Annotated in this window: 45 protein-coding genes and 1 pseudogene (2 of these 46 only partly in view); 30 read left to right on the forward strand and 16 right to left on the reverse strand. The window is 43.9% G+C overall.

The window, feature by feature from the left end:
* The 4 genes from A0256_07710 to A0256_07725 all read left to right on the forward strand — a co-directional run.
* A protein-coding gene (locus A0256_07710; GenBank protein ID AMR34469.1) for a TonB-dependent receptor crosses the window boundary here: on the forward strand, nt 1-907 show its 3' end. The gene continues 1,856 nt to the left of window position 1, outside the view; only the last 907 of its 2,763 coding nucleotides appear in the window; the start codon falls outside the window, past its left edge; it ends in the stop codon at nt 905-907.
* A 29-nt stretch (nt 908-936) separates the two neighbouring features.
* Complete coding sequence (locus tag A0256_07715; protein AMR31319.1) at nt 937-2,394, forward strand: hypothetical protein; 1,458 nt, start codon at nt 937-939, stop codon at nt 2,392-2,394.
* A gap of 75 nt (nt 2,395-2,469) precedes the next feature.
* Nucleotides 2,470-3,054: a hypothetical protein gene (locus A0256_07720; GenBank protein ID AMR31320.1), complete on the forward strand. Its 585-nt coding sequence runs from the start codon at nt 2,470-2,472 to the stop codon at nt 3,052-3,054.
* A 113-nt stretch (nt 3,055-3,167) separates the two neighbouring features.
* Nucleotides 3,168-6,425: a TonB-dependent receptor gene (locus A0256_07725; protein AMR31321.1), complete on the forward strand. Its 3,258-nt coding sequence runs from the start codon at nt 3,168-3,170 to the stop codon at nt 6,423-6,425.
* Nucleotides 6,426-6,785: 360 nt separating this feature from the next.
* Here A0256_07725 and A0256_07730 read toward each other — a convergent pair whose 3' ends face one another.
* Nucleotides 6,786-7,454: a BRAMP protein gene (locus A0256_07730; protein AMR31322.1), complete on the reverse strand. Its 669-nt coding sequence runs from the start codon at nt 7,452-7,454 to the stop codon at nt 6,786-6,788.
* Nucleotides 7,455-7,587: 133 nt separating this feature from the next.
* Here A0256_07730 and A0256_07735 point away from each other — a divergent pair, with 133 nt between their 5' ends.
* A complete protein-coding gene (locus A0256_07735; protein AMR31323.1) occupies nt 7,588-8,421 on the forward strand; it encodes a hypothetical protein in 834 nt (277 codons plus the stop codon).
* Between the two features lie 441 nt (nt 8,422-8,862).
* On the opposite strand, the pseudogene A0256_07740 reads toward A0256_07735, so the two are convergent.
* Nucleotides 8,863-10,674 (reverse strand): annotated as a pseudogene (locus A0256_07740) (beta-N-acetylhexosaminidase).
* Nucleotides 10,675-10,846: 172 nt separating this feature from the next.
* Here A0256_07740 and A0256_07745 point away from each other — a divergent pair.
* From A0256_07745 to A0256_07765, 5 genes are all read left to right on the forward strand, one after another.
* Nucleotides 10,847-11,716: a ribokinase gene (locus tag A0256_07745; GenBank protein ID AMR31324.1), complete on the forward strand. Its 870-nt coding sequence runs from the start codon at nt 10,847-10,849 to the stop codon at nt 11,714-11,716.
* A gap of 234 nt (nt 11,717-11,950) precedes the next feature.
* Entirely contained in the window at nt 11,951-12,148 is a 198-nt protein-coding gene (locus A0256_07750; GenBank protein AMR31325.1) for a hypothetical protein, read from the forward strand.
* A 199-nt stretch (nt 12,149-12,347) separates the two neighbouring features.
* On the forward strand, nt 12,348-13,106 hold the full coding sequence (locus A0256_07755) for an endonuclease III (GenBank protein AMR31326.1): 759 nt from the start codon (nt 12,348-12,350) through the stop codon (nt 13,104-13,106).
* Nucleotides 13,107-13,269: 163 nt separating this feature from the next.
* Complete coding sequence (locus A0256_07760) at nt 13,270-14,286, forward strand: DNA recombination/repair protein RecA (protein ID AMR31327.1); 1,017 nt, start codon at nt 13,270-13,272, stop codon at nt 14,284-14,286.
* Nucleotides 14,287-14,422: 136 nt separating this feature from the next.
* A complete protein-coding gene (locus A0256_07765; GenBank protein AMR31328.1) occupies nt 14,423-14,680 on the forward strand; it encodes a hypothetical protein in 258 nt (85 codons plus the stop codon).
* Nucleotides 14,681-14,975: 295 nt separating this feature from the next.
* Here A0256_07765 and A0256_07770 read toward each other — a convergent pair whose 3' ends face one another.
* Entirely contained in the window at nt 14,976-15,443 is a 468-nt protein-coding gene (locus tag A0256_07770) for a hypothetical protein (protein ID AMR31329.1), read from the reverse strand.
* 126 nt (nt 15,444-15,569) lie between these two features.
* Between A0256_07770 and A0256_07775 the strand changes: the two genes are divergently transcribed.
* Entirely contained in the window at nt 15,570-16,367 is a 798-nt protein-coding gene (locus A0256_07775; protein AMR31330.1) for a tRNA pseudouridine(38,39,40) synthase TruA, read from the forward strand.
* 130 nt (nt 16,368-16,497) lie between these two features.
* Nucleotides 16,498-18,252, forward strand: coding sequence for an antibiotic ABC transporter ATP-binding protein (locus tag A0256_07780; protein AMR34470.1), 1,755 nt, complete (start codon nt 16,498-16,500; stop codon nt 18,250-18,252).
* Nucleotides 18,253-18,255: 3 nt separating this feature from the next.
* Here A0256_07780 and A0256_07785 read toward each other — a convergent pair whose 3' ends face one another.
* On the reverse strand, nt 18,256-18,507 hold the full coding sequence (locus A0256_07785; protein ID AMR31331.1) for a hypothetical protein: 252 nt from the start codon (nt 18,505-18,507) through the stop codon (nt 18,256-18,258).
* Between the two features lie 263 nt (nt 18,508-18,770).
* Between A0256_07785 and A0256_07790 the strand changes: the two genes are divergently transcribed.
* From A0256_07790 to A0256_07815, 6 genes are all read left to right on the forward strand, one after another.
* Nucleotides 18,771-19,649, forward strand: coding sequence for a cell division protein FtsX (locus A0256_07790; GenBank protein AMR31332.1), 879 nt, complete (start codon nt 18,771-18,773; stop codon nt 19,647-19,649).
* A 147-nt stretch (nt 19,650-19,796) separates the two neighbouring features.
* Entirely contained in the window at nt 19,797-19,994 is a 198-nt protein-coding gene (locus A0256_07795) for a hypothetical protein (protein AMR34471.1), read from the forward strand.
* On the forward strand, nt 19,991-20,785 hold the full coding sequence (locus A0256_07800) for a UDP-diphosphatase (GenBank protein AMR31333.1): 795 nt from the start codon (nt 19,991-19,993) through the stop codon (nt 20,783-20,785). The genes A0256_07795 and A0256_07800 overlap by 4 nt, the downstream gene beginning before the upstream one ends.
* 128 nt (nt 20,786-20,913) lie before the next feature.
* Nucleotides 20,914-21,651, forward strand: coding sequence for a tRNA pseudouridine(55) synthase (locus A0256_07805; protein ID AMR31334.1), 738 nt, complete (start codon nt 20,914-20,916; stop codon nt 21,649-21,651).
* Between the two features lie 56 nt (nt 21,652-21,707).
* Complete coding sequence (locus tag A0256_07810) at nt 21,708-22,658, forward strand: riboflavin biosynthesis protein RibF (GenBank protein ID AMR31335.1); 951 nt, start codon at nt 21,708-21,710, stop codon at nt 22,656-22,658.
* Between the two features lie 121 nt (nt 22,659-22,779).
* Entirely contained in the window at nt 22,780-23,829 is a 1,050-nt protein-coding gene (locus A0256_07815; protein ID AMR31336.1) for a hypothetical protein, read from the forward strand.
* Between the two features lie 105 nt (nt 23,830-23,934).
* On the opposite strand, the gene A0256_07820 is transcribed toward A0256_07815, so the two are convergent.
* Nucleotides 23,935-24,570 carry a lysine transporter LysE gene (locus tag A0256_07820; GenBank protein AMR31337.1) on the reverse strand — a complete coding sequence of 212 codons (636 nt, stop codon included), beginning with the start codon at nt 24,568-24,570 and terminating at the stop codon, nt 23,935-23,937.
* Between the two features lie 147 nt (nt 24,571-24,717).
* Here A0256_07820 and A0256_07825 point away from each other — a divergent pair, with 147 nt between their 5' ends.
* Together A0256_07825 and A0256_07830 are read left to right on the forward strand one after the other, a co-directional pair.
* Complete coding sequence (locus A0256_07825; protein AMR31338.1) at nt 24,718-25,641, forward strand: cobalamin-binding protein; 924 nt, start codon at nt 24,718-24,720, stop codon at nt 25,639-25,641.
* Between the two features lie 81 nt (nt 25,642-25,722).
* Complete coding sequence (locus A0256_07830; GenBank protein ID AMR31339.1) at nt 25,723-28,290, forward strand: beta-N-acetylhexosaminidase; 2,568 nt, start codon at nt 25,723-25,725, stop codon at nt 28,288-28,290.
* A gap of 85 nt (nt 28,291-28,375) precedes the next feature.
* Here the strand turns inward: A0256_07830 and A0256_07835 are convergent, their stop codons facing one another.
* From A0256_07835 to A0256_07845, 3 genes are all read right to left on the reverse strand, one after another.
* Nucleotides 28,376-29,440 carry a proline iminopeptidase gene (locus A0256_07835; protein AMR31340.1) on the reverse strand — a complete coding sequence of 355 codons (1,065 nt, stop codon included), beginning with the start codon at nt 29,438-29,440 and terminating at the stop codon, nt 28,376-28,378.
* 149 nt (nt 29,441-29,589) lie between these two features.
* Complete coding sequence (locus tag A0256_07840; protein ID AMR31341.1) at nt 29,590-31,665, reverse strand: TonB-dependent receptor; 2,076 nt, start codon at nt 31,663-31,665, stop codon at nt 29,590-29,592.
* 70 nt (nt 31,666-31,735) lie between these two features.
* The gene (locus A0256_07845; GenBank protein ID AMR34472.1) at nt 31,736-33,055 is read right to left on the reverse strand and encodes an L-sorbosone dehydrogenase; all 1,320 of its coding nucleotides are present in this window, start codon (nt 33,053-33,055) and stop codon (nt 31,736-31,738) included.
* A gap of 155 nt (nt 33,056-33,210) precedes the next feature.
* On the opposite strand from A0256_07845, the gene A0256_07850 reads away from it, so the two are divergent.
* Nucleotides 33,211-35,169, forward strand: a complete 1,959-nt coding sequence (locus tag A0256_07850) for a hypothetical protein (GenBank protein ID AMR31342.1) — start codon at nt 33,211-33,213, stop codon at nt 35,167-35,169.
* A gap of 194 nt (nt 35,170-35,363) precedes the next feature.
* On the opposite strand, the gene A0256_07855 is transcribed toward A0256_07850, so the two are convergent.
* Nucleotides 35,364-35,885, reverse strand: coding sequence for an NADPH-dependent FMN reductase (locus A0256_07855; GenBank protein AMR31343.1), 522 nt, complete (start codon nt 35,883-35,885; stop codon nt 35,364-35,366).
* A gap of 232 nt (nt 35,886-36,117) precedes the next feature.
* On the opposite strand from A0256_07855, the gene A0256_07860 reads away from it, so the two are divergent.
* The 8 genes from A0256_07860 (at nt 36,118) to A0256_07895 (ending at nt 46,823) form a co-directional block, all read left to right on the forward strand.
* Nucleotides 36,118-36,921, forward strand: coding sequence for a chromosome partitioning protein ParA (locus tag A0256_07860; GenBank protein AMR31344.1), 804 nt, complete (start codon nt 36,118-36,120; stop codon nt 36,919-36,921).
* Between the two features lie 7 nt (nt 36,922-36,928).
* Nucleotides 36,929-37,837, forward strand: coding sequence for a chromosome partitioning protein ParB (locus tag A0256_07865; protein AMR31345.1), 909 nt, complete (start codon nt 36,929-36,931; stop codon nt 37,835-37,837).
* Nucleotides 37,838-37,843: 6 nt separating this feature from the next.
* Nucleotides 37,844-38,533, forward strand: a complete 690-nt coding sequence (locus A0256_07870) for a hypothetical protein (protein AMR31346.1) — start codon at nt 37,844-37,846, stop codon at nt 38,531-38,533.
* A 22-nt stretch (nt 38,534-38,555) separates the two neighbouring features.
* Nucleotides 38,556-39,308 (forward strand): 4-hydroxy-tetrahydrodipicolinate reductase, encoded by a 753-nt coding sequence (locus tag A0256_07875; GenBank protein ID AMR31347.1) that lies wholly within the window; start codon nt 38,556-38,558, stop codon nt 39,306-39,308.
* Nucleotides 39,309-39,330: 22 nt separating this feature from the next.
* Nucleotides 39,331-40,458, forward strand: a complete 1,128-nt coding sequence (locus A0256_07880) for a S26 family signal peptidase (GenBank protein ID AMR31348.1) — start codon at nt 39,331-39,333, stop codon at nt 40,456-40,458.
* Between the two features lie 723 nt (nt 40,459-41,181).
* Complete coding sequence (locus A0256_07885) at nt 41,182-43,248, forward strand: hypothetical protein (GenBank protein ID AMR31349.1); 2,067 nt, start codon at nt 41,182-41,184, stop codon at nt 43,246-43,248.
* A gap of 793 nt (nt 43,249-44,041) precedes the next feature.
* The gene (locus A0256_07890; GenBank protein ID AMR31350.1) at nt 44,042-46,225 is read left to right on the forward strand and encodes a penicillin amidase; all 2,184 of its coding nucleotides are present in this window, start codon (nt 44,042-44,044) and stop codon (nt 46,223-46,225) included.
* Nucleotides 46,226-46,337: 112 nt separating this feature from the next.
* Nucleotides 46,338-46,823 (forward strand): hypothetical protein, encoded by a 486-nt coding sequence (locus A0256_07895; GenBank protein AMR31351.1) that lies wholly within the window; start codon nt 46,338-46,340, stop codon nt 46,821-46,823.
* Nucleotides 46,824-47,628: 805 nt separating this feature from the next.
* Here the strand turns inward: A0256_07895 and A0256_07900 are convergent.
* The 6 genes from A0256_07900 to A0256_07925 form a co-directional block, all read right to left on the reverse strand.
* A complete protein-coding gene (locus A0256_07900; protein ID AMR31352.1) occupies nt 47,629-48,633 on the reverse strand; it encodes a hypothetical protein in 1,005 nt (334 codons plus the stop codon).
* Nucleotides 48,634-48,853: 220 nt separating this feature from the next.
* A complete protein-coding gene (locus A0256_07905) occupies nt 48,854-50,173 on the reverse strand; it encodes an MFS transporter (protein ID AMR31353.1) in 1,320 nt (439 codons plus the stop codon).
* A gap of 82 nt (nt 50,174-50,255) precedes the next feature.
* Entirely contained in the window at nt 50,256-51,644 is a 1,389-nt protein-coding gene (locus A0256_07910; protein AMR31354.1) for a peptidase M28, read from the reverse strand.
* A 48-nt stretch (nt 51,645-51,692) separates the two neighbouring features.
* On the reverse strand, nt 51,693-53,801 hold the full coding sequence (locus tag A0256_07915) for an ATP-dependent DNA helicase RecG (GenBank protein ID AMR31355.1): 2,109 nt from the start codon (nt 53,799-53,801) through the stop codon (nt 51,693-51,695).
* 12 nt (nt 53,802-53,813) lie between these two features.
* Complete coding sequence (locus A0256_07920) at nt 53,814-54,194, reverse strand: reactive intermediate/imine deaminase (GenBank protein AMR31356.1); 381 nt, start codon at nt 54,192-54,194, stop codon at nt 53,814-53,816.
* Between the two features lie 249 nt (nt 54,195-54,443).
* Nucleotides 54,444-55,892 (reverse strand): flagellar motor protein MotB, encoded by a 1,449-nt coding sequence (locus A0256_07925; GenBank protein AMR31357.1) that lies wholly within the window; start codon nt 55,890-55,892, stop codon nt 54,444-54,446.
* 148 nt (nt 55,893-56,040) lie between these two features.
* Between A0256_07925 and A0256_07930 the strand changes: the two genes are divergently transcribed.
* Nucleotides 56,041-57,327 (forward strand): X-Pro aminopeptidase, encoded by a 1,287-nt coding sequence (locus A0256_07930; GenBank protein AMR31358.1) that lies wholly within the window; start codon nt 56,041-56,043, stop codon nt 57,325-57,327.
* A 24-nt stretch (nt 57,328-57,351) separates the two neighbouring features.
* Here A0256_07930 and A0256_07935 read toward each other — a convergent pair whose 3' ends face one another.
* Nucleotides 57,352-57,671, reverse strand: partial view of a transporter gene (locus A0256_07935; GenBank protein AMR34473.1) — the end only. The gene runs 571 nt beyond the window's last position; only the last 320 of its 891 coding nucleotides appear in the window; its start codon lies off the right edge, out of view — the gene reads right to left on this strand; it ends in the stop codon at nt 57,352-57,354.

A 57,671-nucleotide genomic window follows, 5' to 3' on the forward strand; every position in this document is an offset into this window, starting at 1 on the left:
AAAGTTTGATCTTAATTTAGAAACAAAGGATCCTACCGCAGATAAGGTTAAGTTAAATAATACCGATTTCCTGCCCTCTGTTAATTTTACCTATGCTTTAACAGCCAAAGCGAACCTAAGAGCATCGTATTATCGTTCTGTAGCAAGGCCGGAGTTCAGAGAATTAGCCTTATTCTCTTATTACGATTACGAATTGCTGGCCTCTATACAGGGTAATCCAGCTTTGAAAAGAGCATCTATTGACAATGCAGATATCCGGTACGAATTTTATCCTTCAGCGGGCCAGATCTTTTCAGTATCTGCTTTCTACAAGAAATTTCAAAACGCTATAGAAAGCTCTCTGGATGACCGTAATTCAACGGCCACTATCTCTTATTTCAATTCAAAATCAGCGTATGTGTATGGTGTTGAACTGGAAGCTCGTAAAGCGCTTGAGTTCATCAATGGAGGTACCTTCTTTAAAAATACTACCGCTTATGTTAATACCTCAATTACAAAGTCAAGGGTAGAAAATCCTACTACTGGTGATGCATTTTTGGAAGTAAACCGCCCGTTGACTGGTCAGTCCCCATATGTGATCAACGCGGGTATAACGCACAGCGAATTAGATAATAAATTATCAGTGAACGTCTTATTTAACCGCTTAGGAAAAAGGATTTTTTATGTTGGCGGAACAAGGTTCCCTAGCGTATATGAATTACCAAGGAGCGTACTTGACTTACAGGTTGGTTATAAGGTATTGAAAAATAAAGGGGAGTTCAAACTGAGCGGTAGCGATTTGCTGAACGCCAGGTATAATTTCCAATACCAGAAAGATGGTAAGCCATTTTCACCATCAGGAGGTTCTACTTTCAGGAGATATACACCGGGTACCAATTACGCATTGTCATTCAATTACACATTTTAAGATAAACTAGCAATAAACCACAGAACAAGATGAAAAAATCATTATTAGTATTTGCATTAGGCGCCTCAATTATGTTCGCCTCATGTAGTAAAAAAGACGTTATTATTGATCCGGTTGTACCAGTAATACCGCCGGTAGTAACTCCGGTTACAGCAGTTGAAGTTTCCGGCGATATCTCTGCCAACACTACCTGGACTGCAGATAAAATTTATACCCTTAAAGGTTTTGTGTACGTTACCAACGGTGCAACACTTACCATAGAAGCAGGTACAATCGTTAAAGGCGATAAAGCGTCCAAAGGAACATTGATCATCACCCGTGGTGCTAAGATCAGCGCTATCGGTACCGTTGATAAGCCAATCGTATTTACATCATCATTTGCTGCCGGTACACGTGCATCGGGTGATTGGGGTGGTATCATCCTTTTAGGTAAAGCGCCGGTAAACCAGGGCGATAACGTAGGTATCGAAGGTGGTTTGGATGCTAAAGGCGATGCTGCTAAATACATCCAGTACGGTGGTACAGATGCTGCTGATAATTCAGGTACATTAAAATATGTACGTATTGAGTACGCAGGTATCCCTTTTTCACCGGATAATGAGATCAACGGCCTAACCATGGGTGGCGTTGGTACAGGTACTACTTTAGATTATATCGAAGTTTACCGCTCTGGCGATGATTCTTACGAGTGGTTTGGCGGTACGGTAAATGCAAAGCACCTACTATCTATCGCTGCTTTGGATGATGATTTTGATACTGACTTTGGTTATGCAGGTAAAGTGCAGTTCGGTATAGCACAACGCTATCCATCAATTGCTGATAACTCTGGTTCAAACGCTTTCGAATCTGATAACGATGGTTCGGGTTCAGATAAACTGGCAAAAACATCTGCTGTTTTCTCTAACATGACATTATTAGGCCCTGCATCAACTGCATCTACTCCTGCTAACATCAGTGCTAACTTTCAGCATGGTGCGCAGATCCGCCGTAATTCATCAGAAAGCATCCTGAACTCTGTGTTTGCAGGTTTTATGGAAGGTATTTATATCGATGATTCTAAAGTAACTACTGCAGGTTCAACCTCTACTAACTTTACTACAGGTTCTTTGGTATTCCAAAACAACCTGATCTACGGCAGCAACAGAAAAAGCAACGAAGTAAAAGGCGACAATGTTACCCAGAAAGCTATTTTTGAAACTAAATTAAGAGCAGAAAATACTTTCTTAGCTACTTCTTTTGCCGATGCTTTGATCACTACACCATTTAAATTCTCATCAGACTTTGCTAACGCTGGTACACCAAACTTTGCTGACCTTGCAGGTTCACCATCAGCTTCTGGTGCATTATTTACCAATGCTAAAGTTACTGATGCATTTTTTGATAAAGTTACCTACCGCGGCGCTATCGGTACTACCGACTGGACCACTGGCTGGACTAACTTTGATCCACAAGTTATGCCTTACACCACTCCTGGTGCTGTAAAATAATTTACACGAAAATAAAAAGCTGCCCTACGCAAATAGGGCAGCTTTTTTTAATTAAACAGTAGGGTTAACAAACAGATGAGTTTTTTACACGTAAACTTTAGTGAGGTAGATACACAGATAGCGCAGTTTGCGAGGGCAATTGCTTTGCCCATCAGAGTATTTATCATCAGGATGATAGCCGAAAACGGGAACTCTATTAATAAGCAAAATTTTTACAACAGTACCTTTGATGCCCGTGCCATTAATAAGCATATCATGGAGCTTAAATCGCTGGGTATTATTAAAGTTAAAACGATAAAGGCCCAGGTAACCTATCACATAGATCAGCCGATGTTCGATCAGATGTCGGCACAGTTTGGAATGTTATTTTACCCGGTTTCTAATTCAAAACCCATTGAAGAGCCTAAGCCGGAATTACCGGTTGATGATGCCGTAACCGCTACCAGTTTTGGGCAATACATTAAGCTGCACCGCATAGAGTTAAACATGTCGCAGGAGAGCCTGGCTGCCAGGATACAAATAGACCGAGCTTTGCTGAGCAGGATAGAATGCGGCCGGAAGCCATTTGCTGCTGATAAGCTTGCCCAACTTGCAAAAGCCCTGTACCTGAGTATGGAGGAAGTTAAATTAGCATTCGAATATGATGGTGGCTTATGTTAATTAAATGTAAACAATCCCGGTTGTTAACATTAACACAGCGTCGCTAAACATAATACATCCTTAACATTTACTTAATATTATAGCCGAACCTTTGTGGAGTTTAAAAACCCCACATGAAAAAACTATACTTTTTTATTTTTACACTGCTGTTTGCCGCAGGTGCAAACGCACAGATCACAACCGCTGTTATCAGCGGAAAGGTGGTTGACCAGAAGGGTGTTACCATGCCCGGTGTTACGGTTTCGGCTGTAAATACCAGTACCGGTACCCGCTATGGCGCACAAACCAACTCCGATGGACGTTACACTATCGCGAATATTAACCCGGGTGGCCCTTATACCATAAGCGCCAGTTTTGTAGGTTACAAAAAAGACGAACGTACCGACATTACCTTATCATTAGGCGGTGCTGCTTTTAACTTTTTATTAGCTGATGAAACCACCAGCCTGAAAGAAGTTAGGGTTGTTGCTACAGGTGGCGCTACTAAAACAGGCGCAAGCACACGCATCAGCCAGTCGCAGATCCGTAACCTGCCAACGATTAGCCGCAGTTTGCAGGATCTTACCCGCACAACGCCGCAAAGTAATAACAACTCTTTCCAGGGTACCAACTACCGCTATAACAATGTAACGCTTGATGGTGCTATCAATAACGATGCAATTGGCTTTAGCCCTTCATTAGGTGGCCAGTCAAATGCTTCTGGCCAGGTGGGTAGCAGTACCCGTACCAGCCCGGTATCTTTAGATGCCATCCAGGACATCCAGGTTTTGGTTGCCCCTTACGATATTAAAATTGGTAACGTATTAGGTGGTAGTATCAACGCGGTAACCCGCAGCGGTACCAATGATTTTACAGGATCTATTTACGGTTATGGCCGTGGTGCATTCTTAGTAGGCCCAAACAACGCTAAAGCAGCGTCGGGCGGCGATGGTTCAAGCCTGCCAACATCTTTCCATGATTATCAAACAGGTATCCGTTTAGGTTTCCCGTTAATCAAAAACAAATTATTCTTCTTTACTAACGAAGAGATTGCCCGCCGCCAGGATCCTGTTATTGCAGGTGCAGGTACTGCAGGTTCTGCCAATGTGCTGAGCCTTACCGATGCGCAAAATATCGCTAATACAATGGCTAGCTATGGTATCAATGCCGGTAGTTATGGTAACACGTCAATCTTCTCTCGCAGCAATAAATATTTTAACCGTTTAGACTGGAACATCAACGATAAAAACCAGTTGACGTTGCGTAACAACACGATATCATCAACCGCTACCAATTTGGAGCGCGATCAGCAGAACTTCCGTTTCAGTGGTATCGATTATACTTCGCACAATAACTCAACCTCAACGGTTGCCGAGTTAAAATCAAGATTCAGCAATAACTTAAGCAACAGTTTAGTTTTAGGTTATTCTAACGTACATGACTTCCGCGACCCTAACTCTGACCCGGCATTGCCGCAGATTGAGATCACCGGCCGCACACCAGGTACAACCATCTTCCTGGGTACCGACAGGGAAGCTGCGATATTTGATATGCGCCAGAAAACCACTGAGTTTACCGATAACTTAACTTATACAAAAGGGAAGCACACCTTTACATTCGGTACACACAATGAGTTTTATAACATCACTTACAACTTTGTAAACGCATGGAATGGCCGGGTGGCTTACGCCAATATTGAGGATTTTTTAGCAAATAAGCCGTCACGTGTACGCGCTAACTACAACTATACCAACAATACCCGTGATTATATCATGGCTAACCCGTCTGCCAAGTTTAACGTTAACCTCTTAAGCGTATACGGACAGGATGAAATTCAGATCACTGATAACTTTAAGCTGACTGCCGGTATTCGTTTTGACTATGCTGATGTGCCAACAAAACAACCATTGAGCATCAAAACTACTGGCGCACCGGTTGACGCTAACTACGGTAATACCTTTACCTATACCAAACCTGCCGATATCAAGAATAATTACCTGGGTAATGTTCAGGTTAACCCAAGGGTTTCGTTTAACTACGATATTAATGGTGACCAAACTGCTGTACTGCGCGGTGGTAGCGGTTTCTTTACCGGCCGTGTACCTTTTGCATGGTTCGGTTATGCATTTTATAATAATGGTAATACTTACGGCGCTTTTGATAAGCGTTCCAGCAAGTACGTGTTTACTCCTGGTACAAACCCGGTACAAGCGCCGGCTAATGGAGGTTTAAACTTTGTAAACCAGCAAACGCTTAACCCGGTTAACACCGGCGCAAGCGGCCCAACCCAGGTAGATTTAATTGACAACAACTTTAAAATGCCGCAGGTATGGCGTACTAACCTGGCGTATGATTACACTACTGCTGATAAATGGAAATTTACGGTAGAAGGGATCTATACCAAAGTTATCCGCGATTTGAAATTCCAGCAGGTAAATACGGTTGACCAGGTAACTTATTACCCTTATGATGTAAATAAGCAGCAACCTATTTTTGTAAACGCACCGGTTAATGCTTCTTATACCAACGCTTACCTTTTATCAAACACCAACCAGGGTTACCGCTACAGTGCTACCGCACAAATAGCCAAGATCTTCCCTTTTGGTTTAACAGCTAACGTTGCTTATACCTACGGTCACTCTAAAGATGTTACCAACGGTATCCGTAATTCAATGGAGAGTAACTGGCAGTTGAACCAGGCGCTTAACCCTAACAACCCGGGTTTAGCTAACTCTAACTTTGATATCCGTCACCGCATTGTATCAACCGTAAATTATAACGTTGCATGGGGTACAAACAAAAGCCTGGTATCTAACTTCGCATTCTTCTTCGCCGCACAGTCTGGCAATCCGTATACCTACGGCTTCCTGCCTAGTGCAATCGACGGAACTGGTCAGCAGGTTAGCTTAGCTTACATCCCTAAAAACGGTGAAACTGTAAACTTCTTCAGCGATGTGGTAGGTGGTGCAACTGCTGCACAGCAAGCTGCTGCTTTTGATAACTATATCAACGGTAACAAATACTTGTCGAGCCGTCGTGGTACCTTTACCCAGCGTAATGCTGCTTTCACACCATGGAACAATAACCTTGATTTCCGTTTCTCACAGGACTTTAAGTTTGGCAGCGGTAAACGTAAACAGGTGATCACCTTTACTTACGATATCGTAAACTTAACCAACCTGTTAAACAAAAGCTGGGGACAATATTACTTCTCCGCCAATACCTTCAATTCAACCAGCAGTATCGGTTTAACACCAAAAACAACACCTGCTTTTGGTTCTGCATCAACTACTTATCCTAAGTACACTTTTGCTGACCCGGGTGTGCCATACTCAGTTGATCTGTTTGCTTCACGCTGGCAGATGCAGTTTGGCTTGCGTTACGCATTCTAAACAAAAAACAAACTACCTAACAAAGGCTGCTACCGGATGGAAGCAGCCTTTTGCTTTTAAGAAGAAATTTAAGAATTTAGTGAACACGAGTTTACCGAATCTTGATTTGCCAACCAGCAATTAAGTATTGGTGTGATTGGAGCCTGATTGAGTGAACACGAATTGTTACTAATTGAACTAATTACACGAATCTTGATTCCCAATTGGAAGTTAAATAGTTTTTTAACCAACATGATTTGAGCAAATCAGCCCAATTCGTGAAATTCGTATTCACTCAACCTTCAACATTGCTTAACCGATATGATTTGAGCAAATCAGCCCAATTCATGTTCACTAAACCTTCAACAAGGCCTATGGGTTTTATTCCTCACCCGCGTCATCGCTTTCGGCTTTTGCCAGTTCATCCAGCTTTTTTAAGTTGGTTGTGATAGGGTTATTTATAAGCAGCTGCGCGAAAAATACCAGGTTAGCTACCAGGTAGCGTACAGTTTGATTGGTGTAGTAATGTTTTTCGCCGCCGGCCTCTACATAATCTTTTCCGCGGCCAGCCAGGCCAACCCAGTAAGCATTTACATTCGGCGGGATAGTGAAGCCGAATTCCTGCATGGCCCATAGTATTTGTGCTGCGCAGGAGTGGGCACCATCCTCGTTCCCTGTAATTAAGCAACCAGCTACTTTTCCGTAGGTGAAATACTGGCCGGTTTCTTCATCGGTAAAACCGTCTTCATGAAATATGGCATCCAGTCGCTCGATCACACTTTGCGCAGTGGAAGCTAACCGGCCCATCCAGATGGGGCTAGCCAGTATAAAAATATCGCATTCGCGGATCTTTTGTAATAAGATCGGCCACTGATCGCCGTCGCCCAGGTCAGTTTCTGTTCCGGGCTTTACTTTATAGTCTACAAAACGAAGCACTTCGGTTTCTGCTCCCTGTTCCTGCAGCTGGGTTACCGCCTTATTGATAAGCGCCTCGGTGTTGGAAAACTTTGGAGATGGCTGTAAAGTACAGTTGAGAATGAACGCTTTCATATGGAGCTTAAGATTTATTAAGCAACATATGATATCGGAATATGTTACGGCAAATCTGGGGTCAATTGTAAAAACCCAGAGAGCAAGCTTCCCGTGGAAGTGCCGGTTGTAACCTGATTGATTAACTTTGGAGATGAAGAAGCTGAGTCTGTTATATTGGGGCCTGTTATGTTGCCTGGTTTCCAAAGCCCAGGTAAGTACAATTGCGAAAGGCGAACATTACCCGCTTACTATCGGGGTGGTGGATCATGTGCAATCGGCACAGCTTGGAGAGGATCGCGCACTTAATATTTACCTGCCCGGGGGTTACGATAAAGATACCGCAACAAGGTATCCGGTTATATATCTGCTCGATGGATCTAAAGATGAAGACTTTATGCATATAGCAGGCCTGGTGCAGTTTTTAACCATGATAGATGCCATGCCAAACTCCATTGTTGTAGGCATAGCCAATGTAGATCGCAAGCGGGATTTTACTTATCCATCCGCCAACCCGGCCGACTTGAAACTGGTACCTACTTCTGGCGGCTCGGAAAAATTCACCGCTTTTATAGAAAAAGAATTACAACCCTATATCCAAGAAAACTACAAAGTGAGCGGAAGCAAAACCATCATCGGGCAATCATTGGGGGGCTTGCTGGCAACGGAAATTCTGCTCAGGAAACCGGCTTTATTTACCAACTATATCATCGTTAGCCCCAGTTTATGGTGGGATAACGAAACCTTGCTAAAAAAAGCACCTGCTTTGCTCAGATCGAATGCTTACCGGGGCATCAAAACCTACCTAACCTACGGCAGCGAAGGTAGCCAGATGATAGGCGACGCGCAAAAGCTAGCCGGGATGTTAAAGGCAGATTTAAACCTGCGATCCGCCAGCAATTTTATGCCCAACGAAGATCACCTTACTATTTTACATAACGCGGTTTATAGCGCTTTGCAATGGATCAACAAACCCTCAATAAAATAAACTTCCAGCTTCAATTTCACCTTTAGCTGCATCACCCGGATCGGTTACATAAATTTTTAATGGCGTTTGCCGCAAACGCGTTCCAGGGGTTTGCACCGGCGCGGTATAAATGTATTTTACCGTTATTTGATGAAGTCCCTCCGCCAGCGGCAGGACGGGTTCACTTTCGGTTATTTTTTCACCGTCTATAAATAGCTGCGTATCCGTATACGATCCCTGCGAAAAATTGTAGTTGCCCGTTTCCGGGATCTTTACATATCCATTGTAAGTGACACCGAAGTATGGATTGTACTTTTTCAATGGTTCCGCATTCAATTTATCGGTGGTGGCCGAATCGGTTGCGGCTACGTAATCCAGTTGATCGGGTGAGGTAAACCGGCCCTTGATCATTTTATATTGCAAGCCGGGTTTATTGGCTGTGTATGTCGAGGCAGGTAATACCGCCCTGTTGACCATTAATACGCGGGTAGCAATGCTCCTTCGCCCAGATGGGGTGATCACCCTTGTTTTAAATTCCCGTTTTTCGCCTGCCGGGATAATGATCGTTCCCGGGGTAATGTATTCCAGGTCGGTATCCAGCGGATCGCGGCCGTTCAGGGTATAGTAAATGTGTGCACCCGGCACTACCGTTGTGGGGGCATAGGTAAACCTTTGGCCTATCAGCATCGTGTCTAAAACAGGCAGTGCCGTAGGTACCCGGTAATTGTAGCCCATGGCATCCAGCCTTGCAAAGTGGTTCGCAAGCCTTACCCCGGCAAAATTGTTATAGTTTTTATTTTCGAGCTTGGTCCAGGCTACTTCCGCCAGGGCAAACAGCCGCGGAAAGATCTGGTATTGCAGCTTGGCTACAGTAGGTACATATTCCGTCCATAAATTACCCTGTGTGCCAATTACGTATTTGCGTTCATCCGGTGTAAGTTGGCTAGATACAGGGTCATAATTATAGGTTTCCTGCAACACCGCGTAACGGCCAAAGGATACAGGCTCCTGTGGTGAGGCACTCTGATAATGGTCGAAGTAGTTACCGGTTGTTTGCGGGGTCATGATCACATTATGATGCTGACGGGCAGCAGCAATGCCGCCTTCCTCGCCGGTCCAGCTCATTACGGTGGCATTTGGTGCCAGGCCGCCCTCCAGGATCTCGTCCCAACCAATGATGCTGCGCCCTTTAGCATTGATGAATTTCTCCATCCGCTGTATAAAGTAGCTCTGCACGCCATTCTCATCCTTCAGGTTCTTTTCCTTAATCAGGTTCTGCACAAATGCCGATTCCTTCCAGGGTTGTTTATTGGCTTCATCGCCGCCAATGTGGATATACTTGCTCGGGAAAAGATCCATCACCTCGGTCATTACATTTTCCAAAAAGGTAAAGGTTTCTTCGGTAGGGCAGTAGAGACCATTCAGGCTTCTCGATGGTTTACTGGGATCAGCGGGTTCGCAGCGCAATTCCGGGTAAGCGCGCAAGGCGGCGTCGGAATGCGCGGGCATTTCAATTTCGGGTACTACGTTGATAAACCTGTCGGCCGCAAATTTCACTACCTCACGGATCTGGTCCTGTGTGTAAAAGCCGCCGTAGCTCAGGCTGTCGGGCCAGTCGCGGTTGGTGCCGTACATCGTTTGCTGGCGAAAACCGCCGACTTCCGTTAGCTTTGGGTATTTTTTGATCTCTATGCGCCAGCCCTGGCCATCCACCAAATGCCAATGGAAGGTATTGAGCTTATAGGCTGCCAGCAGCTCTATCACTTTTTTTACCTGTGGCACGGTGAAGAAATGGCGCGATACATCCAGCATCATGCCCCTGTAGCCAAACCTGGGTGCGTCGTCAATGGTAACACAGGGCAATTGTACCGTAGCAGAGGGCTGCACCGGGAACAATTGCATCAGCGTTTGCATTCCATAAAACAGGCCCGCACCCTTACCGGTAATAGTGATTTTTTTTGGGGTGATGGTAAGTTTATAACCTTCTGCGGGTAACAGATCTGCCCCGGCAGCGGTAAGCACTAAGCCGGTGGCTGTTTTACTTTTATGATTGTATTTGCTTATCTTATTTTTAAAATGACCGTTACTTTGCAGGAAATCCAATAAGAACAAAACCGTTCTATCCTTTGGGTTATCTGCCTTAATGGTGGTTGCCGAACTGAAAGTAAATGTCCCTGCAGATTGAATAACCGAGGCAGGGGCAGGGATAATTCCTATATAAGGATCGGTTGCGGGTGCCTGCGCATGCAACTGACCAGCGCCCGCTATGAGCATAACTAATACCTTTAAAGTAATCCGAATAATTTTGTTTTGAGGAATTTTCTCGTTCATTATGAGGTAGATGTAAAATAACAGCCGCCAATTTAAGAATTATGTGTTAACAATTATATTAAGCTATGGTAACAAATACTCTACAAGCTTATCTTTACACCTTTAATAAAAACGCATGTTTGATATTTGTTGCATAGGGCATATTACAATAGATAAAGTAGTTACCACCCGTTCGGTGATGCATATGGCCGGTGGAACGGCCTTTTATTTTTCGCACGCCATGCGTAATATGGATGTGAATTATGGGCTGGTGACGGCCCTTGCCGAAACGGAATTGCAAAGCGTTACGGATCTGCGTGAACTGGGCATAGCGGTAACGGCTTTACCCAGTCAGCACTCTGTTTATTTTGAGAATATTTATGGTGAGAACCAGGATAACCGTACCCAGCGGGTTTTACAGAAAGCGGATGCCTTTAGCATAGCTGACCTGGAAGGGGTGGAGGCCACTATTTTTCATTTAGGGCCCTTGCTTGCAGATGACATGCCTACCGATCTGATTAAAGACCTGTTCAGCCGTGGTAATGTATCGGTAGATGCCCAGGGGTATTTACGTGAGGTGATAGATCAGGGCGTACATGCCATTGACTGGACCGATAAAAAAGAAGCCCTGCAGTATGTAGATATTTTAAAAGTGAACGAACACGAGTTGGAGGTGCTTACCGGGTTTGCCGATATTGAGGAAGGTGCAAAAGTACTGGCCGAATGGGGCGTGAAGGAAGTGGTGATCACATTGGGCAGTATGGGTTCTGTAATTTATGCTGATGATATTTTCACAACAATTCCGCCGTATAAACCAGCAGATATTGTGGATGCTACCGGTTGTGGTGATACCTATATGGCCGGCTATCTATACCGGCGGATAAAGGGCGATAATGTATCAGATTCGGGCAAATTTGCGTCTGCAATGGCAGGTTTGAAGATCGGTAATGCGGGGCCTTTTAAAGGAACGGAAGACGATGTTCACGCAATGATGTTGCGGAAATAATAGTATAGCCGTTGGTTGTATCCAGTTAAATCTGCCCGGTTAATGTTTTGGAGGGTTTTTAATTGAGGGTTAAATCTGTAGAAATCCGACGTGTCCTCCGCACGCATTGACTTAGCGTTTACGCAAACATTATCAGTGGGTTAAATGAGCGAAAAAATTTTCATTTAATTTTCATGTTCGTAAAATATTCCCATATTACTATCGTTATGTATTTAAACAAAAAAACGCTAGCTTATGGGTCAAACCTTTACATCAAATTTTTACGCTGTCAACAACAAAGCTCAGATGAAAGATTCAGATGTGCATGAAAACCTGGACGCGGATGCAATGATATTTTATCATTCCATTCGTGCTGATTTGGATCTCTTGAAAAAGAAACCAAAGCTGCAGACCATTCATCACATCCTTGATTATTCAAAGAGCTTGCGTTAAGCCGCACAGCGTCTCCGAAACTGGTTCATAGATCATGCAGTTTGGCATAAGCCGGCAGTGTGATTTATGAACCTTTCTATTTTTAGCCAACCATCTACCCTTAATCTTACATAGTGGAAATGAAACGATTGTTGTTACTATGCAAAAAATCCAGGATTATTGTACTAACTACAGGCTATTAACTATGCACTTTTAACTAATGCTCAAATCAGAACGTTACAGACACTTTTTAGAATACTTTCAAAAAAACCAGCCTGCCCCGGAGACCGAACTTCATTACAATAGCCCTTATGAGCTGCTGGTAGCTGTTATATTATCGGCCCAGTGTACCGATAAGCGCATCAACCAGGTTACACCAAAACTTTTCGAACGCTTTCCTGACGCTGCTGCACTGGCGGCGTCTGATGCCGACGAGATCTTCAACTATATCCGCAGCGTAAGCTATCCTAATAACAAAGCCAAACATTTGGCTGGTATGGGCAAAATGCTGATGGAGGTTTTCCATGGCGAAGTGCCATCCGGGTTGGATGAGCTGCAAATGCTGCCGGGTGTGGGTCGCAAAACCGCCAATGTCATTGCTTCTGTAGTTTTTGATGCCCCGGCTATTGCGGTAGATACACATGTGTTTAGGGTGGCTAACCGGCTGGGCCTTGTACGTGCGAGTACCCCGCTGGCAGTTGAAAAGCAACTGGTAAAAAACCTGCCCGAAAATACACTGGCCGTGGCGCACCATTGGCTGATATTGCACGGCCGTTACATTTGCGTGGCGCGGAGCCCTAAATGTGAGATCTGCCCGCTAACCTGGTTCTGCAAATACTACGCCCAGCAAAATACCGGCGCCGCCTTGCTAAAGGCCGAAGCACTCAAACTGCGTAAAGTTAAAGATGCCAAAAAGAAAAAAGCGCTCAATATTATGGGGAAAGAATTGGCTAAAAGAGTTGTTGATAAAGATATTTGAAAGCTGGGTACTCATTAGCTAGCTTTACACAAGCCCCGTGCAATGTACAGCAATCTTCTTTTTATGGGGTAATTTGGCAGCGGTAATTAATTAAAAATAAATACTAAAATAATTAGCAAACAAATAAAACATTATTTATATTTGTTTCACGAAAAAAACACAGATGAGCAGCAACACGAACGCAGATAAAATGAAGGCTTTACAGCTTACCCTTGATAAGCTGGAAAAATCATACGGAAAAGGCACCATCATGAAAATGGGTGATGCCGCTATCGAAGCAACAGAAGTTATATCAACCGGCTCTTTGGGTTTGGATATAGCTTTGGGCGTTGGTGGCTTACCTAAAGGCAGGGTAATAGAGATCTACGGACCGGAATCATCCGGTAAAACAACTTTGGCGATCCACGCAATTGCCGAATCGCAGAAGAAAGGCGGCATCGCTGCATTTATTGATGCGGAGCATGCATTTGACAGGTTTTATGCCAAAAAGCTAGGTGTTGATGTAGAGAACTTATTGATCTCTCAGCCGGATAATGGTGAGCAGGCTTTAGAAATTGCCGATAACCTGATCCGCTCTGGTGCTATTGATATATTGGTTATTGACTCCGTTGCTGCATTAGTGCCAAAGGCGGAGATCGAAGGTGAGATGGGTGATTCTAAAATGGGTCTGCATGCACGTTTAATGTCGCAGGCATTACGTAAGCTTACCGGTACCATCAGCAAAACCGGATGCTGCTGTATCTTCATCAACCAGTTGCGCGATAAAATTGGGGTGATGTTCGGTAACCCGGAAACTACTACAGGCGGTAACGCTTTGAAGTTTTACGCTTCTGTACGTTTAGATGTACGCCGTATCTCTCAAATTAAGGATACCGATGAAGTATCAGGTAACCGCGTTAAGGTAAAGATCGTTAAAAACAAAGTAGCGCCTCCGTTCAGAATTGCTGAATTTGATATCATGTTTGGTGAAGGGATTTCCAAAGCCGGCGAAATTATCGACTTAGGTGTAGAATATAACATTATCAAAAAAGCGGGTTCATGGTTTAGCTATGGCGATACCCGCTTGGGGCAGGGCCGTGATGCAGTTAAACAACTGATACTGGATAACCCGGAACTGATGGAAGAACTGGAAGTGAAGATCAGAGCTACCGTAACCGGCGAATCGCTGGCTGAAGCTTAAGGTTTAGCTTACTGGTGATTGTTTTTCACCGCTTATATAATGACAATGCCTTCCCAATGTGGAAGGCATTGTAGTTTAAAGTATTGTGTTATTCGATATTTTGATTTTTTTATATTTGATTAGTGCATTAAAACAAATGGAAATGGAAGAGATAGCAATGAAAGCAGATCTGTTTGATAAAATAAGTCATTTAGAAGGTGAACAGCTACAGCAATTATATGGGCTGGTGCTTAACTATTTAAACGGGCAGGAAGATGAGACAGACTGGGATAAATTACCGGAGTATCAAAAGGAGAGAATAACAGAAAGCTTGAAGCAAGCGGATGAAGGTTTAGGAAGGCCGTTGGATATTGTATTGAAAGATTTAAGGCAAAAGTATGGATTAAATGATTAAAGAAATTATACTTAGCTGAAAGATGTCTTGAAAACGTAGTGATATATCTAACAAATGAGTGGGGCGTTGCTACCGCTAATGATTTTGTAGAACGAGTGGAAAAAGTGTACAAATTTCTTGCTTTATCGCCAACCATTTATCCTTTTGTCAATAAATCTACGAGAGTTCAAAGGTGCATTCTCACCAAACACAATATCTTGTACTTTATAGAATACCAAAATAGAATCATGATTGTTGATGTTTTCGTCACAAGGCAAAATCCCAAGAAACTGTCAGGGAGATTTTAAAAGATTTACTACCTCAACCTATCCGCAGACCTAACCAACTTCTCGTCACGCTGGATTGCTTTAACTGCAAAAATGATAAGGATGATACTAAGCGAGGTAAGAAACAAGCCAACACCCATGTTTTTGTATTCCAGCGTAATAGCGCCAACCACTTTTTTAACGGTTTGAGCCATCCAGAAGCTGTAACCTATCAAGATCAGTATTGCTACATAGCACAAGGTGATCTGCTGCTTACGATTTTTGTAAAGGAAGATCAAGGCCAGCGGAACCAGTGCCGCTATCACCGTAACAATAGTTAAAGCAGTAAAAACTTCTATGTGATTTTCTTGTCCGTTTACTATTTCGTAAACTCCGGTTACCGTTACATTTACCAGTTTGCCGCTCACGTAAATATTATGTGCCAGCGGGAACAGGAACAAGCCGAACATTACGATAGAGGCAAACAGGAGGTATATACTTTGTATTCGTTGTAGCATGTGTATTTTAAAAATTGATTTGCAATTTTGCTGCGCCAAATATAACAGATATCCCGCGCTTATATTTTCAACTTTTGCAACATTTTTAAGGCCTGCAAGCTCGTAACAAAACTTACCTTTGCCCTCGTGTCTGCTCAACAACGTTATTTTATTGAATTGGCTTATGATGGTACCAAATACCATGGCTGGCAGGTGCAGCAAAATGCGGTAAGCGTGCAGGAGCTAATAAACAAAGCACTATCTACTTTATTGCGCCAGGAAATTGAAACCGTAGGCTGCGGCCGGACTGATACCGGCGTACATGCTAAAGAATATTTTTTGCATTTTGCCCCCCAGCCCCCTGAAGGGGGAGCTGAAGATGCATTGCAAAAGTTCCCCCTTCAGGGGGTTAGGGGGCTCAACGCGCTGCTGCCGCATGATATCGCCATCAAACAAATCATTCCTGTTCATCCGGATGCCCACGCGCGTTTTGATGCTACGCTGCGTTCCTATGAATACCATATCCATTTTGATAAGAACCCATTTTTAAACGGGTACTCCTGGTTGCTGCGCGACAGGCCAGACCTGGATAGGATGAACCGGGCGGCGGCAATCGTCATGGAATATACAGATTTTAGCTGTTTCAGTAAATCAAATACCCAGGTTAAAACCAATAATTGTAAAATTGTAAATGCGGTTTGGGAACAAACCGAAAATGGCATTGTATTTAAAATTTCAGCCGATCGTTTTTTGAGAAATATGGTACGCGCAATTGTGGGTACATTATTAATGGTTGGCAAAGGCGATATGCAACCGGAAGACATCCGGAAGATTATAGAAAGTAAAAGCCGAAGCAATGCAGGCATGAGCGTACCGGCCTGCGGCTTGTATTTAACGGAAGTAAAATATCCGTATATGCCCCCAAGCCCCCTGAAGGGTAGGTAAAATTGAAAATTAAATGGCAAAGGATTCAAAAATCGATATAGCAAAAACTCCCACTTCTGGGAGCAAGGCCGCCCCGGCTGCAGGGGCAATTACCGGCAAAGCCTTTGATTGGCATTTGTTGAAACGCATTATGCACTACGTTAAACCATATACATCGGTTTTTGTGGTTGCAGCATTCCTGACTATTTTTTTGGCGGTAATTGCTTTGGCGCAGCCTATCCTCATCCAATTAACCCTGGATAAATACATCCTTGCAAACGATTATAATGGGCTGCTATTTATGGTTGAACTGATGATTGGCCAGCTGATCATACAAACCATAGCACAGTATTACCAAACCTACCTGACCAACTCCCTTGGTCAGTCTGTTATAAAAGATCTGCGGATTGATGTGTTTAACCACGTAACCAGTCTCCGTTTAAAGTATTTCGACCGTACGCCAATTGGAATGCTCATTACCCGCACCGTATCCGACCTGGAAACCATAGCTGATATATTTTCGGAGGGATTGATCTCCATCATGGGCGATATGCTACTGGTGTTTGCGGTGATCGGCTATATGCTTTGGCAGGATTGGAAACTGGCACTCATTACACTTATTCCGATGCCGCTTTTGTTTGCCTCAACCTATGTGTTTAAAGAGGCTATCAAATCATCTTTTCAGGAGGTGCGTACCCAGGTGGCGCAGCTGAACACTTTCCTCGCCGAGCACATCAGCGGGATCAGCATCATCCAGTATTTTTCGCGGGAGGATCAGGAGATGCGGAAGTTCCGCGCGGTGAACCAAAAATACCGCGATGCCAATATCCGGTCTAACTGGTACTATTCCATTTTTTTCCCGGTAGTGGAGATCTTGTTTGCTATTTGTATGGCACTGCTGGTTTGGTACGGATGTAAACGTATCCTCAGCGATGAACAATTACACAGTATCTCAGCATCACCAAACGGTGTTACGCCGGGTGTAATAACGGGTTTTATTGTATTGTTAAACATGCTTTTCCGCCCCATCCGCCAGCTGGCCGATAAATTCAATACCCTCCAAATGGGTATGGTGGGGGCCGACCGGATCTTTAAAGTGTTGGATACCGACGAGGTAGCCACCGACGATGGTAAACTTGCCCCTGCTGTTCTGCAAGGCGACATTGAGTTTAAAAATGTTTGGTTTGCTTATAACGATGAGAACTGGGTATTGAAAGATATCAATTTCCATATAAAACCCGGTGAAACGCTGGCACTCGTGGGCGCAACCGGCGCTGGTAAATCATCCACCATCAACATCCTTAACCGCTTTTATGATATCGGCAAGGGTACAGTAAAAGTAGATGGGCACGACATTCGTGAGTATGAAGTGGATTACTTGCGGTCGCGGATTGCAACGGTGATACAAGATGTGTTTTTATTTACAGATACCATCGGCAACAACATCAGTCTGAACAATACCAATATTACCCGGGAAGAAATCATTAAGGCAGCGAAAGATGTAGGGGCGCATGAGTTTATTGAGCGTTTACCGGGAGGCTATGATTACAATGTGATGGAACGCGGTGCAACACTTTCCGCAGGGCAGGCCCAACTCATCTCCTTTATCCGTGCGCTGGTATATAACCCGGCCATTTTAGTACTGGATGAAGCAACGTCATCGGTGGATACCGAGACAGAATTACTGATTCAGCATGCTATCAACAAATTGATGCAGGGCCGTACAGCCATAGTGATTGCGCACCGTTTATCTACCATTCAAAATGCGGATAAGATCATTGTGCTGGATCACGGAGAGATCAAAGAAATGGGTACCCACCAAGAATTGCTGCGGATAGAAGGCGGCTATTACCGCAAACTCTACGATCTGCAATTTAATTCAGCGGGTATCGCCAAATCGATATAAACACTATTTGGATTCCAATCCCCGTGCGTCATCATCAGCGGCATCCGGCTGATCTTCTTTCGGTGCTTCCTTATTAGGGCTTACAGGTTGTTCCTCGTTTTCGTACCTTTTAGCTATGTTCTCCTGTTGGGGTTCATCTGCATGGTACTCTTTGTCCTCTTTTTTCACCACGCTCTCGCGGCCGTTGTCCGCAGGCCTTTCGGTTGGCGTGTCAGATGGAGATGGTTTGCTGTGGTTGTTTGCTGGCGTTGTCATAATGGTACAACAGGGCCGGGTGAATTTTGTTGAGCTACCCAACCCTAAATCCTGTTATTAATTGACAATCAGGAAACGGATAAGATTATTGGTTGATCTAATTTTAGGCTTTTAGCAATCATAGCCGTTCGTTAATAATTGTTAATTATACGGCATAAACTTTTACCTTTAGGGCAGGTTTGCTATTTTCGCAAATTGTTATGCGATGTGAATTAGATAGTTTATCTCAATTTTCAAATTTCACATCTCAAATCTAAAACAGTATGGAAGAATTTGAAGTAAGCGAATCGGCAAAGAAAACGAAAACGATATACATATCTACCGTTTTCGGGATTGCCATGGTGCTGTTAATGATAGGGTTGCTTGGCTTAATATTAGTGAAAGCTAATAAATTATCCCGTTACGTGAAGGAAAATATTGTACTTAACATTTTTATGGACGACGCCGCACACGAAACCGATGTGCTGCAGTTTCAAAAGCAGCTGGATGCTAACATAATGGTAAAGCAAACCCAGTATGTAAGTAAAGAATTGGCTGCCCGTAACCTTCAAAAAGATTTAGGCGAAGATTTTGTGAAGTTCCTGGGTTATAACCCGCTGTCACAATCGCTGGATGTATACCTGAAAGCCGACTATGCAAACAATGCAGGGATCGATAAGTTCAAGGCAGAATTGCTGAAGAATCCCCTGGTGAAAGAAGTGAAATATCAGCAATCACTGGTAGATCAAATGAACCAGAACTTGAAATCAATCGTACTGGTGATCCTGGCCTTTGCCGGTATTTTTGTGGTGCTGTCTGTAGCATTGATCAACAATACCATCAGACTGGCTATTTATTCGCAGCGTTTTTTAATTAAATCTATGCAGCTGGTAGGCGCAACCAAAGGCTTTATCCGGAAACCATTTTTACTATACGGCATCTGGCACGGGCTGTTAGGCGGTCTGATTGCCGTACTAATTTTGATAGGAACGTTATATTTAGCGTACCAACAGATACCGGATTTGGTAATTCTACAGGATTACACCCAATTTGGTATTGTATTTTTGGGCGTAATTGGGTTAGGGATGTTCATGTCGGCAGTGAGTACTTTCCTGGCGGTGAACAAATTCCTTCGCTTAAAAATATACGACCTGTACCGGTAGTAATAAATTCATTTGTAATTGCAAAATCGCTAATTCACTAAATCGCTAATTCACTCATTAAAATATATGGCATTGCAATCAAAACCGGCCGCCCCGGTTAAAACAACCACCCCATTAAAGTCACAGCCGCTAGGTACTACCACACCCGTGCAGTTTGTGTTTGGCAAAGAAAATTACCGCTGGTTAATTATCGCTATTGCCGTTGTAGCCTTCGGGTTTGTGCTGATGAGCGGAACCACCGATATTTACAGTACTACAAAAATTGTTATAGCGCCTATAGTGGTGCTGGCAGGTTTTGGTTTAGGTTTTTACGCCATCCTTAAAAAGCCAGCCGCTAAAGCATGAATTTAATACATGTAATTATCCTGGCAATAATTGAAGGCATTACCGAGTTTTTGCCGGTGTCATCAACCGGGCACATGATCATTGCCTCATCTATAATGGGTATTGCAACAGAAGATTTTGTAAAACTCTTCACGGTGGCAATTCAACTGGGGGCCATCCTCTCTGTAGTGGTTTTGTATTACAAAAGATTCTTACAGTCACTGGATTTTTATGCCAAGCTGATCGTCGCCTTTATACCAGCCGCAGTTTTCGGATTGCTTTTTAGTAAAAAGATAGATGCTTTATTAGAAAGCGCTTTAACGGTAGGGATTACGCTCTTCATCGGCGGTATTTTTCTTTTGTTTGTTGATAAGCTTTTTAATGAAGGACAGGTTAAAGAAGAAAAGAAAGTTGATTACTTAACTGCTTTGAAAATTGGTTTTTTCCAATGCCTGGCAATGATTCCGGGAGTTTCGCGTTCTGCTGCAACCATCGTTGGTGGTATGTCGCAAAAGCTTACCCGCAAAGCAGCTGCCGAATTTTCGTTCTTTTTAGCTGTACCAACCATGTTTGCCGCTACCGCGAAAAAACTTTTAGACTTTTATAAAGAGGGCCACACCATCACCAGTCAGCAATGGCAGTTTTTGGCAGTTGGGAACGTCGTGGCGTTCATAGTAGCTATGCTGGCTATTAAAACCTTTATTACCTTTTTAGAAAAGCGGGGCTTCCAGTTATTTGGCTGGTACCGTATTTTAGTAGGTGGGGTGATCATTATCCTATATTTGAGCGGACATAACCTTCAGGTGCTTTAACAGCCTTGAACAACATATTAAACAGCGGCAAAGTAGAATTGCCGCTGTTTTTGTTTGCAGCCGCTTCCAGCGTACTCCGCTAAATTCCCGGCTATAAAAATCTTACCTTTGCCGCTTAAATTTTAGTTTTGAGCAAGCACTTTACCAACATACAGGAATTTGCAGATGGCCAGCTGTTACTGGTTAACAAGCCCTACAAGTGGACCAGCTTTGATGTGGTGGGCAAAATTCGCAACGCATTTAAGCCGCTAAAACTGAAGGTTGGCCACGCAGGTACGCTGGATCCTTTAGCTACCGGTTTGCTCATCATCTGCACCGGTAAAATGACCAAGCAGATCGATACCTTCCAGGCAGAGGAAAAAGAATATACCGGCACCATGGTACTGGGTGCAACAACGCCCACTTATGATCTGGAAAGTGAGCCGGAAAATATTCTGGATGTCGGCCATTTAAGTGGTGAGGAAATTAAAGCGGCTTGTGCCACGTTCACTGGCGACATACAACAATACCCCCCTGCCCATTCGGCCATAAAAATTGACGGCGAACGCCTTTACGAAAAAGCCCGCCGGGGCGAAGAAGTAGAGCTCCGCTTAAGAAATGTCACCATCTCTGAATTTGAGATTACCCGGATAGAACTGCCCGAAGTTGATTTCCGGGTGGTATGCAGTAAAGGCACTTATATCCGGTCGTTAGTAAACGATTTTGGCGCGGCGCTAAAAGCGGGCGCATACTTGTCCAGGCTCCGCCGTACCCGCAGTGGCAACTATCGGATTGAGGATGCCCACGAAGTGATGGAATTAGTGACTACCATTAGGGAGCTGAAATCTGTCGGCCCGGCAGGTGAGGTATCTATAATTGGTGAGTAAAAAAATGAAAAGCATTCTGCATTCTGCTATCTCCTTTTAACTTTGTGAACACTACTATGAAGATATATAGTCACATAGACGAATTTGCGCCGGTAAGCAATGCCGTGGTTACCATCGGCACCTTTGATGGGGTCCATATTGGGCATCGTAAAATTATCGCACGCCTCAAAGAATTGGCCGTGGCTACCGGTGGCGAAACGGTTATTCTTACCTTTTTTCCGCATCCGCGGATGATTTTGCATCCCGAAGACGAGAACATTAAGCTGATCACTACGATAAATGAAAAGGCAGAATTGCTGGAGCAGCTAGGCATAGATCATCTGATCATCACCCCGTTTTCCCGCGATTTCAGTAACCAATCCGCAGAGGACTATATCCGCGATGTACTGGTGAACAAGATTGGCACCAAAACTATTGTGATCGGGTACGATCATCGTTTCGGTAAGGACAGGCAGGGCGGGTTGAACGATCTGCTTCATCTGGCGCCGCGATATAATTTTGACGTATTGGAGATTCCCGAGCAAGACATTAATGATGTTGCCATCAGTTCTACCCGCATTCGCGCCGCTTTGCTTGACGGAAATATTTATATAGCCAATGAGTGTTTAGGCTATCCGTTTTTCATCACCGGTAAGGTAATCCGGGGCGACCAGATAGGCCGGACACTCGGCTACCCAACGGCCAACCTGATGCTGGAAGAGCATTATAAATTGATCCCTTCGGATGGGATTTATGCGGTAAGGGTAAAGGTTGAAGGCCTGGAGTATAACGGCATGGCCTATATCGGTCACCGGCCCACGGTAAATGGCATGACGCGTAACATTGAGGTAAATATTTTTGATTTCAATAGCGACATCTATAACCAACAATTACGGATGGAATTCCTTCATTTTGTTCGCGAAGATATTCGTTTTTCATCGTTGGATGAGTTGGTTGTTCAACTAGGAAAGGATAAGAACGATGTGCAATTGCTGCTGGCTTTAGATGATCCGCAATTGAACACCTAGTGACCTTTTTCCGGGTGGGTAACGCATGTTTAACGCGTAGTCAAATTCATGCGTGTTAATTAAAATTAAATAGCGAAATTCGGTTTGGCTCAATTCCTACAATTGGCTGCATCTGTAACCTATGGCTAAACTAAACGTGGATCGGCAGGAAAGCGAATTTCTAAATAATACCATCGCTCACTGGGAGAAAAACAACCTGCTCGACTCCGGGCAGGCCGAAAAGCTACGCACCAGCTATGAGGTAAAAGGTTTCGACTGGATGCGGCTGGCCAAGTATTCATTTTGGGTTGCGCTTATTTGCGGGGCGGTAGCCGTTGGCTCTTTAATTGTTGATGACGCCGTGATCAACTGGATCAAAAAACTTTATGATACCCCCGATATCGTCATCAGCATAATCTCTGCAGCCATGGCGGTAGGTTTATTTTACCTTGGCCGCAAAGCAGAGAAACGCTATCCCGAAAAAGTTTTCAGCAACGAGGCGGTGAGCTTTACCGGCGTGCTATCTACGGCATGTTCTATTGCTTACCTGGGTAAAACTTTTGATAACGGCTCAGGGCATTATTCGTTACTCTTCCTTATATCAGTTTTCGTTTACGGGTTTTTAGCCTGGAAAATGGGCTCCCGGCTCATTTGGCTGTTTGCGCTGGTATCGCTGGGCAGCTGGTTCGGTACCGAAACGGGTTACCAGACCAATTGGGCGCTTTACTTTTTCGGAATGAATTATCCGCTGCGCTTTGTATTGTTCGGTTTATTGCTGGTGGGTGCCTGTTTCCTGCTCAAAAACAAAAAGTGGTTCGGCTATTTTTGGGAGCTTACCTATGTAGTGGGGATGCTGTACCTGTTCATGTCGCTTTGGCTCTTGAGTATCTTTGGTAATTACGGCAGCCTGGATGCCTGGTGGCATATCACGCAGATTAGTTTATTTTACTGGGGCATCATATCTGCTTTGGTTGCAGTCGGTTTCCTGCTTTATGGCTTAAAATACAACGATACCATTGCCCGCGAGTTCGGCGTTACTTTTTTAATTATTTTCCTGTATACCAAATACTTCGAATATCTGTGGGATCATACCAATAAAACGCTTTTTTTCGGGATTTTGGGTTTATCTTTCTGGCTGATAGGGCGCAAGGCAGAAAAGATCTGGAATATTAGAAGCCCCCCAACCCCCTGAAAGGGGAGCTTTTGATAGGCAACTCTATTACTAAGCTAGCGATTCTGTTAGTTTAGTACCTAACAGGTTTATCTACCATACAAAGGCAGATGAAAAAGTTCCCCTTCAGGGGGTTAGGGAGCTCTTAAAAAATACCAGATAGATCTGCTTAAAAATATGGTAAGCTGCAAAGCCAAAGAAAAGGATGGCGATAGCGGTATCGATAACCCTGGTGCTGAGCGCAAATCGCTTTTGAAGAAATTTTGCAAACCTGGCATAAAGGAATAAGGCAATGAAAGCACCTGCCGCCGAGCCTATGCTGAAAAAAATAAGATCTACAGGTCCGTCATCTATCCATTCATGCGTTATCAGATAAGTGCCCGTGATCATCCAGAAAGGGATTTGCATCGGGTTAAGAAAACCCAGAAGGATTCCATATTTAATGCTGGCATGTTCGGAATAAGTGGTTTTTGGAGGCTTATTGCGGTTCATCCAGGTTACGGTGCCCAAAACGCCGAAAAGCACTACCATTACCCAATCGATCACCGTATCCAGCTTCACCTGGGCAGACAGCCACTTGGCTCCCAGCATTACCACAAACGTAAAGAAAAACTCCACGCAGGAAAATGCGATGATAAACTGCAGGGCCTGTTTTATCCCCCGGTTTATGGTGATCTGTACCAGTGTAAGGTTGATATTGCCCGGAGGTATATAGCCAATAAAGTTGGCGATAACTCCGGCAAGTAGGGTTAGGAATATCATTGCGATAAAGATAATACTTTAATGATCAATTAAGATTAAGTCTAAAAAAGTAGCAGGAGTATCATTTGATAACCGTAAGATTTACGATTGCACGCTTTAACCCCATAATTCGCATATTTGCAAATCTGTAATCTGCACAGCCAAAACATGTCTAAAAGAATAATATCACTGCTTCCCGCCGCTACCGAAATAGTTTGTGCCTTAGGTTTAGAAGAAAGCCTGGTGGGCCGCTCGCATGAGTGTGATTACCCAGAATCGGTAAAAGTACTGCCGGTATGTTCCGAAGCGAATTTTCCGGATGGGATGAGCAGTGCCGATATTGACATTAAAGTAAAAGAGATCCTGGCAAATGCTTTATCGGTATATACCGTAAAGCGTGAGCTGATCAAAACATTAGATCCCGATGTGGTAATCACCCAGGCGCAGTGCGAAGTTTGCGCCGTATCACTGCAGGAGGTGGAAGCCGCGCTTGAAGATTACCTGGATAAATCGGCTGCTGTTATTTCACTACAGCCAAACAGCCTGACGGAAATTTACGAGAACATAGCAACCGTAGCTAAAGCGATTGATGCTACCCCTGCGGGTGAGCAATTGATTGAAGATCTGGAAGAAAGGGTAGATATCATTCGCCATAAGCTCAAATTTATTGAGGATAAACCAAAAGTTGCGTGTATAGAGTGGCTGGAGCCGATGATGCTTTCCGGGAATTGGGTGCCCGAGCTGGTCAGCATAGCTGGCGGCGTATCCATCCTTACACAAGCAGGTTCGCATTCGCCATATGTCAATTGGGAGGAGATCCGGCTGGAGAACCCGGATATTATAATTCTGATGCCTTGCGGCTTTCCGATAGAACGCACCATGCGCGAGATTGATCTGCTTTTGCAATTGCCAGGTTTCAGCGAGTTAAAAGCCGTAAAGAATAACCGTGTTTACATTGCCGACGGTAGCCAATACTTTAACCGCCCCGGCCCTAGAATTGTAGACTCCATTGAGATCCTGGCCGAGATCATCAATCCAAAGCAATTTATATTTGGTTACGAAGGGGAGGGGTGGATCAAGTTTGCACTTTAACGACTATTTTAAAAAGTGAGCTCCACATTTTAAAGCGATAAATAATTATATTTACGGTTCTCAACCTGAAAATAATTTTTTATGCGCCGTATACTTACTCCTCTGCTGGTTCTGCTTGCTTTAGTTCAATCTGTAACCGCGCTGGCTGCAGATCAGCCTAAATTTAATGCACATGATCTGTATATCACCTGGGAGGTTGTAGATAACAACTATCAAAATAAGCAGCAAGCTTTAACGGCGCTCATCATCACCAATAAAAGCAAAATCGCGTTTCCCGCTGGCGGCTGGAAGTTTTACTTCAACTCATCGCGGGATTTTTTACCCAACGCGGCAAGCGGTAACGCTTCCATAGTGCACATCAACGGCGATGTTTACAGCATCAACCCCACTGCACAATTTAGCCAAATCACGCCGGGGGAGAGCGTAAGGATAGAATACGTATGCGAATCGCCTGTGGTTAACTTTACCGATGCCATTGAAGGCCCTTATTTGGTTTGGGATGCCGACCCGGAGAAAGGTTATGCGCTCGGTGATTTTATCGTAAAACCTTATACCCCGCATTACCAGGGATTGATCACACCCGAGATCCTTTTTAATCAAAATAAAATTGTACAGGATATCCCGGCAGATAAATTGCAAAAGATCATCCCAACGCCGGTAAGTTACCAGGAAACAGGTGGTACGTTCAACCTAAGCAGCACGGTGGGTATGGTTTATGAGCCCGCATTCAACAAAGAAACTAACGGCCTATTTGCCGATCTGGAAAAGCTCTTCGGTAAAAAAGTAACCGGCAAAGGCAATATAGCTGGCAAAGGTATTTTAATTGCTAAAGACCCGGGCTTAGGCGCAGAAGCCTATCAACTGCAGGTAACGCCAGATAAGATCACCATCAAAGCTTCGACTACGGCTGGGATCTATTATGGTATCCAGTCGCTAAAAACATTGATCCCAGCTTCCGCATGGCTAAAATCTCAGTCATCTGTACAAATACCCTGCGTGGATGTAACCGATGAGCCGCGTTTCCCTTATCGTGCGGTGATGCTGGATGTGGCCCGCAATTTCCAGCCAAAGAAACAGGTGCTTAAACTGATTGAACTGATGTCGCTTTATAAGCTCAATACGCTGCACATGCACCTTACTGATGATGAGGGCTGGCGGATAGAGATCCCGTCGTTACCCGAGCTAACGGCTATCGGTTCAAAACGCGGCCATACGCTGGATAGTAAAACACATTTACCTGCTTCACATGGTTCCGGGCCGGATTTTACAAATACAGCAGGCACGGGTTTTTACACTAAAGCAGACTATATCGAGATTCTGAAATATGCTACTGATCGCCACATCACCGTGCTGCCCGAGATTGAAACGCCCGGCCATGCCCGTGCATCCATCAAAGCTATGGATGCCCGTTATCAACGCTTAATGGCCGCAGGTGATAAAGCTGGTGCGGAGCGTAATTTGCTGCGCGATCTGAACGATAAATCCGACTACCATTCGGTTCAATACTGGAATGATAACGTGATCGATGTATCGCTGCCATCAACTTATAACTATATCGAAACCGTAGTTGGCGACCTGTTAGGTATGTACAAAGAGGCTAATGCCCCATTGCCTGCTATACATTTTGGGGGCGACGAAGTGCCGGCACATGTTTGGGAGCGATCACCTGCTTATTTGGCATTAAAAGCTACACACCCCGAAATCAAAAACACCGGCGACCTGTGGTACTACTTCTATGGCAGGGTGAACGATATTTTGAAGAAACGAAACATAACCCTTTCAGGCTGGGAAGAAATGGCTTTGCGCAAAACGTTAGTTGACGGCCAAAACGCTTACGTGCCCAACCCGCAATTTGTAAACGAGGGTATGCAGGTGGATGTGTGGAACAACGTATTAGGCGATGGGCAGGAAGACCTGGCTTACCGTTTGGCTAACGGCGGCTACAAGGTGGTGCTTACCTGCGTTACTAACTTATACTTTGATATGGCCAACTACAAATCTTTCGATGAACCGGGATATTATTGGGGCGCTTATTTGGGGATAGATAAATTCTTCTCTTTTATCCCGTACGATTACTTTAAAAATGCGGATGTTGATAAAAATGGCTTACCGATCAACCGGAACCTGTTCATTGGCAAACAACGGCTGACAGACTATGGCAAGCAAAATATCATTGGCCTGCAGGGTGCGTTGTGGAGCGAAACCGTAAAAACACCGGAGCGCATGGATTATATGATGTTTCCCAAATTGATCGGACTGGCAGAGCGTGCCTGGGCAAAAGATCCATCATGGGCTACCGAACGCGATACTGCCAAAGCAAGAGTTTTATACAACGACGATTGGAGCAAATTCCTCAATATCCTGGGCAAACGTGAACTACCGCGACTGGCCTACTTTAACGGTGGCTACAGTTTCCGCATCCCGAAACCAGGCGTTATTGAGCAGGATGGCAAATACATCAGCAATATTCAATACCCCGGGCTCACTATCCGCTATACGAACGATGGCACAGAGCCAACAGCCGGCAGCAAAGTTTACACCAAACCGGTGGATGCCAAAGGCATAGTTAAGTTCCGTGCGTTTGATGCAAAGGGAAGAGGCGGTAATGTTGCAGAAGGTACCATGGAAACACCGAAGCCTGCTATATAGGTGTAGCAATAGCCAATGTATGATGTCAAAGGTCTCGTCTCTAACTTAAACAGGCGTCATTTTACCGTTTATCAAAATTTATAAATTACTTCAACTCCACCTTTTTCTCACCGGCATTAACACCTTTGATGAATTTGATTAACCCCTGCATATAGGTTTGCTGGTCATCGTACATGCTCATATGGCTGCCGTTTTCACAATAAAGATAGCTGCCGTTTTGAAACTGGGTAGCCATCCATTCCATGTGTTTAGGGTCCATGGTATCATATTTACCACCGATACTTAAGGCAGGTACCGTTAAGTTTTTGATCTCTTTTGTGCGATCCCACTTTTCCAGTTTACCGGAGATGCCAAATTCGCTCGGCCCCTGCATCGTAACGTATAACGATTCATTTTCTTTGGCTAAGGAGCGGGTGATCGGCTCCGGCCATTTATCTGCCGGAAAACGGATAATGTGTTTTTCGTAAAAGTTTGGCACCAGCAGGCCCATATATTCAGGGTTCTTAAAGTCCTTTTTGGCTTCTATATCCCTAATGCGCGCTAAAACTTTTGGGTCGAATTGTTTGGCCAGTACCTGGTTAGCGTACTTGCCATATTCAGGGCAGCTCACCATCATATTGGAGATGATCAGCCCCTTTAAGTGTTGCTGGTACTTCAGCGCATATTCGGTAGCCAGTATCCCGCCCCATGAATGCCCTAGCAGGTAAAAGTTGTCTTTATCCAGATGCAGCGCCTGCCTTACCTGTTCTACTTCCTCCACATATCGCGGTAGGCTCCACATGGAAGTGTCCTTTGGGTTATCAGAGTTACCGCAGCCGAGCTGATCGTAGTAGATCAATTCGATGCCTTTAGCTGGTAGATAGCTTTCCATACACTCAAAGTATTCATGGGTAAGGCCCGGGCCGCCGTTTAACAACAGCAATTTCATTGTGGGGTTATTGCCCAGCTTTTTTGTCCAAACTTTAAACTTGCCTTTTGGGGTAGTAATGGTTACCATTTGTATGCCTCCGGTTTTGGGCAAAGCTGTGGTATCTTTAAAATAATCGGCAAGAGTTGGCTCTTCGTACTGTTTGGCAGCCGGACTAACACAGGCAGAGATGAATGCGGCTGCTAAAATCAGGGCAGATAGGATAACGGTTTTTAATTTCATGATTAAAGGGCTGATAAACAAATCTAATAAAATTTAAGCCATAGTTGATTCCCTCTGCGCCTTTGAGAAGCGCACTTGATGAATTTTTTATCCATTTCTTACTCCCGGAAACTAAGGTTGTTGCCATGGCCATTAACCATGCCCATGGATTAAAACCCTATCCCCAACCCCGCGTAGTAATTTCTTAAAGGCGATGGGTTATAGTACCTGCTGCCGATCGCGTTCAGATCATTCCCTAAGCTGTACTTTTTATTCAGCAGGTTGTCGCCTCCAACATAAATCTCCAGGCGTGTTTTATGAAGCCGGTGTTGCCAAGATGCTTTGGCTTGCAACAGGTGATAGCTACCTGCATAAACCGAATTTGCATCATTTAACGGGATTTTTGATGTATAGTTATGCTGAACAAAAAGCGACAGGCTCTGAGGGAATAAAAACTGCAGCGATGATACCAGCACCTCGCGCGGTACGCCCGTAAGTCTGTTGCCCGTATAGCTTGCTCCGGCTACATTATAATCCCTGAAGTTGAAGCGGCTAATGCTTACGGAAGTATTGAATTGCAGTCCGCGCAGAAAATGCGTACTGTTTTGGCGGATGAGCCAATTGGTAAAGGCCAGCTCAAAACCCGGTTGTTTTGTGCCACCGGCATTAATATAGTATTCTGTTTCGTTAGGATTTAACTGCCGAACAATGGCGTTGCTGATCCGGTAGTAAAACACAGATGCATCCAGCAACATAGTTTGATCCTGGTTCCTCAGGCGGAAACCGGTTTCGTAATTCCAGCCAAATTGTGCCTGCAGGGCTGTATTTACGATGTTGTCGGTAGGCCTTACTTCTCCTGTGGTAGGGGTGGAGTAGCCCCGGCTTACCGATGCCCTCCAAATAAAATCATTTGTGATCTGGTAAGAAAGTGCCAATCTCGGCATTAATTGCGCACTAAAATCGCGGGTAGTAAAATCGGCTTCGCTGAGTGGCGCAATATTACGGAAGTTATAATGATAGTAGTTTAAACTCACCGCTGCTTCGGCGTGTAACCGTTTAAAGATATCGGCTGCATACCTGGCAAAGAAGAAATGCTGGTTGGTATTGATCTTGTCTATCTTTTGCACATTACCCTTTTCGCCCTTGTTGTTATCGTAATTACTGATGAGCGAATTGGTTTGCTGCCATTCCAGCCCAACGTTCAGCTTGCCATCAAAATTAGGCGATGCTGTACCCGCAAATTCAAAATAAGTGCGCAGGCCGTAAGTGTTTTCCTTACGTTGTTCGTAATTAGTGATAAACGGATTGGCAAAATCTACATGGTTGCCAAAAACAGACAAAACATTCCTTACGCCATCGGTTAGTTGGGCATCATTTGTCAGGCCACCTAAAAGCATTTTAGTGTTGATGCGAATCTTTTGATCAATTGCACCCGGCAGGGTTTTAGTAGCCAGCCTGGCGGAGCGGGGATCGGCCTGCGTCTGGGCAAGGGTTAAACCACCGGGTGTTTGATAGTCCAGATCTGAGTACAAGGCCGTAGCACGCAATTCGCTGTGTTTTGCATATTGGTAGGCATCACCAGCCTGTAAATAAACACGGTGCATCCGGCTGTTTTGGCGATATCCATCATAGTTTTGGTAGGATTGATTAAAATTGAAACGGTTATGCACACCAGCCTTTTGCAGCGAAATCTTCTCATGGAACAGGCCGTAGGACCCGCCGTTAATGCCTGCGGTGAAGTAAGTGCTATCAAACTTGCTTGCCGGATTAAGCAGGGCAACCCCGCCGCTGTTGGCGCCGAACAAGCTGCCGTCGGGGCCTTTTAAAATTTCAATATGGCGGATGTTGCCAATATCTATGGCATTGAGATAGGTATTGCCGCCTGCATCCGTAAGGGGGATCTCATCAAAATAAACCTTTACATCCCTTACACCAAAAGGCGAACGAAGCAAACTGCCCCGGATAGATAAACGGTAACTGCCCGGCGAACGTTCTTCAGCGCGGATGCCGGGGATGGTATTCAATGCGGTAACAAAGGAGTTATCAGGCTGGAGCCTTAGCTGGGCAGCGCTTAGTACCGCTACAGAAGCCGGTACGCGTAGTAATGGCTGATCAGAAAGATAGGCCTTTACCGTAACGGATTGCAATTTGGTTACCGTATCCTTTTTGGTAAGTGGTTTGTTTTGGGCAATGACATTAACCGTTAGCATGGAAACGGTAAAAAAGACAAGTAGATGTTTGTTCATAGAGACTATTAAACAAAAATAGCCCTTTAAATGGCAAAGGGCTATTTTCTGTAAAGATTTAAAATGATATTTATCTCGCTGCTACCCGCCAGATGCGGTTACTGGCATCATCAGCTACCAACAAGGCACCATCTTTATTAACGGTGACGCCTACCGGTCGGCCATAAACTTCCTGCTTAGCCGAATCGGCCATAAAACCAGTCAAGAAATCTTCCATTTGGGCACCTGCTTTGTTATTGCTGAAAGGCAAAAACGTAACCTTGTATCCGGATAATGTAGATCGGTTCCATGAGCCGTGCTGGCCTATAAATGCGCCGCCATTGTATTTGGCCGGGAATTTTTTGCCATCGTAAAAAGCCAGTCCCAATGATGCGGTATGCGCACCCAGGGCAAAATCCGGGGTGATGGTTTTCTTTACCATATCCGGCCGTTTTACTTTAAGGCGGGGATCCTCATGCTGGCCGAAATAAGCCCATGGCCAGCCATAAAAACCACCCTCTTTAACGCTGGTCAGGTAATCCGGAACCAGTTCATCACCCAGCTCATCCCGCTCGTTAACTACAGTGTACAATAGATCTGTGCCCGGCTGCAGGGCAATACCAACCGGGTTGCGCAGGCCGCTTGCATAGATCCGTTCGCCGCTGCCATCTGGGTTGATCTCTAGAATATCTGCACGTCGCTTTTCTACTTCCAGGCCCTTTTCTGCTATATTGGTGCCGGAGCCTACTGATATGAAAATTTTGGTTCCATCGGCATTTGCCAAAATATTACGGGTCCAATGGTTATTATAGCCGCCTGCGGGCAAGGCTAAAATCATTTTGCCCACGCCGTCAATTTTGGTTTGGCCGGTTTTATAATCATATTTCCAAAGTCCGTCGGTATTCGCCACGTAAAACGAATTGCCGATGATCAGCATCCCGTAGGGTTGGTTTTGCCCGGTAAGAAAAACAGTTTTCAGATCTGGCTTGCCGTCTCCGTCAGCATCGCGCAGCAATGTAATGCGGTTGGCGCTTTTGCCTAGATTTTGCGAACCAGCCGCACCAATGATTTTGGCACCTATTTTTTTGACGCCCTTCATTTCCGTATTAGCTTCCGAAATCAAAATATCACCATTAGGAGCGATATAGATATTTCGCGGATTGGCGAGGCTGTCTGCAAACAGTGTTACGCTAAAACCCGCTGGTGCAACGGGCGTTTTACCTGCGGGCCAGCCTATTACTTTGCTATAATTACGTGCAGATTTTGTTTCAAATGGAGCGGGAAGGTCAACAGTTTGTTTGGCCGTTGTAAGTGTGCTGTCCTGTTTGCTCAGGTCGGCTTTGGGCTGGTTTTGGGAGCAAGCCGATAGGGCCGTCGCTACTAATGCCAGGTATGTTAAGTTAGTTTTCATCAGGATGTTATTCATTTTATCAAAATAACCTGAATTATCGCCTTTTTGTTTGAAAATGGGGAATGTAGTTAAACCAACAGAATAATGATAATTCACAATTATCATTAGGTAAAAACAGTATTTTTGGCTGCAACTGCTTCTGTAGCAGGATAAACATGCGGCCAATAAAATCAAAGCTATTTTTTTTACTGTTCTACGTCGGCTTTGCTCTGGCAAGTCGCGCTCAAAGCACCATCTGCACCGGTAGCCTTGGCGACCCGGTTATCAACGAGGATTTTGGATCTGGCCAGGGTAACGGCGGGCCCCTGCCTGCCGGGGTAACAACGTACAACTATACTTCCAGCACTTGCCCCAGCGATGGCAGCTATACAATTGCTTCAAACACTAACAATTGCTTTGGCGGCACTTGGTACACGGTGTTGCAAGATCATACTAATAACCCTAACGGGCGGATGATGATCATTAATGCCGCTCTTGCAAAAGGAGAGTTCTTTACGCAGATTACAGCCGTTGGTGCCCTTTGCGAAAATACTACCTATGAGTTTTCGGCCTACGTACTTAATCTTATCTTGCCATCTACATGCGGTGGGCAATCTTCACAACCCAATATTACGTTCATTATCCAAACCACTACGGGGCAGGTGTTGAAAACTTACGAATCTGGTGATATCCCCCCAACCAGCTCCCCGGTATGGGTCCAAAAATTCACGTATTTTACCACGCCACCCGGCGTGTCTGAGGTGGTGATCAAAATGGTCAACAACGCTCCGGGCGGCTGCGGTAATGATCTGTTGCTGGATGATATTACTTTCCGGGCATGCGGCCCGATAGTGCAGGCTGGTTTTGCGGGTACGGCAACTGTTACGCAGCAAAATACTTGTGTTGGGCAGTCCGCATCTTACAAGGTCATTGCTACGCCAGGCCCGGGTTATAACAATGCCAGTTACCAGTGGCAGCTTAACGCTAACGATGGGCTGGGTTGGCATGACATACCTGATGGAACACAAACTACGCTTGACGTTATTTTTATAAAGGCGCAATTAGGTACTTACCAGTACCGCCTGGGGGTGGCGGAAGGTGCAAACATAGCTTCTTTAAATTGCAGGGTATATTCAAACCCGGTTACCGTTTTTGTTAGCGGCTACCCTGTTGTGCCGGTAATTGCGCCTGTTTCCGTTTGTGAGGGGGAAGTGCTAACGCTCACTGCTTCCGGGGGCGCAGTTTACAAATGGAGCGGCCCCAATATGCCGGAAACTACGCAGAATCCTTTAGTAATACCCAATGCAACGCCTGCCGATGCCGGTAAGTATACGGTTATTGTAATTTCGGCCCAGGGCTGTGAATCGAAAGGCGGAACAGATGTAGTTATCAAGCCTAAAACGGTTATTACGGTGAGTGATGAGCAAACCATATGCCGGGGCAGTAATACCAATATCTCCGCTTCGGCAGCTAACGCAGATTCTTACAGTTGGCTGCCAGTAACAGGTCTGTCTGATCCTGCATCGCCCAGCCCTATCGCCGGGCCGGATGTTACCACCGTTTACACCGTAACCGTAACTGGCGTAAATGGCTGTACCAGCACTGCGCAGGTAACCGTAAATGTAATCGATGCCCCTGTTGCAAATGCCGGTAAAGACCGTAAAATGTCTGAAGGGCAATCGATACAATTGGAGGGCAGCGCTACCGGCAGCATTTTAAGTTATCTATGGTCGCCGGCAGATTATCTGGATAATCCCAATTCTCTAACGCCAACTGCTTCGCCGGTAAATGATATCACTTACACCCTTACCGTAACTTCGGCTAACAATTGCGGGATAAATACCAGCAGCGTTTTTATCAGGGTGTACAAAAAGGTGACTATCCCAAATTCGTTTACCCCAAACAGCGATGGTAAAAACGATACCTGGAATATAGAGGCACTGGAAACATATGCCCAAAGCACCACCAATGTTTATAACCGGAACGGGCAGCTGGTTTATAACAGTATTGGGTACAGCAAACCGTGGGATGGCACCTTTAATGGCAAATCATTAACCTCTGGCACTTATTATTATGTTATCGATCTTAAAAACGGTTCTCCGTTATTCTCGGGCTGGGTTTTGCTGCTGCGGTAGAGGTGTGTTTAGTCGGATTCGGAGCCTAATCCAGACCTTCGAGCTAGCATACCAAAGCATTGGCTAAGCCAAACCGTGGACAGGGATTTCGGAAGGCAACCTGCTGCCCGCAGGATGTACTATTATGTTATCGACAAAAAGAACGGCACTGCATTTTCGCTACAGTCCGGATGGGTATTTCTTGTTCGCTGAGATTAGAATTTTATAAATTTATCCATCTGCTCATCGGTAAACTTAAGTGTATCGGCTACAAACAGGTTGCCGTTCTCGTCAAACTCTTTATTAATACCCCCAATATGTATTTTGAGCGGCATAACATGGAGGTGAACATAATTGCAGATGCCGGTAAAATGGTCCACACCTCTAATATTACCGTATTTACCGGTGGATAGCCCGACCAGTGCAGCCTTCTTTTCGTAAAAACTTTGCGGAAAGCTGCAGGCATCAATAAATACCTTTAATACGCCGGGGAAGCTTCCGTTATATTCCGGAAGCAAAAAAAGGAATTTATCGGTATCATCGATCAACTGCTGAATCTTTGTAAATTCCGGACTGCGTTTACCGTACAGGTCGGTTTCTATAATGCATCCCGGTAATTCGGAAAGCGACAGGAGGGTGGTCTCCAGGCCTTTCTCAGCGAGCCTTTTCTGGTAATATTTACTTAATTTATAAGTAGCGCTGTTTGGGCGGTTTGTGCCGGATATTATGGTTACCATACAGTTAAAGTGATTGAGTGAACGCGAGGAACCCGGATGGTAAAATCATTAATTCACTAAATCAAATATTCTAAATTGCTACCCTACAATGTTTGTAAGTTGACAAATGCTGTGGAATTCTAATTTATTTAATTACGTATCTTTATCGCGGATAAAAAACAGTGCAAACATAAAAATTATTGTACTTGTTTTGCGTTGTAATGAACCGCTTAATTAATATTTAATATATAGAATGAGTAAAATTATTGCTTTAGCCAATCAAAAAGGCGGCGTTGGGAAAACTACATCATCTATTAACCTGGCAGCAAGTTTAGCTGTGCTGGAGTACAGAACCTTATTGGTTGATGCTGATCCGCAGGCAAATTCTACATCAGGGATCGGTTTTGATCCACGCAATATAAAGAACAGCATTTACGAGTGTATCATTAACGATGTTGATGTTCGAGAAGCAATTCAAAAAACCGATACGCCTAATCTGGACCTTTTGCCTGCTCATATCGATTTGGTAGGTGCCGAGATAGAGATGATAAACCTGCCCAACCGAGAATACAAGATGAAAGCGGTTCTGGATGGAGTAAGAGATGATTACGATTTCATCATTATCGATTGTTCACCATCGCTGGGCTTGATCACCATAAACTCGCTTACCGCAGCAGACTCGGTTATTATACCCGTACAGTGCGAATACTTCGCGTTAGAAGGCCTTGGCAAACTTTTAAATACCATTAAAATTGTTCAAACCCGTTTGAATACCCGGCTGGAGATAGAAGGTATATTGCTAACCATGTACGATGTGCGCCTTCGCTTATCAAACCAGGTGGTTGACGAAGTTAAAACGCATTTCGAGGATATGGTTTTTGAAACCATTATACAGCGTAATACCCGCTTAAGCGAGGCCCCTAGCTTTGGGATCTCCGTGATTATGCACGATGCCAATTGCAAAGGTGCGGTTAACTACCTCAACCTTGCGCGCGAAATTATCCGCAATAACGGCCTGGTAAAAGATGAAGAACTGGCCACTACAGAAACCGCTTAATTAAGGTATGAGTTCAGAAAAGAGAAACGCCCTGGGCAAAGGCTTAAGCGCACTGTTAAACGATTCGCCAAGTGTTAACCAAAATAAAAACAGCGGGCCATCTGGCTCTGTTACCGAAACCAACAGCCTTGGAGCGATAGGAGAGGTTAAAATAAGTGAAATAGAGGTAAACCCATTTCAGCCAAGGTCGGAGTTTGATGAGCAGGCACTTGCCGATCTCAGCGCATCCATCAAATTACAGGGGCTTATACAGCCCATTACCGTTAGGCGTATAAATTCGCATAGCTTCCAGCTTATCTCTGGCGAACGCAGGTTGCGTGCCAGCAAACTGGCCGGTTTAACGCAGATACCAGCCTATATCCGCAGTGCCAATGATCAGCAAATGCTGGAGATGGCGCTGATTGAGAACATTCAGCGCGAAGATCTGAATGCTATAGAGGTTGCGCTCAGCTTTCAGCGGATGATAGATGAGTTGAAACTGAAGCAGGAAGAGCTTGGAGATCGCGTTAGCAAAAATCGCAGCACTGTTACCAACTATTTGCGGCTGCTTAAACTACCGCCAACCATTCAATTATCACTGCGCGATGGCGAGATCAGCATGGGCCACGCAAAGGCTTTACTGGCCGTTGATAACCCCGCTACACAAATATACATTCACCAGCAAATTTTAAAGCAGGGCCTCTCTGTACGGAAAGTTGAAGAGATGGTACGTGAGATGGCCAGCGCGCCCGATAAACGGGAAGGCAAACAGCCGGAGCAGCTCACTTTCCAGATGCAAAAGATCCAGGATGACCTGGCTTCCAAATTCAGCACAAAGGTTAAGTTAAAAGTTAATACCCAAGGCAATGGATCGATAGAAATACCGTTCCTATCAGATGACGATCTGGGCCGGATACTGGAAATGCTGGATTGGTAATAGCTTATGTTTAAACAACTTGTAGTTACTGTGTTTTTTGTGGGTTTGGCATTCTTTTGCAAAGCACAAAATCCCGATTCGCTCGCAAAAACTAAGGATACTGCCGTTGTAAAACGCGATACCGTTGCGCGCACTTCATTTGCGCCGAAGATTAAAAAAGATAAAAAATATCACCCGGATAGTACTCATATTCCCAGTCTGGCTGTTAAGCGATCCTTATTAATACCAGGATGGGGCCAGGTATATAATCATAAATACTGGAAAGTGCCACTAATTTACGCTGGTCTGGGCTTATTGGGCTCGGCTATTGTAACTAATCAGCGGGAGTTTCAAAGGTTCTTAGCGCTGGCTAAAATTAGTAAATCGGGTTCGGTGCCCGTTCCCGGCTCTGTTCTTTACGCCTCCTATATCAAATATCAGGCAGATTACAATCGATTCGGAAATTTAGGCTATCAAACCCTTGCCGATGCCTCAGACGGTTACCTTCGTAACCGCGATATCAGTATCCTGAGTACGTTGGTTGTTTGGGGCGTTCAGGCAATTGATGCCTATATTGATGCCAAGTTCATCAGTTCCTACACGGTAGATAATGATTTGAGCATGAAGGTAACGCCCGGCTTTATCCAGCCGCTTTATGCAGCAAATTACAGTAATGCGTATATTCCGGGTATAAAAATTACCTTTACGCTAAATTAAAAAGCTGTAATAACATATACTGATGAAGATCGCATTATTAGGCTATGGCAAAATGGGCAAGATCATTGAACAAATAGCCCTGGACCGTAAACACGAGATCGTTTTAAAGATAAACCAAACTAACCTGCACGACCTTACTGCCGAAAACCTGCAACAGGCCGATGTAGCCATTGAGTTTAGTACCCCCGCCACGGTTTTAGATAATATTGCCGCTTGTTTCGCAGCAGGTGTACCTATTGTGGTGGGCACTACCGGCTGGTACAACATGCTTTCCGGCATCAAAGAAAAATGTGAAGCCGGTAATCACTCGCTCCTGTATGGTACCAACTTTAGCGTAGGGGTAAATATTTATTTCCATGTAAATAAGGTGCTGGCCAAGCTGATGAATAACTACCCGTACTACGATGTGCAGGTAGAAGAGATCCACCACACCCAAAAGCTGGATTCGCCAAGCGGAACAGCCATTACTATTGCCGAGGGCGTGATCAACAACCTGGATAGCAAAGCCGGCTGGGTTAATATTTTATCAGGCGATGAATCTGCAGACGACAGCAGTGTACCAACTGATCAGCTGCTGATAGAATCGCACCGGATAGAGAATGTACCCGGCACGCATACCGTTATTTACGATTCTGAAGTGGATAGCATTGAGTTTAAACACACGGCGCATAACCGTAATGGTTTTGCCTTAGGTGCCGTACTGGCGGCTGAGTGGTTAAAAGACAGGAAAGGATGCTATTCTGTTGAGGATATGTTTAATTTTAGCAATCAGTAGTCACTACCCCAATATTTTAGCAATGAACTGGAAATTCTGGAACAAGAATACGCAAGAGAAAAAAAAGAAAAGTGCCACACGTGAGTGGACAGACGCGATCATCTTTGCGGTAATTGCCGCTACCCTGATCCGCACCCTGTTTATTGAGGCCTATACTATACCCACACCATCAATGGAACGTTCCCTTTTAGTAGGGGATTTTTTGTTTGTGAGCAAGGTTAACTATGGTGCACGTACGCCTATGACGCCAATTTCCTTTCCTTTTGCGCATCATACCATGCCGCTAATAGGTACCAAGGCTTATTGGGACGGGATTAAATTGCCGTACTACCGCCTGCCGGGTTTAAGCGAAGTTAAAAAAGGTGACGTAGTGGTTTTTAACTATCCTATGGAGGCCGATTCTCCATATTACAGGCCGGTAGATAAACGGGAAAATTATATTAAACGTTGCCAGGGTGCCCCGGGCGATACCATTGCCTTACTGAATGCACAGGTATATGTTAACGGCAAACCTGCGCCAAACCCGCCGGGTGAGCAAACGGACTATTCTATCGGGAACAACGGAGTTCCTTTGAATCCCGAGATTTTGGACGAGTTAAAGGTTACTACCTACGAAGGGTCTATGTATCCCACCATGACCAAGGAGGCCGCTGCTAAGCTGAAGGGGTACTCTAACATTACATCCATCGTACCAAACATCAAGCAAAAAGGATTAGCAGATCCGTCAAGCCCCGTATTCCCTGCGGCTTATCCTAAATATAAGCTTAGCCAAAACAACAAAGATTTTGATTGGAATGTAGATAATTTTGGTCCTATCATCATCCCTAAAAAGGGTTGGACGGTTAAATTGGATAGCTTAACCCTGCCGGTTTATGGGCGTGCTATTGAGGTGTATGAAGGCAACAAACTGCAAATAACCAATGGTAAGGTATTTATAAACGATAAGCAAGCCGATAGCTACACTTTTAAAATGAACTACTACTGGATGATGGGTGACAACCGCCATAATTCGGCCGATTCAAGATATTGGGGATTTGTGCCCGAAGACCACATTGTTGGCAAAGCACTATTTATTTGGATGAGCTGGGATGATAATGGATCGTTTTTAAGCAAGATCCGCTGGAACAGGTTGTTCAGAGGGATTAATTAACATCCTATACGTTAAAGTTTTAAGCCCCGTCTGGTCCAGACGGGGCTTTTTTATTTAATGCATTTCGTAAGGTCAGCGACTTTTGATGTTATAACATTATTTTTCGATAATAAAAGCAGTGTTTTCACCCTAATTTTAGGGTTAAAACAGGGGTTTCTACCTATTTCAAATGCTTAAAACCCGCCCTATATTAGCGGAACCTAATCCTTGTCATTTGAACTGTCGCCGGGGAATCAGTGGTTGCCCGGCGGCAATTTAAAATAGAAGATCTTTGATCGTATAAAAATATATATCCTAACCTTGTCCTTCGCCCCAATAGTCGGTCAGCCGGCTATTGGGCGTTGGTAGATAAAAGCAAAACGTTTAAGCATCTTAGCACATTGAAATCGATGGCTTGTTTCAATGCAGCCCCTAAACCCGCTTCAATTCATTGAAAATCTCACTACGGGTATTGATAAGTATAATTAAGGCACGAAATGAAGTGATAGGCGGCGAAGGTCATTGAATTCTTTCAATAATTCTTTCTTCCGGCAAAGATGTTTCTTGATTTAGCTTTTTTTGGTTATTATTTTTTTGCAAGGGAAATAGTAGTTTGCTATCCATGTTCGCGATTGTTTTTGCTTGGGCTGAAAAGGCGGAGCACGAGCAGATTTTTCACAGGCACAGCGGTTAAATAAAAACCATTACTTATATTCACGCTTCGCTCCTTATCGCATCAACGCTATGAAAAAAGCACTGTTCATCACCCTAACTATAACTGCCGCTATGGCCGCAAAAGCACAAAAGTTCGATCCGCCCAAAACCAAAATCATTCCGGTTGCAGATACCCTGCACAATGTTATCCTGACGGATAATTACCGCTGGCTGGAAGATAAGAAAGATGAAAAGGTAATAGAGTGGACCAAAAAGCAGCACGACTATGGTGTGGAATACCTGGCTAAAACGCAAAAGATCCATCCCGAACTGAAGGAACAGATAGCAGCCTACCTCAATATGGATTATGAAGGCCCCTTGACTAACGTAGGGAAACGGGTTTTCCAAACCGTTAAGCTCAAAGGAGATAAGCAATACAAAACCTACACTATCATGGATGGTAAGAAGGTCCTGATTTGGGACCCGGTGCAACTGGATACTACTGGTAAAACATCAACCAGCGGTGTAAACTACACTTATGATGGCGAGCGTGCTGCCGTCAGTGCCCAAAAAAGTGGTGCCGAAGTAAACACCGTGTACTTTATAGACACCCGGACCGGCAAACAGATCCATCCGCCAATCACCAATATCTTTGGTTTTCAATGGACCAAAGATCAGCAGCACGCGTACATCACCCTGCGCAGCCAGGATGATGTAGATAAGCAGGTGCCGCTTAAAACCTACCTGCTAAAAATAGGCGAGCCGGTAGAAAAAGCCGTTTTTCTGGGCACTACCAAAGATGCCAAGAATAATTACAACATCTACGATAACCGTTACAGTGATGTGACCTTTAGCGGCGAGGGAGATTTTTACTCCAATAGCCTGAGGATCCGCCCGACAGGTAGTTTGAAAGAGGGCAAACTGATCTACGACAGTAAGAAATTTTCGGCTTACCCTGAGGCGATTGGCGATAAGCTTTACGTAATGACCAACGATAACGCGCCGAAGTATCGACTAATGGTTGCCGATAAAGCTAAACCCGATTATAAGGATTGGAAAACGCTGATCCCCGAAGGGAAAACGGTGATGGAAAATTATGTGGTTACCAAAAACAGCATCATCGTACAGGATAAGTTCGACCTGGTTAGCCGTTTGACCATTTACGACCTGAACGGTAAGAAACTGCGTGCCATGCCCCTGCCCGAAAAGGGCAGCATCGGTAGTGTGAGCTATGACCGCGAACTGGATTCGGTTTACATTTCGCTGGTTACTTTTACATCTACCCCAAAAACCTACGTGGCTTCTCCGTCTAACTATAAATGGCGTTTGTATTACCAAAGGCACTTGCCGGTAGATATGAGCAATATTGTTGGCGAGATTAAATTTTACACAGGTAAAGATGGCAGCCGTGTGCCGGCATTTGTAGTTCACCGTAAGGATATTAAAATGGATGGTAATAACCCCGTGCTGCTTACGGCTTACGGTGGTTTCCAATCGGGAATTAAGCCCGGCTATATGGGCTTCTACGCACCTTTTATCAATGCCGGGGGTATTTTGGTCAATGCCGGCATCCGTGGTGGCGACGAATTCGGCGAACAATGGCACCTGGACGGTATGCTAGCCAAAAAGCAAAATAGTTTTGATGATTTTTATGCCTGTGCCGAGTGGCTGGTGAAGGAAAAGTATTCCAATACAACTAAAATTGTAGCCTTGGGCGGAAGTAACGGGGGGCTGCTAATGGGTGCTGCTGCAACACAGCGACCAGACCTTTTCAAAGCCATTGTATGCGAGGTACCCTTGCTGGATATGCTGCGTTACCACAAATTTTTGATAGCGCGTTACTGGATTCCGGAGTATGGTGCAGCCGAAGATGCAGAGCAGTTTCAATGGCTGCTACGCTATTCGCCATATCAAAATATCCGTGCGGGTGTAAATATCCCACCCATGCTGGTAACAGCGGGAGCGAACGATACCCGTGTTGACCCGATGAATGCCAAAAAATTTGTAGCGGCTGTGCAAAACAACCCGGGGCAGGTTAGCCCGGTTATACTCCATATGGATTACGATAGCGGCCATGGAAGCGGGCAGGCAACTGAGCAAGCCATCACCAACTGGACGTTTATATTTGAATATATTATGAATCAACTGGGAATGTAGGACGGTATTGCCTAACAAGCGCCTACCAATTGGGGGCGCTTTACTTTGCCTGTAAAATCTTTGAAATCACTATTAATGATTGAAATTGTGCAATAAAAAAGCGTTCCGTATCTCACCCCGGAACGCTTAATAACATTATCTCTCAAATAATGTTAATCAACTAAATCTCAGATAACATATTAATTTACCCAAGTTCTTTATTAAGAAACCCTCACCGGGTAGTTAAATGCTTGTAAAACAATTATTCTATACAGGTAGTAATGCAAATACTGTACCTAAACTTTTTAAAGCAGCCCATTACTGTGTCAAATATACACATCTAATAAAAGCAATTTTAAAATATCGCGCGCTGTGATATTGAAATGACGTAACATTTATGCTATATGTTACACGGATGTAATAATATATCGGTTTTAAAATTACAGATATTATTATAAAATAAAACATTATCAGTAGGTTATTAAAACATTAAAATAACACTTAGTGTAAAAAACTTTTTAAACCCAAGGTAATTGTGGCGTTATTCAATTCGTTTTTGTATTGCGTTTAGTGCGACTGGGCTATCACCATGATATATTGGGCAATGTAAAGTTTGAAAAGGATCTTTATAAATACCGCGCTTAAGTGCATCGTTCGGCTTGTTCCTTATATTATTGATATTGAGGATGTTTACGCTGAATGTGTATTGTTGCCTGGTTGACTGACTAATTCATTGCCGCTGTTGAATTAGGAAGAACAAATAATGCTTCTTAAATTACCCTTGCAAAATTGGATCTGTTTAACTAATCTGTTCATGAAAAAACTATTCTTCATATTTATATTATCATTTCCGGCTGTTGTGTTGGCCCAGAAATATACAGCTGCAGAGATAGCCCGGTATCAGCGGCAATCTCAGTCGGTTACTATTATCCGGGATAATTATGGTACGCCGCATATATATGCAAAAACAGATGCAGCTGTGGTGTTTGGTTTAATGTATACCCAATGCGAAGAAAATTTTAAAGGGATTGAACGCAATTATCTTTATCAAATGGGCCTGCAAAGCCAGGCGGATGGTGGCGCACCCTTGTACACCGATGTGCAGTTACAGCTTATTGCAGATAGTGCTGATGCCATAACGGACTATAAGTCCAGCGCACCTTCCTTTAAAAAATTGCTGGATGCTTTTGCAGATGGTGTTAATTATTATTTGTACAAACATCCCGAAGTAAAACCCCTGGTATTTAAAAAGTTTAAGCCCTGGTATGCATTGATGTTTACCGATGGCAGCGTTGCCGCTACCGAAACAGGCGATATTACCCCAAAGGAAACTGAATTGTTCTATGGCAAGCGGGAAAACACTGTCGGTGCGGTGTTCAATCCCAATAGCATCATTAATACCCACGAGGATAAGGAAACCGGTTCTAATGGTTTTGCTATCTCCCCATCGCGTACAGCATCAGGAAATGCTATGTTATACATTAACCCTCACGTGCCTTTTTATTTTCGCAGCGAAGTGGGCCTGCAAAGTGAGGAAGGCTTGCATGCTTACGGCGCCGTAACCTGGGGTCAGTTTTTTATTTACCAGGGCTTTAATGCGCATTGTGGCTGGATGCATACCAGCAGTTATGCCGATGTGGGTGATATGTATGCGGAAAAAGTGGTAAAGAAAAATGGTAAGTGGTTTTACGAGTACGATGGTAAATTAAAGCCCGTAACCGAAAAAAAACTGAAGATGCAGGTTAAAAAAGGTGATGCGTTGGTACCCGTTGAAATCACCGCCTATTATACGCACCACGGCCCGGTACTTGCCACCCGCGGAGGTAAATGGTTGGCACTTAAACACTATAACCGGTCATACAAGGCACTGTTAGAATCCTGGCTTATTACGAAGGCTAATAATTATGATGCGTATAAAACGGCCATGAATCTGTTGGCTAATACCAGCAACAATACCGTTTATGCGGATGACAAAGGCAATACTGCCTTTTGGTATGGAGACTTTATCCCGAAACGTAACCCAACGTTTAATTGGGCTGTGCCGGTTGATGGCAGTACCTCTGCCACTGAATGGAAAGGGCCGCATACGCTGAACGAGTTAGTACAGGTGCACAATCCGGCTACAGGATACATTCAAAATTGCAACTCTACTCCGTTTACCTCAGCTGGCACTGCCAGTCCCGATCAAACAAAATTCCCATTGTATATGGCTCCTAATGATGAGAACTATCGGGGCATTAATGCCATCAATCTTTTGAAAGATGCCAAACAGCTCACCCTGGACGGTCTTATCGCCAAAGGATATGATCATTATTTAACCTTTTTTGATGATGTGCTGCCTGCGCTGTTCGCAGCATATGATCAAGCGCCAGATACCTTGAAAAGCAAACTTGCGGAACCAATTAGCCTATTGAAACAGTGGGACAGGCGTACAGCGGTAAATTCAGTGCCTTCCACTTTGGCGGTTGAGTGGGGCACGCTTATTTTCCGTGCAATGCCGCCAGCCCTCCCGGGAGAAAATAGTTACCAGGTTAAACGGGTAAGGGAATTGCTTAAAAACCTGCCAGGCCAAACACAATTAGCGATGTTGAGCACCGTTATAAGTGATTTGCAGAGCCGGTTCGGTACCTGGCAAATGGCTTGGGGTGATATAAACCGTTATCAACGCCCTCCAGCCGGAACCGGGTTTGACGATGCCGCGCCCAGCCTACCAGTGGGATCAACGTCCTCTAATTTTGGCCAGTTGCCATCTTTCCAAAGCAAACTTATGCCAGGTACCAAAAAGCGCTATGGCTTCTCGGGTAACAGCTTTATTGCGGCTGTAGAATTTGGGGCGGTAGTAAAGGCCAAATCTATTATTACGGGCGGGCATTCATTTGACACCACCTCCCCAAACTTTACCGACCAGGCCCAAGGATATATCGATGGTAACTTTAAAGACGTATTGTTTTACCGCGCAGATGTATTAAAAAATGCGGTGAAAACTTATCATCCGTAAATTGTGATCGTTGGGTGTAATGAATATTAAACAACTGGTATTTATTTATAGGTGCCATTTGGCTTATTAACAAGATATTTAAATTAAATTATATTTGTTAAGGATAACATATATGAAAAAATGTCTTTTAATAATACTGCTCACTGTATTAGGGGTTAGTTCAAACGCGCAAAGCATCACCTTTTACGACCTTACAAATTTAACCAACTTAAGCGAGGGAGAGGCCCGCCTTTATTTAACGCTCGGCAAGGTTTTTAAACACCAGTATATTGACGAAACTAAGGGGCACAAAGAGGAGCATTTTCGTTCTACGAATGCGAAAGAAAAAGAACAGACGGTTACCATAGGCGAAAGCACTATTTTATCAAACCATACGGTTTTGCGTTCGGTAACTTATACAACGCGCGATCCACAGCATATCCTGAATTTAATAGCTCAGGCAAAGCGAAGCAAGATGACCATGAAATTTCAGGGGTCCGATTCCAATAACAACATCTATATCTTTGATAACGACTTTTATCACGTTGCCATGTACATCAGCACTACCGAAAACAAGGGATCGGTGAAAATAGATCAAAAAGAGTTTATTGCAAATTGATATTTTCAAGGGCGATAATTAGCACATTTAATTTGTACGCTCTCCCAAACTTGTACAAACACTGGTAAGCATTGTGCTTTCAAGCTTTGCCGCCTGTGTAAACAGCGCAATTTATCATTTATCGCAAATATTGATGACAACTTCAATGCATCCTGACTTGGAATCGGATAGATTTGTGTTTGTATGGCTGGCAAAAAAATGCTATGCCTACGCGCTTGCCATGCTATTTGTCCCAGCACCAAATACATACGATCTTCGGTAGCAGCTATTGCATTCGTATCGTTTTATTGGCAGAAAGAACAACAAAGTTTTCATCCAAAGAGGGCGTCTGGCTCTTGTAGTTAAATATCCAATTGTACACTTGGGGCATTTGTGTTTTATCTTAATTGTTTCCATGGGGTTTCTGAATAACGGTTATAGATTTTCTTACAGCATTAAATTTCGGGAACATATTTAATTGAAGCCACTGCAATACATGTCGCTACTTTATTCAGCGCATCAACCAGGAACAATATTATACCCGAGAATTTTGCGCGCTTAACTGAAGTGGAATTGCTTCCCGGATTTTTCATTGGTAATGACGCTAACATGTGATAAGAGTACAGTAACTTAAAAAGCGAAAAATGGTAACTTATAATTTATTATTAAATGATAGGAAACTATTATTTAATAATAAGTTATATAATACTCCGCCTTTAAATATTAATCAAATATAGTATTCGTGGAGATTTTTAGAAAGGCAAGGGGGGTGGACAAAAGTGAGACAAAGTTGATACGAAATGTACGCCGATGGTATAATCACCATTTAAAGTCCCTTTATAATATCTTCAAGCTCCAAACTTCCTTCGAGCTTGATTTTTTTGCGGAGGCGCTGTTTCGCCTTTTTTACACCATCGGTAGTTATGCCCAGCATACCTGCCATTTCACGATTGTTGAGGTTGAGTTTTAAAAGAGCGAGTAAACGTATTTCTGTGCTGGTAACGTGCGGGTATTTGTTTCTTAAATTATATAAAAATGCAGGATGTACATTGCTGAACAATTTTTTGAATTCTTCCCAATTTTCATCGGTCATGATGTGCAGCTTCATCATGTTGGCAATTTCCCGCGCGCCATCTTCAGCATTGAACTTTCTTTTTAGCTTATCAAGCTCGGTTTTAAATTCATCTATCAGCAGATTTTTCTGCGTTAGTTTTTCGGCATATCCGGCTATTGCGAGTTCGGCAGTCCGCAACTGCTCATCTAACCGTACCTTTTCTGAAGTTAATAGTGCTCTGTCTTTTTGTGCATGAAGGCGTTGACTGTTGAAAATCAACCCACTAATCACCATTATAAGCATCAAGCCAATTATAACGGTATTGCGCTTGTATATTTCCATTTCGGCCCGCAGTTTTACATTATTTAATTGTGTTTTGCTCCGGTCAAATTCCCATTGCGGCCGGGCGGGTATTATCGATAACGGATTATAAAGGCTCTCTAATTTGTTTTCTGAGAAGTTATACCCTACCTGATTTTGCATAGCATCTAAAGTGGCGCTCGCATTTTTATCGATTTCTGATATCTGTTTATAGCGTTCCGTTCGGGATTTTAACACACCTTCCCGTGTTTTCGATAGTAGCCTGGATGTATTCTCTGAATGGTATTTTACTGTCGACACTAAACCTGTAGCGATGATAATCCTCGCCAGTTGTAATTGAGTTATTAAGGCATGGTAACCGGCTTTGTAAAACACGCGTGGTTGATCGACCCTTGTATTTTTTTCGAGCTTTTGTATAGAAGAAAAGATGACAGGTTTGTGGAGCACATTCAGCACAATTGCGCTGCATACCAGGCAAATAGAGGAACTGATCACAATAGCAATTGAGAAAATTGCACATCGGAATTTGTTTAAACATTCAGGCGACAATGTCCAATACAATTTGCAGGTTATTTTAAGAGTGACAGTTAAAAGTAACAAAATTTTTTAAAAAAGATGTTTTTTAAGTCACTACCCTACATAACAATTTTTTGAATTTGTGCGTTTCAAAAACAGATCATTCTGTTTTTTCAGCAGCCTCCGGTGCCTGGATCTGTGATATAGAAAGCGGTAGCAGTTTCCGTGTTTTTAAAAAAGTGATACTTACAATGAGCAGCGTCATGGTGCCGCCAAATAACACGGCAGGGATGGTACCAAAGAGTTTAGCAGCCACGCCCGATTCAAAATCACCAATTTCGTTAGATGAGCCGATAAACATGGAATTTACCGCAGATACACGCCCCCGCATTTGATCTGGAGTAAGCAATTGCATTAACGTACCCCTTATGATCACGCTCACACTATCAAATGCACCCTGCAAAAAAAGGAATATTAGCGACAAGTAAAATATATGGGATAAACCAAAGCCAATGATACACAAGCCAAAACCGGTTATAGCAATTAGCAAATTGCGCCAGGGCCTGTTAAGGGGCGAAAATCTGATCATGATGAGCATCGTAAGCGCCGCGCCAAGGGAGGATGCCATGCGCATAGTACCCAGTCCTTCGGCTCCAACTTTTAATATATCCAGCGCAAATACCGGTAGCAGTGCTACCACGCCACCAAAAAATACCGAAAACAGATCGAGGCTCATTGCGTAAAACATGATCTTGTTGGTAAATACAAAGTTTAGCCCTTCTTTCAAACTTTTCCAGATGTTTTCTTTGGGGATGAATACCGGCGGAAACTGGCGCAACAGGTAAACCAGCACCAGCGAAATCAGCATAAAAATGAGTATGATACCAAATGTTGCCGTTATGCCGCTTAGCCCCGGGATGATGTGAGGCGCAAAGCCATAAACAAAGCCACCAACAAAGGGCCCCAGAATAGAAGCTACCTGCCAGCTGGAGCTACTCCAGGTACTCCCGTTCGGATATAAATCTTTTGGGATGCTTTGCGCATAAATAGTAAAGGTAGCCGGGCCGTAAAAAGCACGGGCCACGCCATTGCAGAATATCATGCTGTACAGTATTGGCAGTACCCAGTCTGTTCGTACGTACGCATGAGCACTTTGTAGCGTAACGATAAACATAGTAAGGGCGGCCATACAAACGCCGCTAAATATCAGCAGCAGCATTTTTCGTTTTTCATATTTATCAGCAACATAGCCACCGTATAGCGCTATGCCTACAGCAGGTACAGCTTCTGCAAGCCCAATAAATGCTAATGCAATTTTACTGTGAGTTAGTTCATAAATATAGAAACCCAGCACCGTTGTTTGCATTTGATAAGCAAATGTAAAGAAGAAGCGCATGCCAATGTAGGATCGAAAATCCTTATACCGCAAGGCTGCAAATGAATCTGGTTTTTGGGGTTGTGGTTGATCTCCGTCTGGCACCTGTAGTTGTTTTGTGGGTCCGCAATTTACAAACCTGTTTTATGAAATAAGCAGGGGCGCAAAACATTGCGCCCCTGTGAAACTATAATCCGTGTTGGTCTATCAGATATACCATTGCCGCTATTGCTGCGGCACCCAGCTCCAGCTCCCGTTTGTTTACGTTTTCAAACACATTGTTTGGTGTATGATGGATATCAAAGTAACGCTGCGAGTCGGGCCGGAAGCCCATAAGCATCACCGATGGAACAGTCTCCTTTAGCGGGCTAATATCAGTGCCGCCGCCGCCCGCAACCAGTCTGTCTGCCTCATATGGTTCCAGCAGTGTTTTCCAATTTCTATTGATCTCTTTAAGTTTTGATGAGGAGGCGCCCTCGAAGCTAAAACCGCGCGGTGTAAAGCCGCCCTCGTCAGTTTCTATTGCGGCGATGTGTTCTTCTTTATTTTTAGCTGCCAGCTCGGCATATTTCGTCCCGCCTTTGTGGCCATTCTCCTCATTCATGAACAATACAGCACGTACCGAGTTTTTTGGTTTATAGCCGGTGGCTTTAAAAATACGCAACACTTCTACCGACTGCATTACACCGGTTCCATCGTCATGTGCACCTTCAGCAAGATCCCATGAATCCAGGTGCCCACCAACAGTAATGTATTTGTTAGGGTTGTCGGTGCCCGTAATTTCGCCAATTACGTTATATGATTTTTCGTCGGGAAGTAAAGCGCAGCTTTGTTTAAAATAAAATTTGATAAGTGGCAGCTTCCGTAATTTAAGCAGATGGCTTAATTTATTGGCCGCAATGGTTGAGATAGCTGCCGCCGGGATAATTTTAGTTTTGCCGCTAGTGTCATAAAGTGTAGCGCCGGTATGCGGATAATTATCAAGAGATTCTGTCAACGAGCGTACAATTACCCCAATAGCGCCGTATCTGGCTGCGGCTGCAGGGCCGGCAAAGCGTTGGTCGCCTGCACTGCCATATGCTGCGCCCGTCTCAATAAAACGGGGATCGAAAGCACGATTAAAGAAAACGATCTTGCCTTTTATAACACTTTCGCCTAATGTCTCCAGTTCTTTTAAACTTTTCACTTCAATTACATTGGCAGTAAGCCCCGCTTTAGGTGTAGCTACCGACATGCCCAAGGCTGCAATGGCCACCGGGATTCGGGTTTTACCATCAATTATAAAAGCTTGCTCTTTTTCTCCCCGCACCCAATGGGGTACCATTACTTCCTGCAGGTAAACCTTATCAAAGCCGTAAGTATCCATCAACTTCTTGCTCCATTCAACAGATTTTTGTGCATTCAAAGAGCCACTTAAACGGGGGCCAATACTTTTACACAAATAACGCAGGTTTTCATAGCATTGCCCATTCACCAAAGCCTCATCATAAAGCTTACGAATGATTAGGGAATCCTGGGCTTTTAAAGTTGTAGCAGCCAGCGAAAAGGAGAGAAGAAGCAGTAAATATTTTTTCATTTAACGGGTGTTTAAGCAAAAATACTATTTGTACCCGGAAAACCTATTTTATGAGATTTTATCCCAGCCTAGCCCGGCATTTGCAGACTTAAATGACTGGTGGAGGATCTGGTGCTCCGGGAGGGCAAGCTGAGGATCTTGTTCGAAGATTTGTTCTACGCACTTTCGTGCCTGGATCAGTACCTCCTGGTCGGTACTTAAGTTGGCCACTTTCAAATCCAGTATGCCGCTTTGTTGCGTGCCTTCTATATTGCCTGGTCCGCGTAGCTGCATATCTATTTCGGCTATTTCGAATCCGTTATTAGTTTTAACCATTGTGTTGAGGCGGATCCGGCCGTCGGCACTTAGCTTGTGACTACTCATTAAAATACAGTAGGACTGCTCAGCACCCCTGCCAACCCGGCCACGTAACTGGTGCAATTGCGAAAGGCCGAAGCGTTCCGCATTTTCAATGATCATAACCGATGCATTGGGTACATTAACCCCAACCTCAATTACTGTGGTAGCCACCATTATTTGTGTTTCGCCCTTAATGAACCGCTGCATCTCAAAATCCTTATCCGCGGCAGACATTTTACCATGTACCACACTTATACGATATTGCGGTAATGGAAACTCCCGAGCCATTAGTTCGGCACCATCTACCAGGTTTTTCAGGTCCAGCTTTTCACTTTCTTGTATCAGCGGGTATACCACGTAAATTTGCCGCCCCTTCGCAATTTCCTGTTTCATGAAGCCGAACATTCTTAATCGTTGCGTATCATAAAAATGCAGTGTTTGAATAGGCTTACGCCCTGCAGGCAGTTCATCTATTACAGAAACATCCAAATCGCCATAAAGCGTCATAGCCAGGGTACGGGGAATAGGTGTTGCTGTCATCACGAGGATGTGAGGTGGTACAATATTTTTGCGCCAAAGCCTGGCCCGTTGCTCTACGCCGAAACGATGCTGTTCATCAATTACTACCAGGCCCAGGTTTTTGTATTGCACTTTATCTTCTATCAGGGCATGAGTGCCTATCAGTATTTTCAGGCTGCCATCTTCCAGTTTTTCGTGGATAATCTGTCTCTTTTTCTGCGGTACCGAGCCGGTTAACAGCGCAACCGCTATAAAATCGTCTCCAACTAAGCTTTTGATAGTTTGAAAATGCTGATTAGCCAAAATTTCGGTGGGGGCCATAATGCAAGTTTGAAAGCCATTGTCAATAGCTATCAGCATGCTCATTAAGGCAACAACTGTTTTTCCGCTACCCACATCCCCCTGCAATAGCCGGTTCATTTGTACGCCGCGCTGGGTATCGATCCTGATCTCCTTTAAAACGCGCTTTTGCGAATTGGTGAGTTGGAACGGGAGTTTATTTTGATAAAACTCGTTAAAACAACTACCAACTGTTCCGAAAGTATTGCCCTTGAACTTTTGCGTGCGGGTTAACTTAGTCTTTAGCAATTTTAGTTGCAGGAAAAATAGTTCCTCAAATTTTAGGCGCCTGATCGCCTCGTTGAGTTGGTTTTGATTGTCGGGAAAGTGAATGTTACGATAACTTTCTGCCCTGTTGGCAAGTTTAAAACGGTTCAGGAGATAGGCCGGGAGATTCTCTTGGATATCCTTAACATGTTGATCCAGTAAAATAGTAACGAGCTTTTGTAAGCCTTTACTGTCTAAGCTAAACTGTTTTAATTTTTCTGTTGAATTATAAGCAGGTTGGAGCGTGAGGTTGCCGTTTTGTTTAATGGTATTTGGTGCATAAAGTTCCATATCGGGATGCGCCATCTGGGGTTTCCCATTGAAAGATCCTGGCTTGCCAAAGAGCACATAGACTTTACCCGGAACCAGGCTTTTTTCAACCCACTTAATGCCCTGGAACCATACCAATTCAATGAAACCGGTATCGTCCTTACATTGTGCAACCAGGCGTTTTGTATGTTTTTCGCCGATAATTTCTTTAGAGATCAGTCGAGCCAATACCTGAACATATGGCATTTCTGTATTGATATCTCTTATTTTATAGAAACGGGTTCTATCGATATACTTAAACGGGAAGTGTTTAAGCAAATCATCAAACTTAAAAATGTGCAGTTCTTTTTTAAGCACCTCGGCACGGGCAAGGCCTACGCCTTTTAAATACTCGATGGGTGTTTGGAAGTGCTGGCTATTCAATTGATAAGCAAATCAGGACTTAAAGGCGATTACTGAGATCTCGACATTAACCCCCTTTGGAAGAGCCGATACCTGTACGGTTTCACGTGCCGGGAAATCAGAAGTAAAGTAAGAACCGTAAACTTCGTTTACCTGGGCAAATGTTTGCATATCTGTAAGGAATATGCTGCTTTTGATGATCTGGTCGAAACCGACACCCGCTTCCGCCAATATAGCTTTTAAGTTCTCCATTACTTGTACGGTTTCATCAGAAATACCAGTGGTGATGATTTCTCCTGTTGCCGGGTTCATTGGAATTTGGCCGGAAACAAATAACATTCCGTTAACGGAAACGGCTTGGCTGTAGGGACCGATCGGGGCAGGAGCGTTTGTTGTATTAATAATGGTTTTCATGCGGTATATATGTGTACAGGTAAATGTATTTAAACCTTCTTTAAAATGAAGAATTTGATAAGCACCCAAATGATACCTAATAAAAACATAATGATAGCTATCGCATTGATGGTATGCATCACCCTAAGATTAAAACTAGTGGGCCTGTTCGGATCTTTTTTTCTGAAGAAATACATATTACAAAATTAATAAAAAAAAGAAAGCTCCGGGTTATCCGGAGCTTTCGCATAATATAATTTTAGAAAAATATTATTTTTTAGCGAATGATACACGACGGTTAAGTACGCGACCTTCTTCAGTAGAGTTGTCAGCAATTGGGTTAGTTTCACCGTAACCTTTTACTTTCACTTTAGATGCAGTAACACCTGAGTTAACTAAGTAAGTTTTTACAGAGTTAGCACGATCACGTGATAAAGACATGTTGTGAGCAGCAGTACCTTCAGATGAAGCGTAACCGTTTACTTGAACAGTTGCAGCTGATGAACGTAAGTCAGCAGAAGTAGCATCTAATGTTGGGTAAGAAGATGTACGTAAAACTGAGCTATCAAATTCAAACTGGATGTTTGAGTAAGCAGTACCCATGTTTTTAGTAGAATCAACAGCAGGAGCTGGGAATACGATAACGCAACCAGAACCATCAACTACGCTACCGGCAGGAGTGTTAGGGCATTTATCGAATTGGTCAGCAACACCATCACCATCAGAATCTTTCTTCAAATCAGTAACAGCATTTTCAACGCTAGTTACACGAGTTTTAAGAGCAGCAACTTCCTGACGTAATTCAGCATCGTACAATTCATCGTACATCATAGCTACAGGGTTAACCCAATCTAAATTTGGTTTGCCTTTGCCACCTAAAGTGAACTCTAAACCAGCGTAACCGTAAGAGAATTTATCTCTAGCTTGTGGTTTAGAAGCGCTGTAAGAAGCATCAAAGTTATTACCATCAATAAAGTTCATGGTGTAACCTAAGTTTAATGCAACCGCATCAGCTAATCTGAATTTAACACCTACACCGATAGGGATAACCAATTCTTTAACTGTTTTTTTCTCGGTACCGTTTCCTGGAACACCTGGAGCAACATTGTTGCCGTTAGCATCTTTAAGGAAGTAGTTGTAGTTACCAGTGTTACCAGCATCAACATCAGCAGCATTTGCAGTGTAACTTGGTTTGTAGAACACTAAACCACCACCACCGGTGACGAAGAAGTTGATTGCGTTTTTGCGACGTAAGAAGTCAACTGTTGCAACGTTAACGATACCGCTCAAAGTTACATCATAGAATTTAGTAGCAAATCCAGCTCTTTGGCCAAATGCTACAGTGTTGCCATTGATGTCTTCGTTTTTACCTTTAACCTGGCCGTAGTGACCATCTAATTGTAAGCCAAAAGAGTGAGCTAACTGTTTCCTTAACGAAACACCAAATCCGTAAGAGATTTGATAGTTAGTCCATTCGTTTGTACCACCAATAGCTAAAAATGGAGATGTTACACCACCATTGATACCAATGCTAAAAGTTTTGTACTGACCAGCTCCGCCAAATACCTTTGGAGTGCCTGCTGCAGATGACATAGTCGTGTCTGACATTGTTGTTGTGGTCATGGTTTTAGTAGTGTCCGTCTGGGCACTAACCATTCCAGCAGTTAACAAAGCAGCAAACGATAATGCAGCTGTTTTTTTAAGTGTAGAATAATTCATAGTTTTAAGATTAAACGATTTAATTGTGATTTTTTTCAAAATTAGTAATTATGTTTGAAACGAATACCAATTTTTGTTCCAAAATTTATTTTACCTACTATAAATAATAAAAATAAATTGCTTTTGTTAAAATACACGTAATCTAACCATGAAATATCTACCTGTAAATGAGCGTCTATTTCTAATTAATAGAAAAAATTTCGTTTCGCGACTAAAGCCAAACGCTATAGCTATATTTCACTCTAATGATGAATTCCCTCGCAATGGTGATCAAAACTTCATTTTTAAGCAAAATCCCGATTTTTTTTATCTTTCTGGTATTGATCAGGAGCAAAGTGTCCTGATTTTGTTTCCCGATTGTCCTAATCCGTTATACAAAGAAGTACTGTTTTTAAGACAAACCAGTGAACATATAGCTGTATGGGAGGGGCATAAGTATACAAAAGAGGAGGCAATGGCTGCGTCAGGCATACAAGCTATCTTTTGGCTGCAAGATTATGACGCGATTTTGCACTCTATAGTTAACTATGCAGAGCATATCTACATCAATAGTAATGAGAATGACCGATATAGCCATACCGTTCCATACCGTGATATGCGTATGTACGAAACGCTTAAATTAAAATATCCGCTGCATCACTACGAGCGGTCTGCGCTTATACTGCGCGATTTGCGTGTAGTAAAATCAGACACTGAAATTGAACTGACCAGAAAAGCATGCGAAATTACCCGGGATGGGTTTATACGTGTCCTGAAATTCACCAAACCCGGGGTAAGCGAATTTGAGGTGGAAGCTGAGATTATTCACGAGTTCATCAGACAGCGGGCTACCGGGCACGCCTACAACCCGATCATAGCATCCGGGAATAACGCTAATGTATTACACTATATAGAGAATAACCAGGTTTGTAAAGATGGTGACGTAATGTTGCTTGATTTTGGTGCCGAATATGCTAACTACAACGCCGACATGACCCGCTCCATACCTGTAAACGGACGCTTTACCGCACGACAGCGACAGGTATATGATTCCGTTTTGCGTGTACTGAAAGCTGCAACCGCTATGATCGTTGCCGGTACCGTATGGAATGACTACCATGAAGAGGTTGGAAAAGTGATGACATCGGAACTGATTGGTCTTGGTTTATTGGATAAACATGATGTAGAGAAGCAGGACCCCAAAGCACCTTTATATAAGAAGTATTTTATGCATGGCACCTCGCACCATTTGGGCCTCGATGTGCATGATTATGCCAGCCGGTACAAACCGTTTGAGGTAGGTAATATCTTAACCTGCGAACCCGGTATTTATATACCTGCCGAAGGTTTGGGCATCAGGTTGGAAAATGATATATTAATAACTAAAGAAGGTAATATCGACCTAATGGCGGATATACCCATAGAAGCAGAACATATTGAAGAGATAATGAATTAGCTCTTTAACAGATTTCCCCTCTCCTCAGGGTGCGGTGGGGGCTTGATAATCTGCTATAAACTTGTATAGGTTAAACCCGTCCTCTTTAAAAGCTTCAGCAATATCCTGCTGAAGCTTTTTTTTATTTATCCCAACCATTCGGTTTTGTTGGATGAGGCTGTAAGCCTTTTGCGCCAGCAAAAGTTCTTTGCGATCGTTGCTTCTTTTTTGCGGCAGTAATATCAGGTCTGCCACTTTATCTATTCCTTCGTTTTGTGAAGCTATGGTTCTCAGTATGGGTATTTGCTCCCCTGGTTTCTGGTGAATAATCTTTTTTAGATTGTTGATGAAAAGGTCGGCACCTT

The sequence above is a fragment of the Mucilaginibacter sp. PAMC 26640 genome (assembly GCA_001596135.1).
Taxonomy (GTDB): domain Bacteria; phylum Bacteroidota; class Bacteroidia; order Sphingobacteriales; family Sphingobacteriaceae; genus Mucilaginibacter.

What these genes read in the sequence shown, in the direction of transcription:
- A0256_07715 (AMR31319.1), top strand. Translation starts at nt 937, where the DNA reads ATGAAAAAATCATTATTAGTATTTGCATTAGGCGCCTCAATTATGTTC.
- A0256_07720 (AMR31320.1), top strand. Translation starts at nt 2,470, where the DNA reads ATGAGTTTTTTACACGTAAACTTTAGTGAGGTAGATACACAGATAGCG.
- A0256_07725 (AMR31321.1), top strand. Translation starts at nt 3,168, where the DNA reads ATGAAAAAACTATACTTTTTTATTTTTACACTGCTGTTTGCCGCAGGT.
- A0256_07730 (AMR31322.1), bottom strand. Translation starts at nt 7,454, where the DNA reads ATGAAAGCGTTCATTCTCAACTGTACTTTACAGCCATCTCCAAAGTTT.
- A0256_07735 (AMR31323.1), top strand. Translation starts at nt 7,588, where the DNA reads ATGAAGAAGCTGAGTCTGTTATATTGGGGCCTGTTATGTTGCCTGGTT.
- A0256_07745 (AMR31324.1), top strand. Translation starts at nt 10,847, where the DNA reads ATGTTTGATATTTGTTGCATAGGGCATATTACAATAGATAAAGTAGTT.
- A0256_07750 (AMR31325.1), top strand. Translation starts at nt 11,951, where the DNA reads ATGGGTCAAACCTTTACATCAAATTTTTACGCTGTCAACAACAAAGCT.
- A0256_07755 (AMR31326.1), top strand. Translation starts at nt 12,348, where the DNA reads ATGCTCAAATCAGAACGTTACAGACACTTTTTAGAATACTTTCAAAAA.
- A0256_07760 (AMR31327.1), top strand. Translation starts at nt 13,270, where the DNA reads ATGAGCAGCAACACGAACGCAGATAAAATGAAGGCTTTACAGCTTACC.
- A0256_07765 (AMR31328.1), top strand. Translation starts at nt 14,423, where the DNA reads ATGGAAATGGAAGAGATAGCAATGAAAGCAGATCTGTTTGATAAAATA.
- A0256_07770 (AMR31329.1), bottom strand. Translation starts at nt 15,443, where the DNA reads ATGCTACAACGAATACAAAGTATATACCTCCTGTTTGCCTCTATCGTA.
- A0256_07780 (AMR34470.1), top strand. Translation starts at nt 16,498, where the DNA reads ATGCACTACGTTAAACCATATACATCGGTTTTTGTGGTTGCAGCATTC.
- A0256_07785 (AMR31331.1), bottom strand. Translation starts at nt 18,507, where the DNA reads ATGACAACGCCAGCAAACAACCACAGCAAACCATCTCCATCTGACACG.
- A0256_07790 (AMR31332.1), top strand. Translation starts at nt 18,771, where the DNA reads ATGGAAGAATTTGAAGTAAGCGAATCGGCAAAGAAAACGAAAACGATA.
- A0256_07800 (AMR31333.1), top strand. Translation starts at nt 19,991, where the DNA reads ATGAATTTAATACATGTAATTATCCTGGCAATAATTGAAGGCATTACC.
- A0256_07810 (AMR31335.1), top strand. Translation starts at nt 21,708, where the DNA reads ATGAAGATATATAGTCACATAGACGAATTTGCGCCGGTAAGCAATGCC.
- A0256_07815 (AMR31336.1), top strand. Translation starts at nt 22,780, where the DNA reads ATGGCTAAACTAAACGTGGATCGGCAGGAAAGCGAATTTCTAAATAAT.
- A0256_07820 (AMR31337.1), bottom strand. Translation starts at nt 24,570, where the DNA reads ATGATATTCCTAACCCTACTTGCCGGAGTTATCGCCAACTTTATTGGC.
- A0256_07825 (AMR31338.1), top strand. Translation starts at nt 24,718, where the DNA reads ATGTCTAAAAGAATAATATCACTGCTTCCCGCCGCTACCGAAATAGTT.
- A0256_07830 (AMR31339.1), top strand. Translation starts at nt 25,723, where the DNA reads ATGCGCCGTATACTTACTCCTCTGCTGGTTCTGCTTGCTTTAGTTCAA.
- A0256_07835 (AMR31340.1), bottom strand. Translation starts at nt 29,440, where the DNA reads ATGAAATTAAAAACCGTTATCCTATCTGCCCTGATTTTAGCAGCCGCA.
- A0256_07840 (AMR31341.1), bottom strand. Translation starts at nt 31,665, where the DNA reads ATGAACAAACATCTACTTGTCTTTTTTACCGTTTCCATGCTAACGGTT.
- A0256_07845 (AMR34472.1), bottom strand. Translation starts at nt 33,055, where the DNA reads ATGAAAACTAACTTAACATACCTGGCATTAGTAGCGACGGCCCTATCG.
- A0256_07850 (AMR31342.1), top strand. Translation starts at nt 33,211, where the DNA reads ATGCGGCCAATAAAATCAAAGCTATTTTTTTTACTGTTCTACGTCGGC.
- A0256_07855 (AMR31343.1), bottom strand. Translation starts at nt 35,885, where the DNA reads ATGGTAACCATAATATCCGGCACAAACCGCCCAAACAGCGCTACTTAT.
- A0256_07860 (AMR31344.1), top strand. Translation starts at nt 36,118, where the DNA reads ATGAGTAAAATTATTGCTTTAGCCAATCAAAAAGGCGGCGTTGGGAAA.
- A0256_07865 (AMR31345.1), top strand. Translation starts at nt 36,929, where the DNA reads ATGAGTTCAGAAAAGAGAAACGCCCTGGGCAAAGGCTTAAGCGCACTG.
- A0256_07870 (AMR31346.1), top strand. Translation starts at nt 37,844, where the DNA reads ATGTTTAAACAACTTGTAGTTACTGTGTTTTTTGTGGGTTTGGCATTC.
- A0256_07875 (AMR31347.1), top strand. Translation starts at nt 38,556, where the DNA reads ATGAAGATCGCATTATTAGGCTATGGCAAAATGGGCAAGATCATTGAA.
- A0256_07880 (AMR31348.1), top strand. Translation starts at nt 39,331, where the DNA reads ATGAACTGGAAATTCTGGAACAAGAATACGCAAGAGAAAAAAAAGAAA.
- A0256_07885 (AMR31349.1), top strand. Translation starts at nt 41,182, where the DNA reads ATGAAAAAAGCACTGTTCATCACCCTAACTATAACTGCCGCTATGGCC.
- A0256_07890 (AMR31350.1), top strand. Translation starts at nt 44,042, where the DNA reads ATGAAAAAACTATTCTTCATATTTATATTATCATTTCCGGCTGTTGTG.
- A0256_07895 (AMR31351.1), top strand. Translation starts at nt 46,338, where the DNA reads ATGAAAAAATGTCTTTTAATAATACTGCTCACTGTATTAGGGGTTAGT.
- A0256_07910 (AMR31354.1), bottom strand. Translation starts at nt 51,644, where the DNA reads ATGAAAAAATATTTACTGCTTCTTCTCTCCTTTTCGCTGGCTGCTACA.
- A0256_07920 (AMR31356.1), bottom strand. Translation starts at nt 54,194, where the DNA reads ATGAAAACCATTATTAATACAACAAACGCTCCTGCCCCGATCGGTCCC.
- A0256_07925 (AMR31357.1), bottom strand. Translation starts at nt 55,892, where the DNA reads ATGAATTATTCTACACTTAAAAAAACAGCTGCATTATCGTTTGCTGCT.
- A0256_07930 (AMR31358.1), top strand. Translation starts at nt 56,041, where the DNA reads ATGAAATATCTACCTGTAAATGAGCGTCTATTTCTAATTAATAGAAAA.